Consider the following 57,671-nt stretch of genomic DNA (forward strand, 5'->3'; position numbering starts at 1 on the left):
CATTCCTGTTTATAATCCTAAAGGGTTCTTGCAAAATAAAAAGTCCTCTTGTAAGATGCTTGAGTATCAACTTCCCAATCGAAACTCATCACCATACAGGAGGACATATGATGAATAGTAATATGAATCACAAAATTAATCAAGTTTCTGAACATACGTTGGTCATTGGAATCGATATTGCCAAGCAGAAACATTTTGCATGTGCAGCTGACGATCGTGGCCGTGTGTTAGAAAAATCATTTCCGTTCTTTCAATCAGATGCTGGTTTTGAACAGCTAGTTAAAAGAATCAAGTTTCTACAATCTCGCCATCAAAAATCAGAGGTTATAGTCGGATTTGAACCCACTGGGCACTATTGGATGAACTTAGCTGCATATCTGGTTGATCAGCAAATTCGATTTGTCTTGGTAAATCCTATGCACGTGAATAGAACGAAAGAATTAGATGATAACCTTCAAACCAAAAACGACCAAAAAGACGCTCGCGTTATCGCTAGCTTAATACGTGACGGACGGTTCACTTATTCTCGAATACTAACTGGGGTAGAAGCAGAACTTCGAAACGGAGCGAGCCTTCGGTCGAAATTACAAGAAGATATTACATCTATTAAAAACCGTATGATTCGTTGGACAGATCTTTATTTCCCTGAGTTTCAGCACATATTCAAAAGTTTTGGGAAGAACGCTTGCGCTGTGCTTGAAATGACGCCATTACCAATTGATTTTGATGGGAAAAGTGATGAAGAACTGATTCAGCTATACAAAAATGTAGAAGGACTACAATGTCTTTCTGTTTCTAAGATTCAAAAGTTGAAATTACTAGCCACCAAGTCCATCGGACTTATAGAGGGACTAGAAATGGCACGATTTGAGATAGAAGCATTGCTTTCTCAATTCAAAACTCTTTCTAAACAACTAGAAGCTTTATCTTCTAGATTAACTGAACTCGCTCAACAATTGACAGACTATGAGTATATCTTATCTATTCCTGGTTTAGGTGAAAATACAGCAGTTGAATTACTCTCTGAGATTGGTTCTCTTAGCAAATATGAGCATCCACGCCAATTAATTAAATTAGCGGGACTCACCCTTAGGGAAAACTCTTCGGGCAAACATATAGGCCAAAAGAAAATATCAAAAAGGGGTAGAAGGAAACTCAGAGCTATATTATACAGAGTTATTCTTCCATTAATTCAACATAACATAGCATTTAAATCCCTTTATAAATACTACACAACTCGTACTGTCAATCCGCTGAAGAAGAAAGAAGCCATGGTTGTATTATGTGGGAAGTTACTTAAAATTCTACACGCTTTGTGTGTGAAACGTGTGCACTTTAATGCAAGTCTTATGATGAGAGACCTCCATTGCCTCCAAGAGGCAGCTTGAGCTACTTCTTAGTAGTTTGAAAATCTAAACAAGAGGATGACACGGAGAAGCCGGCACGATATGAGCCATTAGACCAAGAGTCCCTCGAGGAGCATTGCCAGCCTCTGCCTTATGAATAGACCAAACGAAGGAATGTATGCGCTAGACGCCAAGAGACATGGGAGGGTAAGTCATCATAAGTTTCGCAGAGATCCAATGTGCATCACATAAGCACTATAGAGTTAATAATTTCCAATTAGCTCTAGCGAAGCGTAAGCTTCCCCTTACAGATTCTTGAACATTTAGAAAATCTTATAAATTAATTGATAATAAAAAAATTTTATTAGCCAGGAAAACAGCTTTAAAGGTTGATATTACAACATTTCTAGAGGGAGGCTCAGCTTCCTCCCCGCCGGAAAGCGAGTGTCTGGAGCGCAATGGAACGAACCTTGTATGTACTTTAATTATTTTTAGGCACTGAGAGCTATTTTTCAAAAACCAGTAATAATTTTTCCAAAGAACGTGCAAAATGGACAATAAACCAAAAACGAGGAGGGCTAACGTGAACAAAACCATTTCCGCTTTTATTCTTATTGGCCTGCTTCTCCTAACAGGCTGCCAACAAACAACCGAAGAGCAACCTGAACGAGCAGAAGAGTCAGAAGAAACAAACCCGGAACAAGAAAACAATCAAAATCAAGACACTCCTGAAAAATCTGAAGAACAACTGGTCCAAGAAAAAGCAGATAAGGTAATCTCCCTCATAAAAGCAAAAAATGCCGAAGAACTTACAAACTATGTTCACCAAGAGAAGGGTGTATTATTTTCTCCTTACGCTCATATTGAAAAAGATGCGATCACCATTAAAAAGGACGAATTAGTCAACTCTTTTCAATCAAAGGACAAGCAGACATGGGGTACACGAGATGGAAGTGGAGAACCAATCGAGCTAACACCTTTAGAGTATTTCACTGAATTTATTTATGATGCCAATTACGCTGAAGCAGATGAAGTTGTGCTAAATCCAACAGAGCCAAGAGGAAATACGATTAAAAATATACAAGACTTCTTCCCGGATGCCCATGTGGTCGAATATTACGTAAAAGGGACAGAGGAAAATGAAAATATGGACTGGAAAGCATTAAACCTTGTGTTTGAAAAAGATTCAACAGGAGAGTGGAAGCTTGTCGCAGTCGTTCATGATCAATGGACAATATAATAAAAAAACCCTTCACAAATTCAAAACTTTTGTGAAGGGTTTTTTATTATAAGTATAAAGGTTGTGGCTGTTTGGTAATTTAGGCTTAGTCGAATGGAGCGGAAGAAACTTGACTCCTGCGGGAAGAGAGGAATGCTGAGACCCCACAGGCGAAGCTGAGGATGCTCAGTTTCCTCCCATCGGAAAGCAAGTTTCTGCAGTGAAATGGAACGAATCAATTCTCATGTTTATCTGGATGTATAACACTTAATTATGAGAAAACACCCAAATTAGCTTTCACACCTTCTAGCCTTTTAAATAAACTATAAAAAAGCCTAGAAGGGAAGAGAAGTTGATGGTGAATTGGATTATCTGGATTGTGCTAAGCTCCTTATTAATGTTCCTAATCAGCCTTTACCTTATAAGCCGGCTGCTTCTTTCACCAAAAAGGGTACCTTATGAAAAAACATATAAGCTTGGCATTCAAAAAGGTGAAATAGATGATCGCTTGTTCCGGGAGAAGAAAAAAGAAGAGCTTTTTATTCCATCTTATTATGGCTATAAACTCCATGGGATGCTGTTTCCTGTGGAAAATAGCAGGAAGGTAATGATTATTGCACATGGGATAAAGTGGTCATTATTTGGGAGTTTTAAGTATGTCGAGATGTTTCAAAGAAGGGGTTTTAATGTTCTGTTATGTGATCATCGGTTTCATGGATTAAGCGGGGGAACATACACCTCATTTGGCTATTATGAAAAAGATGATTTAAAAGCATGGATCGATTATTTTTGCGCAGAAATGGGTGAAGAGGTTTTTATCGGCTTGTTAGGTGAATCATTGGGTGCGGCTTCTGCGTTGGAGGCAAGTAAACGGGATCATCGTGTGAAGTTTTGTATTGCAGACTGTGCCTTCAGTGACTTTTCGTCATTGTTACGGATCAGGCTGAAGCTTGACTTCAAACTGCGGTTTTATCCGATCATTGATTTGGTGAGCTTCATTATAAAGCTTAGACACGGTTGGAGCTTTCCTGAGGTTTCTCCTATAAAAGGATTGGAAAAAACCAAAACACCAATCCTGTTTATACATGGAAAAGAAGATCGCTTCATTCCTTTGCAAATGACCTTAGACATGTTTAAAAGGAAAAAGGAAAACAAAAAGCTATACTTGGTTCCACGTGCAGGTCATGCAGAAGCATTCAATGTAGATCCTAAAGGGTATGAAAAGAAGGTTATTGATTTTATTAAAGAAATTGAAGGTGTAAAAGCCAACTTATGTTAAGTTGGCTGATCGTTTTTTAACCTAAGTTCCACTCCTCATTCAGCTTCGGTACATCTGAAATAAGCTGCTGGGTGTATGGGTGCTGAGGGTTTATTAGAACCTGTTCAGCACTGCCTTGTTCAACAATTTTTCCTTTTTCCATAATGTAAAGGGTGTCGCTTACGTAATAGGCTAATCCTACGTCATGTGTAATAAAAATAATTGTCATATCATTTTCATCTCGTAGCTTTAGGAGCATATCCAATATAGTCGAGCGGGAGCATGCATCAACCATGGATGTTGGTTCATCGGCGAGAAGTACCTTTGGATGAAGGAGAAATATTCTCGCAATCATAAGCCGCTGCATTTGACCGCCCGACAGTTCAAATGGATATTTATTATACAATTCTTCAAACTTAAGATTCACAAATGTACAGGCTTCTTTCATTTTTTCGAACCGTTCTTCTTTTGAGAGCTTTAGTCCTTGCAGATCTATACAGTCGTTTAACAACTTTTCAACCTTGTGAAACAAATTAAACGATGAAAAAGGATCTTGGAAGATGGCTTGGATATCTTGCCAATAGGCTTTTCGATCACGATGATTTTTTAGTTTACGAGGCTGCCCTCTATAGGTAATCTCTCCACTTGTTTCTTTTAATAGTCCCATGACAATTTTAGCTAATGTGGTTTTTCCGCTTCCACTTTCACCAACGATTGAAATGATTTCACCGCGGTGGAAGGCAAAATTGACAGAATCAACGGCAGTATTTTTGCTTTTACCATATCCAAAGACCTTGGTGATATCTTTGCCGCTGATTAATAGCTCCTGATCAGGCTTCATTTGCGTACCACTCCTTTAGTGTGTCACTGTCAAGTCGACATCGATACAAACGGTCACCAACATGTGTGGTCGTTATTTTGCTGCTTTTGCATTCATCTGTTGTGTAAGAGCATCTGTCTGCGAATCGGCAGCCTTGTATTTTCTTTTTTAAGTTTGGTGGAGCACCGGGAATGGCTGCTAATTTATGGTCTTTCATTCCTGATTCAGGAACGATAATGGATCCCATCAGTTTCTTTGTGTAAGGATGTATCGGGTTGAAGATGACGTCTTCAGCTTTTCCTCTTTCTACGATTTCTCCCGCGTACATGACCATGATTTCATCTGTTACATGATAAAGCAAAGGAAGCTCATGTGTGATAAAGACTAATGAACGAATGAATTTTTTATCTAATAAATCTTTTAAGAGCTTGATAACTACTTTTTGTGATGTAACATCCAGGGCAGATGTTGGTTCATCGGCAATGAGAACCTTAGGGTTTAAAATGGTTGAGATCGCAATAACGGTTCTTTGCTTCATACCGCCGGATAATTCATTAGGATATGAATGTAATACTTTAGAAGATAGATTTAATGTCTCAAATCGTTCAGCAGCCATTTCATAAACCTGCTTTTTTGTTAGTTCCGGACGGTGCTCCTTCATAATATCTTCAATGAATTGAATGATTTTAATTGTCGGGTTTAATGCATTCATTGCAGCTTGTGGAATATAGGCAATTTCCCGTCCCAGTACCTGTTTTCTAAGTTTTTCTTTTTCCAGCTTCATAATATCAACATCGTTGATTGAAATCGTTCCGCTTCCAAAGTGGAGGGGAGGAAAATAAAATCCCATTAAGCTTAATGCTAATGTTGATTTTCCGCAGCCGGATTCACCGGCAATTCCGATCGTTTTTCCATCTTCAAGATGAAAATCAACACCATCCACAGCAAAGACTTTTTCTTTTAATCTCGTTTTATAGTAGGTTTTTAGATCCTTTACTTCTAAAATGTTTTTACTCATTTATCTTAGCTCCTTATCTTAGGATTGAAGATTTCATCCATACCAGTGTTCATTAAATAGAGGGAAAATGTGATAATCGCAATGGAAATCGCGGCTGGTATAAAAGCCCACCATGCACCGGAAACAGGAGCTTCAAATGTTAAAGCCCAGTTCATAATAATTCCAAGTGATATCGTATTATATGGCCCTAAACCAAGCATGGAAATGGAGGCTTCTGAAAGAATTCCTGATGCTGTTTGCAGCACAAATGCCATCACAACGTAAGACATAATATAGGGTAGAATCTCAAAGGTAATGATTCTTGGTGTGCTGTGACCTGAGATTTTGGCGATATTAACATGATCCCTGTTCCGAAGAGAAGAAGTTTGTGCTCTTACCGCACGAGCTGTCCACGGCCAGCTGGTAATCCCGATGACAATCGCGGTAATCAATGTACTTCTTGAATCAATGCTTACTGAAATTAAGATTAAGACGATAAAAGAAGGAATAACAATGAAGATATTTGTTACCGCTGTCAAAATATCATCAACAACTCCACCGATGTATCCTGCTGACAATCCAATAATTAACCCAATGATGGTTGCACTTAAACCGGCAACTAAACCTACGAAAATGGATGTTTTAATACCATGGACAAGCTCCAAAAATAAGTCTCTACCGAAGTTGTCTGAACCTAAAAGTAACTCAGCACTTGGAGGTTGAAAGGCTAATGCTACCATTTCTGTCGGGTCACTTGTATTAATTAGCGGATAAATTGTGACAAAAGCAAGCATTAATAAAAAGGTAATGGCACCGATTAGAAATTTAGGGGAACGAATTAATATTTGAAAAGAACTATTCATATTATTCTTCCTCCATTTGTGTCGCTTTGATTCTTGGATCAACTAAGCCATAGATGATCTCAATTGTAAAGTTCGCTAAAAGAACAGAAATCGCGATTAAGAGAGTTGCTCCTGAGATGAGCGGGTAATCCAGTTGGCGAATGGCTGTAAATAGCCATGTCCCAATGCCGGGATAACTAAAGACAATTTCTGTGATTAATGATCCGCCAATCATCGTACCAATCGATAAAGCCAGACCTGTAATTTGCGGAAGCATTGCATTTTTAAATACATATCTAGCAATCGTGGAATCTTTTATTCCTAATAATTTGCTATAAAGCACATAATCTGTGTTTAATTCATAGATAGACATCTCTCTCATTCCGATAGCTTGACCACCAATTGTGACTAAAACAATTGATAGAAACGGAAGAAAGTGATGACTTATTACAGATCCGATAAATTCAAAACTTAAGTTTGGTGTCATTTGATAATTGTATCCGCCTGATGTAGGGAACCAATTAAGAGTTAACCCAAAGATATACAGCATAATGATCGCAAGGATAAAGAATGGAATAGAATTAATAAACAGGAATGTCGGAAAAAGTACTTTATCGAAAATACCTTTTCTATAAGCAGCAATAGCTCCCAGTGCGTTTCCGATTATCCACCCGACAAGGATGGCAGGAAGTTGTAAGGCCAATGTCCAAGGTACAGCTGATGCAAGAATTGATGTGACAGGTGTTGGATAAAGTCCAAATGAGGTTCCCAAATCACCCTTCACAAGATTTCCTAAATAAATAAAAAATTGCTGCCATAATGGCTTATCAATTCCAAACTCCTCTGCAAAGGTATCATACACTTTTTTTATGGAATCACTGTCAGTCATACCTTGTGTCATTTGACCAGCAATTACACTGACTGGGTTGCCGTCAATGAGTCTTGGTAAGAGAAAGTTTAAGGCTACGGCAATAATGAGCGTCACTAAATACCAGAGGGACTTTTTAAAGAAAAATTTCCGATAAGCGTTCATGTATGTTCTGCACCCCCATATGAATTTTTCTAATTAAAAGGGAGGGGGAGAAATGTCCCCCAACTACCTTTCTGATAAGAGAAACTATTTATTTTTAATTTGATAGAGATCTTTTATTCCAGCTCCATCTATTGAAATTTGTGGAGGGATATTGCTTCCGTCTCCATCAGTTGCAAAACCTTCCCATACTGATTCGTTCACTGTATGGAATACCCAAGGTCTGTACATGAGTGGAATAGTTGGAACGTCTTCTAAATAAATCTTTGTAAGCTCTGTGTACATTTCTTTTAGTTTAGCTTCGTCTGTAACAGTAGGAATTTCTTTAATTAACTCATCAGCTCTTTCGTTTTTATATCTTCCCCAGTTCCAAAACGCCATCTCGCCAATTGGGGCAACACCTTCAGAGTACATGATGGTTCTTGCTCTGTTCCAAGGTTGGCTCGGGCTTACAGCACCGGCAGGGGTATCCATGATAATATCGAATTTTCCTGTTTGGCGGTTATTTGTCCACACAGGAGCTTCAGGGAAGTTGGTTCTAATTTCAATACCTATCGCTTTCGCGTTTTGGGCGACAATCTCCAGAGAAGCATTCCAATCTGACCAACCGTATGGAGCTTCAATTTCCCAAGGTCCAAGTCTTACTCCATCAAGGACACGAATGCCGTCAGCACCTTTTTTAGCACCGATGCTGTCAAGCAATTCATTAGCAGCGTCCACATCTGTTGTCCATTGAAGAGATTTGATCGCATCCTGATCAACGTATTTTGATTCAGAAGGAGTATCTAACGTAATCGATGGCTTCATTTCACCGGAATATCCACTCATCGCTAATTCAGAAATTTTATCGTAATCAATTGCCATCGCAATCGCTCTTCTAACATCAGGATTATCAAGGCCTTCCTTCGTTGTATTAAAGAAGATAGATGGCATTGAGCCTGGCAGATAGTATGGTTTGTCTTCTAAGTATGTTTTAATTGGGGCTCCGTCTTCCCACATTTTCCACACTTGAGGAATGAATTGTTGAGATACATCTACTTCACCTTTACTGAAGGCAAGTGATCCGGCAGCATTATCTTTATAAATAACATGGCTTATATATTTAGGTGCCGGTAAACCTCCGAATAGCTGTTGACCCCAATAATTGTCATCTCGTATTAACGTAATTTTTTGGTTATCAAATGTGTGCATTTTGTAAGGACCTGTTCCAACCGGCTCAGGGTTTACTTCCTCACGAATGGCAGCTATATCACTGTTATGTGTTTTTTCAATTTCTTCCCACACATGCTTTGGCATCATAGGCACTAATTGAAGACTGTCTAAGACAGTGAGTCGATTAGGATTATCTTGTTTTAAGTTAATATTGACAGCATTCTCACCATCAGCTTCAACACTTTCAATAGCTTCCCAGAAATTACTCCAGGAAATAGGGTATTTGTTTCCAAGCTCGTACGAATAGACAACATCTTCAGACGTAAAGGCTTCTCCGTCATTCCACTTTGCATCCGGATTTAACTCAATGTGAAGAGTTGTATCATTCGTCCATTCATAACTTGTACCAAGTAAAGGCTCCAATGCACCATCAAGCATGTTAATCATAAATAGATTTTCATAAACGAGTGATCTTGAGTTTGCATAAGCAATTGGGAATGATGGATTCCCGCCTAATGGGCTAAATGTTGAAGGTGGTCCCCACTGTAATCCATTTACATATAGTGTTTCATTTCTTGGAGTCGAACCCTTTGAAGTATCTTCTTCTTCTGTTCCTGGCTTTTCAGTTGTTGTATCAGTTGTAGCAGGCGGCTTTACTTCATTACTACAGGCACCAAGCAAAGCAAAAATCATAATTAATCCAAAAATTAATCCTAAAACTCTTGTAAATCTCATAACTATTTCCCCCCTCTTACAATCGTTGGAAAGCGCTTTCAGTGATAAGTATATTAAGAATATGGGAAATGAGAACTACCTTTTATAAAAAATATTTATTAAGTGAATTTTATGTATAGAAAGTTTAACCTCGGCTTGTCCGGGTATTGATGATATATACAAAAATTGAAGGAGGATGCACAGCATGTCAAAAAAAATTGCAGTCGTGTTAACAAGTTCTTTTGAAGATTCCGAGTATACTGAACCAGCTAAAGCCTTTGAAGAAGCTGGCCATACTTTGACAACTATTGAAAAAGAAAAAGGGAAAATAGTTGAAGGGAAACAGGGAGAAGCAAAGGTAGAAATCGATGCTGGTATTGATGAAGTGCAGCCAAATGATTTTGATGCATTATTTATACCGGGTGGTTTCTCTCCTGACATTTTAAGAGCAGATGATCGTTTTGTGAATTTCGTAAAAGAGTTTATGAATGCGGAAAAACCGGTATTTGCAATTTGTCACGGTCCACAGCTGCTTATTACAGCTGAAACCTTGAAAGGACGAGATGTGACTGGCTATAAATCCATTCAGGTTGATTTGAAAAATGCCGGTGCGAATTTTCATGATAAAGAGGTTGTTGTATGTCAGAATCAATTAGTGACCAGTCGGACGCCAGAGGATTTACCTGCTTTTACGAGAGAGTCATTAAAGTTATTAGCTAATTAAACGTTTGTTTAAAGAATGAACAAGGGCTGTCTCTAAAATGAGACAGCCTAAAAACAACCTATTTTTCTATTTCATCGTCAGAAGGCAATGGATCGATACGATTGGAGTCTTCTGCATTTACGGCACCTTTTAAGGCATATAAAACAAGTACAATGGCGACGACGAGGAATCCACATATACTGAGTGTTCCTAACCACCAGCTTAGCATAAAAATCCCCCTCCTTATTTACATTCATATGTAAGTTGGGGAGGGGTAAGAATCATTTATTATGCTTTACTAACTTCTGGACTTAGTTTTAGTGTCTAGCTCCAGCGCCTAGCCCCTCTAGGGTCTAGCCAATTTAGAATTGGAGGCAAAGAACACCTCCTATTCTAAATCGTCTTATTTGCCCTAGGCTGACCAAGGCGCTTACGCTTTTCTAAGGTTGCCAAGCTCTTCAGCGATGGCCTGCATTTCATTTGGGCTAAATGAGTTTCGTTTCATAACATGTTCATAAATATCCTTTAGCTCTTCATACATTTCTTCGTCAAAGTGTGAAGGTTTGATGGCTCCTAAGTTTAAAACTCTAAGTTTTTCTTTAATTTGTTCAATCATGTATTCAACATTTTCAACCGACTTTTCAGTAAGGTTCATGCCCTTCATCCTTTCTCAAGCTAATTACTGTCTATTTTAACATGAAAAGATATTAAGCATTCAAAAACTTCATGATCTCCTTGAAACATATTATAATATGGTCAAGAAAATAAACTCAGGGAGGATATCATGGTAAAAGTTCTTTTTATATGCTTAGGAAATATCTGTCGTTCACCAATGGCAGAAGCAGTAATGAGGGATTTGGTAAGGAAAGAAGGCTTAGAGGACAAAATGATCATTGACTCTGCCGGTACTGGAAATTGGCATGTCGGAAAATCTCCTCATGAGGGGACGCGTCGCATTTTAGATCGTTATAACATATCTTATAAAGGTCAAAAAGCAAGACAATTAATAGCAGAGGATTTAACTCAATACGACTATTTAATCGGCATGGATTCTGAAAATGTAGGGAATATTAGACGTCTAGCCGGTTATCAAAAGTCCGGTACGATCCAAAGGCTCCTTGATTACCTTGAAGACTCTCCCGTAGCTGATGTACCTGATCCTTATTACACAGGGAACTTTGATGAGGTTTATGAAATGGTTAGTAAAAGCTGTGTGAATTTATTAAATGAGATCAAACAAGTACATAAACTTTAGTAGGAGTAGGGGGACATTTTTTATGACAAACGGCAATAAACTGGTAAGAGGAATGTTGGTTGGAGCTATAGTAGGAGCAGTTGTTTCATTGCTTGACAAAAAAACACGTGATGATGTGATCACAACAAGTAAGAATGTATCATCAAAGATTAAAGGATATGTAGAGGATCCAACGGTCCTGACGAACGAAGTGAGAGAAACAATTGATTCTGTCAAAGATACAGTTCAAGAGGTATCAGAGGATATTACATTTATTAACGAAAAGGTGAAGGAGTTAAAGGAAACGACTCCACAAGTGATGAGCTTAATTCAGGAAACAAAGGAGCGGTTCATTCCAAAACGAGATTAATCGTGAGGTGAATTCTTTGTTGAAAAAGGGATCTTTTTTAAAGGAGTTAGTTTCTAGATTTTTAAGTGATGAAGTGCCTGGATTATCTGCACAATTATCGTACTTTTTCCTATTATCACTATTTCCGTTCCTTATTTTTTTAATTACACTAATAGGATATCTTCCCATTTCACAAACCGAGGTTCTAAACACAATAGAGGAGTTTGCTCCCGGGCAATCCATGCAGCTGATCAATACTACGTTGGATGAAATTTTGAATGATCGAAATGGGGGATTGCTCTCTTTTGGTATTATTGCAACACTATGGTCTGCTTCTAACGGTATCAATGCTATTGTTCGTGCCTTTAACAAAGCATATGATGTAGATGAGAGCCGTTCGTTTATTGTTGCTAGGGGAATGGCGATTTTACTGACGATTGCCATGGTTTTTGTCATTATTGTAGCACTTTTATTACCTGTGTTTGGAAAGGAAATTGGTGTATTTATTTTTTCTAATTTCGGATTTTCTGCAGAGTTTTTAACGATATGGAATACTCTCAGATGGCTTGTGAGTGGTATCATCCTATTCATCGTGTTTACAGCTCTTTATTTTGTTGCACCTAACAAACGATTACATATAAAAGATGGACTACCTGGTGCATTTTCGGCAACTCTTGGTTGGATGGTCGTATCGTTGGCCTTTTCCTATTATGTAGGAAACTTTGCAAATTACAGTGCAACATACGGCAGCATCGGAGGAATTATTGTCCTGATGATTTGGTTCTACCTATCCGGAATGATCATTATTTTAGGTGGAGAATTAAATGCAATGCTATATAAAAGAAGAACAATTGGTTAATTTGTTACCAATTGTTTTTGTTCATAGTCAAAACTCATCACGGGAATAGTAATCAAGAAGACAAAAGTCTTTACTATTTAAAAGGTGGGGATTATGATGACAAAACATACAAAAAAAGGCGGAAGCCATAACAAACAAAACTCTAAACAAAAGCCGAAACATAAAACAAGTGGTAGTGCAAACGGACAAAACGGCTACCATTAAACAAAAAGCTGACTGGATATTGTACTCCAGTCAGCTTTTTTTACTCTGCATACTCAATTAAATCTTGATAAATACTACTATAAATATGTTCAATATCAGCATCTGTCATAAAAAGAAACGAGTTCCTATCAATATCCTTCATTCTCTCAATAAATTCAATCATATTCTTTCGTTCTTGTCTGTTCATCATCCCATCTCCTTTTTTGTTATAATACAGTATATTTTATTTATTTGTATTATATAACAGATAACTGAGACAGTTCAATCATTTTTTCTATTTTAAAGGTTATTTGGGCAGAAAAATTTAAGTTAATTGGAGCGGAAGGTGGGAGACTCCTGCGGGAGCAGCGTGACAGGTGAGACCCCGCAGACGTTACACGTCGAGGAGGCTCACCGCACGCCCCGCGGAAAGCGAGCATCCTAGAGCGGAAATTAACTCGCTTTATACTTGTTACAAAACTACAAAGTATCAACAAAAAGCTGACATAGATAAACCTATGTCAGCTGGATATATTTTGCGAAGACGCAGCAGGCATGCTGTTTGTTTTAGAAAATGTTACAGCAACCGCTATGAATAGAAGCATCGTACTAATAATCATAAAATAACTAATATTCGTTGTATATTCAATAAACAGTCCTCCAAAATAAGGACCGGCAAGACTTCCAACACTAAATGCGATCCCGCATAATAAATTCCCGGTAGGAAGTAAGTTCTTCGGCATAAGATCTGTCATATAACTGATGCCTAATGAAAATGTTGAACCAACAACCATACCGGAGATAAACAAACAAATCATTAGAGCTACCAGTGACTCCTCTAAAAATCCGGCTGCTGTAAAGCTTAAAAAGCCTATGAAAAGAATGGACATCAATACTGTTCGTCTGCCTAGTTTATCACTAAGAATTCCGAGTGGCAGTTGAAAAATAATGGCCCCTATTGCAAAAGTGAATAGGAGAACAGATATGTTTGGTACCTCGAGCCCTATACGCAATCCGTATACAGGAAAGCTTCCATTGAGAGAGGATTCTAAAAATCCGTAGCCAAATGGGGGTAAAAAAGCGACCCAACTATATTTCCACGCATGTTTAAATCGTTTTAATGTTTCTTTCATCGAATTTACTTCAATTGTTTGTTCAGGATAATCATTTTTCAACAAAAATACTAACAACCAGCCAATAAAGCAAAGAACCGATGAAATAATAAATGGGAGTGCTTCATTTATTGTAACCAATGGAGCGAGAAGAGGCCCTACGGCAAAACCAACCCCAAAGAAAAGACCGTAAAGAGAAATATTGCGCCCGCGTTTTTCTTCTGATGAAAATGAAGTGATCCATGTTTGTGAAGCAAAATGTAGGGCATGGTCACCAATTCCGATAAACAATCTAAGGAAAAACCAAAACCAAAATGTTTGCCACAAAGGAAACAGGGCAAGTGATAAGGCTACAATTAGCCCGCCAAATATAATAATCGGTTTATATCCAAATCGCTTTAATGGATATTCCATAAAAGGAGATACCAACAGAATGCCGATATAGAGTGCAGTAGCATTTAGGCCGTTAAGATCTGATGACAACCCTGTATTTTCAAAAATAACCGCTATAAGTGGTAAAAGCATACCTTGGCTAAAGCCTGATATTCCGACGACTGAAACTAAAATCCAAAATCTTAATCGGTGAGTATTCATATGCAACCCTCAATTTCCGTATGAACTAAATTCATCAAATGCCAGTAATACTTTATACTGAAATAGGAAATTTAACAAGAGCAAACACCTTTAATGAAATACTGTTTTCAGATACAATAACCTAAAAAGATGAGGTGAATCAAAATGGATTTTAAAATGAAAGAAGAAGAAGGATTTACAACAACAACTGAATTTGGTGAGCTTCATGTAGCAGGTGATGAACAGTTTGGTTATCGTCCTTACCAATTAATGGTTGCATCCATTGCTGTTTGCAGTGGTGGTGTATTAAGGAAAATTTTAAAGAAAAAGAGAATCGATATAGAGGATATCGCGATCTCAACAAATGTTGAAAGAAATGAAGAAAAAGCAAATCGAATTGAAAAGATACATATTCACTATAAAATAAAAGGTCAAAATTTAAATGAAAAGAAAATTCATCAATCGATTGTATTAGCAAATAAAAATTGCCCAATGGCACAATCTGTTGCTGGAAGCATCGAAATTGAAGAGACGTTTGAATTACTCTAGAGTTTTAATAGGTTAGTAAAAGGGAACTTCATTCATAAAACAAGTAGTTTATATAAGGATATTTTTTCCTTTAATGTGAAGAATAACTTCATAAACTATGTTGAGGAATGGAGAGTTCTAATGGTTAATCGTATTTTCACAATCTTTGTATTAATTGGAGTGCCTCTATCGATAGCTGGAAGTTTGATGCATTGGCCATCGGTTCTTATGTTTGTGGTTTATTGTTTAACGATCATTGCTCTTGCAGGGTTTATGGGCAGAGCCACGGAAAGTTTGGCGATTGTAGCCGGTCCAAGAATAGGCGGGCTGTTAAATGCAACCTTTGGGAATGCTGTTGAGCTCATTATATCCATTTTTGCCTTAAAGGCCGGACTTGTAGGTGTTGTGTTGGCATCGTTAACAGGTTCAGTCGTGGGAAACCTGCTTCTAGTTGCGGGCTTGAGCTTTTTTATCGGGGGACTTAAATATAAGCGCCAAGAATTTAATATTTATGATGCAAGACATAACTCAGGCTTATTAATATTTGCTGTCATTGTTGCTTTTGTTATTCCGGAAGTGTTTACAACAGAGATGGATCCTGCAGGTACAATTTCTTTAAGTGTTGGAATTTCAATTATACTAATCATTCTTTATTTGGCAGCATTGTTCTTCAAATTAGTTACACACAGGGGCGTTTACCAGCAAAAAACAGATGAAGTGGAAGTACATGAGGAGCCTGAGTGGAAAAAAGGAAAAGCCATCGCGATTTTGTTACTTGCGACTGTAGCGGTTGCATATGTATCTGAAAATTTAGTACATACATTCGAGACGGTTGGAGAAAGATTTGGCTGGTCTGAATTATTTATAGGAGTTATTATCGTTGCCATTGTGGGTAATGCTGCAGAGCATGCATCAGCTGTCCTTATGGCTTATAAAAACAAAATGAACATAGCAGTAGAAATCGCAGTCGGATCAACTTTACAGGTCGCGATGTTTGTAGCTCCATTGCTTGTATTAATTTCACTTTTATTTACAGAGAAAATGCCGCTCGTTTTTACATTACCTGAGTTAATATCAATGGCAACAGCTGTCTTTTTAACCATCTCGGTCACAAATGACGGTGATACAAACTGGTTTGAAGGGGCAACCTTACTAGCGGCATATATTATCATTGGAATTGGTTTTTATTTACTACCGGGTTGATCAAAAAAAGAGACTCTGTGTATGAATACACAGAGTCTTATAATTTGTGTAGGACGAAACAGATAACTAGAGAAATTGGTAACGCTTGCAAAAAGCATCAAAAAAACTCAGATACCTTTCGTATAATTTTATTTTACAGCATATGTGCTAATTTGTAAATCTTCTGTTTATTTATTTTTGAAATTGTTTTAAAGTTATGGTTGTCCTCATATTTTAATTAACATCTACATAGGAAAGGAACAAACATAATCATGAAAATAAGAGTCTTTTTTTATTTAATCGGTTTGTTTTTTATGGGACTTGGTGTGACATTCACAATAAAAGCAAATTTAGGAGCAGGAGCATGGGATGCACTGAATGTAGGGCTTTCGAAAGTCATTGGTTTAACAGTAGGAAGCTGGGTATTTGTTATCGGTGTTATCTTGATGTTTATAAATGCCTTCATAACAAAAGGAAAACCGAAATTTTTAGCCATCATTACAATTCTTTTAATTGGCTTTTTCGTTGATTTTTGGATGCTCGTCGTTTTTAAAAACATGTTTCTTGATGGAATGTTAAAACAAGTTGTTTCTTTATTATTAGGTATCTTTTTCATCGCTCTTGGGGTCTCAATGTACTTGCAAACAAAGTTCCCTGCAAATCCTATTGATCAATTAATGATCTCCTTACATGAAAGATTTTCTCTTAATTTCATGGTCGCTAAAACAATAGGTGAAGTCGTTGCGTTAATATTAGCATTTATCTTTCAAGGTCCGATTGGAATAGGAACAATTATTATCACATTTTTAATCGGCCCGATTATTCAAATGTTCTCAAAACCTGTATCAGCACGCTATGACTTGTTGTTGAAAAGATAAATGTATATGTTGAAAAAACTTCCAAATAAACGAAGGGATTTTTCTGGATAAACAGCAGATCACTTGAAAACAATAAGGATAAGCATGTTGAAGGGAGTAAAGAAAATGAAAAAGAGATTGCTCGTTTCTTTCGTTTTGCTTTTATCATTTAGTTTTTCAAGTGTTGTTTTAGCAGAAGGAAAACCTCAAAAACCGAAAATTCCCGGCTCTGTCATGGAAATATCTAAGGAAAATACGTATCCAAACCCGACTCAAGACTTACCGTATTTACAACCAAGTGAGTTAACACAGCAACTGATCGACACAGCCGAGGTTCCGATTGAAAACCCTGATTTAATCCGTATTTTAAACGAATCCACAATCTCTGATGCACCATTGGCTTTTGGCTACCGGGCAACTATTTACTTGGGAGAATGGGCGTTGAATTATGAATCATCCGAAACGGCGACAAATTGGGAGTATCAAAAAATAAATACAAATTATCAGGATAATCGCGGTGGAAAATCACAAATTCAAATGAGTTATCGTCAAGAAGCACAAAAATCTGTTAAAGGCGGATTAACAGCAAAAGTTCCTGAAGCAGAACATGTCAAGAAAATGATGCTTCTTAAAGCAATGAAGAAAACAAACTTACCACTTGCTTTTGAGACCATTATTGGAGCTGGAACGAAGAAAGACCAAGTCTATAACGTTCCTCCAAAAAAACTGGGTTATCTCTATGCATATGCACCTGCTGTAAATGAAAAAGGAAAAGTTACGTATGGTGAAGTATATCTGGTCTTAAAGGGAAATAAGAGAAGTATTGTGGTAAAAAATATCACTTCACAAGGAATCGGTGCGTGGATTCCTCTACAAGATCATGCTTCATTTGGATTTGTCACATCTGACCGTCCAAGATAAAGAAAAAAGAGCTTTCCAAGTAATTTAGTTGGAAAGCTCTTTTTCAATTTGGTTTATAAGTACACGTGATTCTGCAAGATTAATATTAGCGTCAAATAAAGCTTTAGCAATTATTCTCCGTGCTCCTTTTGCTGTACTCCAATAAAATTGATCATCAACTAAACCGATAATCGTGTATTCATAGCCGCGAAATTGACCATTAAGGGATGTAATGCCGAACACTTGAAAGTGCTCGATTATTTCATTAAGGGAATCTCTTTTTAAACAAGATTCAAATTCCATATTGATTTTTTCACATGCTTCCTCAAGGACTTGCCAAACCATGTCCGGGTCCTCTCGGTAGCTGATAACAACACGTTCAATGACTCGCATCCGGTCAATATTGTAGTTATGAATTTGTTTTATCTCACCATTACTGATTGTTAAAAGCTTTCCGCTCCATTCACGAATCTTTAATGACCTAAGACCGATTTCCTCAACAGTCCCATGAAATGTATTATTTATTGTAATAAAATCACCTTGATGAAGCTGTTTTTCATAGATAATAAACATTCCTGCGAGTATATCTTTAATAAGGCTTTGAGCACCAAACCCGAGTATGATTCCAGCTACACCGGCTCCGGCTAAAATGGAGCCGAAATTTTCAACAAATTGAGAAAGAAGATACAAAATAAAACTGATTGTAGCGGTATATTTGGTTAATGACCGAATCAAGCTTTCGATTGTTTTTTCTTTTCGTTCTTCGATGAAGTTCGTTTTCTTAAAAAACTTACCGACAATAAAATTAATCAATGTAACACTTATCACTAAAATGACAGCAACTAATATGATTTGAACAACTTTTAATCCCAACAGTTCCTTTATTGTTTCCATTTTGTCACCTTATATCTTGGATTTTCGTTTCGTAAAGTCAATGTCTTGATAATAACTATTCTTTACAAGTACATTCGGACCTAGACATTGAACAGCAGGACAATGACAGTTTAGTGATTTGGCTATATTAGAATCCATCCATTTAGAATAGGCGGATTGAAGAGTGTTATCCTTTATATTTCCAAGAGCAGGTGTATCACCGAAATCTGTCACGATAATATCTCCGTTAAAAATATTCACATTTAAACGTGAGCGGCCATCAGGATCATTGCGTACAGTGACATTTTTACTTTCTCTTAAGCGTTGAATAAGTTCGATATCTTCCGGGTTTTCACTGCAAGCATAGAAGGGTAATGTACCAAATAGCATCCATGTGTTTTCATCTCTGGTATCAAGTAAATGATGAATGGATTTTCGCATTTCAGGAAGTGACAAGGTTTCCAATGAACTCGCAAAATCACTTGGATACATGGGATGTATTTCATGACGTTGACAATGCATCTCTTCCACTACCTGCTTATGGATTTTTTCAATATATGGAAGTGTGCGCTTGTTTAACATCGTTTCTGCCGATACAATTACTCCGGCTTTTACAAGAGCACGGCTATTTTCAATCATTCGCTCAAATAGTTTTGCTCGTTGTTCATAGGTTGGTTTACGGTCCATCACAGCAAAGCCAACTTCAACAAATTCATCAACTGTGCCCCAGTTATGTGAGATATGTAAAACATCCAAGTAAGGAATAATCTTTTCATAGCGTTTCAAATCAAGCGTTAAATTTGAATTTATTTGTGTACGAACACCTCGTTCGTGGGCATACTTTAAAAGAGGAACAACATATTGGTCGACTGATTTCAAGGAAAGCATCGGCTCCCCGCCTGTAATACTGAGAGAACGCAGGGTTGGTACCTCATCTAATCTCTTTAATAAAAGCTCTATCGGAAGTGCTTGCGGATCTTTAGGCTGCAGTGTATAGCCAACAGCACAATGTTCACAACGCATATTACAGAGTGTTGTTGTGGTAAATTCTATGTTTGTTAACGTCATTTGCCCATACTGCTTTACATCTAAATAGGCTTCCCATGGATCATATGACGTTGTAATAGGGTTTGCGGATTTTAGTGCATTCATTTGTTTATGCTCCTTTTTAAAAGGTAGAAATAACAGCTATAAGAAAATAGCATACCTTTCATTTTAACATGAACATGTCTTTTACACATCCTGTGAGTAAACAATAGATACTTGTCAAACAATTTAAAATAGTCTACGATACACTTATCTGAAAGGGGCGAAATAATGGGTAACGCAGTACATGACAAGGATTCCCAACTATCTTATTTGAAAAATCGATTAAATATGTTTTTAGAAGTTCTGGATTCAATGGATCCTGAATCTACAGATGTTGATGATATAGATCGATTAATTCAAATGCTTGATGATCTTGAGATGAAACAAAATCAATTTAAAAAAGATTGGGATAAGTAAGCTGACACAAGGGGTGTCGGCTTTTTTGATACAGATTTTGAAAACGCTTTGATACGACTTTTCAATAAATAATCTTACGAGTATAATAAAAATTGTGGGAAAAACCTGAAAGTTTATGAAATGACTAGATTTATAGAATTGACTGAAGCACTTGTATGCAGCGGCTTTGAAGGGTGCTTACGTATGTCAAAATAATGGAATGTACGTATACATGGGGGGAATCGAGATGGAAAACTTTTATGAGAGTATGTACCAATTAGTTGTAGAAACTTCGACCAATTTACCAAAAGACGTAAGAAGAGCAATTGCTCAAGCAAAGCTAAAGGAAAGTGCCGGGACACGTTCGGCAATGTCATTAGCAACAATTGCAAATAATATAAAAATGGCAGATGACAATATTTCGCCAATTTGCCAAGACACCGGTTTACCAACATTTAAAATAAAAGTGCCTGTCGGTGCAAACCAACTTGAAATGACCAAAGACATTAAACGTGCCATTGAGCAGGCGACAAAGGATGGTAAGCTTCGTCCTAACTCAGTTGATTCAATTACAGGTTCTAACAGTGGTGATAACCTTGGTGAAGGGACGCCTGTTATTAAATTTGAACAATGGGAAAATGATTATATAGATGCCCGCCTGATTTTAAAAGGTGGCGGCTGTGAAAATAAAAATATTCAATACAGTCTTCCATGTGAACTTGAAGGCTTAGGAAAAGCTGGACGTGATCTGGACGGAATTCGTAAATGTATTATGCATTCTGTCTACCAGGCACAAGGACAAGGCTGTAGCGCAGGGTTCATCGGAGTTGGCATTGGTGGAGACCGGACAAGCGGATATGAGCTTGCGAAGAATCAACTTTTCAGACGTGTTGACGATGTCAATGAACGTGAAGAACTGCGTCAGTTAGAAGAGTACGTAATGGAACATGCCAATGAACTTGGTATTGGTACAATGGGATTTGGAGGAGAAACGACGTTACTCGGATGCAAAGTTGGCGTCATAAACCGTATACCGGCAAGCTTCTTTGTATCTGTTGCATATAATTGCTGGGCATACCGCCGTTTAGGTGTCCTTATCAATCCTGAAAGTGGTTCGATCAATGGGTGGCTATACCAAGATGGTGAGGATATTGACTTTTCACAAGGTGAAGTAGCTGCAACTGAAGAACAAGCGGCAGATATAAGAGAAGTTGTTCTTGAAGCACCGATTACAGAAGAGAAAATAAGAGAGCTAAAGGTTGGAGACGTTGTTCGTATTAACGGAATGATGTACACAGGACGTGATGCGATCCATAAGTACCTCTCTGAAAATGACTCACCAGTTGATTTAAATGGACAAATTATTTATCACTGTGGACCGGTTATGTTAAAAGATGAAGATGGTAATTATCATGTAAAAGCGGCGGGTCCGACAACAAGTATCCGTGAAGAGCCATATCAAGGCGATATCATGAAGCGATTTGGCATTCGCGCAGTCATCGGAAAAGGTGGAATGGGACCTAAAACGTTGAAAGCATTAGAAGAGCATGGCGGAGTATACCTAAATGCAATCGGTGGAGCTGCTCAATATTATGCAGATTGTATTAAATCAGTTGAAGGTGTAGATTTAATGCAATTTGGTATTCCTGAAGCTATGTGGCATTTAAAAGTTGAAGGATTTACAGCAGTTGTCACAATGGATTCTCTCGGAAATAGTCTTCATGCTGATGTGGATAAAAGCTCACTTGAAAAATTGGGGAATTTTAAAGAGCCGGTATTTAAATAAACGATTAATTAGGAGGAAGATCCGCAAAATTGCGGGTCTTTTTTTGGTATCGACTGGGAATCTTCGAGTTTTGAGGATATATCAGCGATTCTGGGATTTTATCAGCGATTTTGAGAATATATCAGCGATTTTAAAAAATTATCTTCGATTCTGAGATTTTATTTTCGATTAGACTTTTTTCGACAAAGTGCGCCCGCCTTGCACAAACAAGCTATTCCCATTTTTTCTCAGTATTGAATTCCTCTCTTAAACAACACTATAACTAATTATGTGAAATGAGGAGAGAACTGTCATGAAAAAATGGTCTATGCTTTTGACTCTTTTTTGTCTTCTTTTTTTAACGATAAATACAGCACAAGCAGTATCAAATAAGCCAATTCACTGGGGATTTAAAAAGAGCCAAAATCACGAGCCGGCTTCAGCAGGGAAGGAATTAGATGAGCTTTTAGCTAAGTATGGCTCTTTTTATATGGGGGATACCTCAAAGAAAGAAATCTATTTAACGTTTGATAATGGATATGAAAATGGATACACAGAAAAAGTATTGGATGTGTTAAAAGAACGGAAGGTACCGGCAACCTTTTTTATTACAGGACATTACCTGGATACGGAAGCTGACTTAGTCAAGCGAATGGTCGATGAAGGGCATATCGTGGGAAATCACTCATGGTACCATCCGGATTTAACGACCCAAAGTGATGAGGAGTTAAAAAAAGAGCTAGAATCTGTCCGACTTAAGGTAGAGGAATTAACAGATCAAAAAGGTATGAGCTACCTGAGACCGCCACGTGGTATTTTTAGTGAGAGAGTACTTAATGATGCAAAAGAACTTGGTTACACATCCGTTTTTTGGTCGTTAGCTTTTGTTGATTGGAAAGTAAATGATCAAAAAGGCTGGAGATATTCCTATGACAACATTATGAAGCAAATTCATCCGGGTTGCATTTTACTGCTTCATACCGTATCAAAGGATAATGCCGAGGCTTTAGACAATGCCATTGTGGAATTAAGAAAGCAAGGCTACACCTTTAAAAGCTTAGATGATTTAATGCTCAGTAGAATGATTGACCATCCTTATCTCATTTCCCTTTGAGTTTTCATTCAAAGGGTTTTTTCATCTTTATTAAGAAAAGAGTATGGAATGTTATAATAATAGGAAAAGGTGAAAAGGAAGAAAGAATATGTGGATGGAAACGGTCAGATGTAAAGGTCCATACAATTTTGATGCAGCATTGGATAGGTTATCAATGGATCCAATCATATCACTAAATAAAATTGAAAAGTCGATAAAAGTTCCATTCGTTATCAATGACATGCCAAATGTCATTAAGGTCAAAGCAATTGGAACGACACAAGAACCTGCTTTTGAAATAAGTGGAAATAAAGAGGATATAAAAGAGGCTGCACTGAAAAGAATGGGGAGAATCTTTCGATGGGACTTCCCGCTACAAGATGTTGACATGCATTTTCAGAAGACAAATATTGCTAAGATCTTTGAACAACACAAAGGAACGCCAATTGTGTTAGAATTTGATCTTTATAACTGTTTGGTCAAGTGCATCATTCATCAACAACTAAACTTAGCTTTTGCCCATACGCTAACAACAAGATTCGTTAAAAAATTTGGCTATGAGGTAGAGGGTGTTTGGTTTTATCCTAAGCCTGAAGTCGTTGCCGGACTCCAATACGAAGAGCTAAGAGACCTTCAATTTAGCGGGAGAAAAGCAGAATATCTTATTGATACATCCAGGCTTATTGCTGAAGGAAAACTGAATTTAGCTGAATTAGCCAATCAAACAGACGAAGAAATTTTAAAAAATCTGATTAAAATTCGGGGCATTGGTCCTTGGACAGTTCAAAGCCTTTTACTCTCTGGCCTCGGACGACCAAACCTCTTTCCAAAAGCAGATATAGGGATACAACGAGCAATTCAACATCATTTTAATCTTGAAAAAAAACCATCACATGTTGAGATGGATCAATATAGTGAACAATGGTCACCTTATTTAAGCTATGCAACATTGTACTTATGGAGAAGCATTGAGTAGAAACGGAGAGTATATGATGAAAGAAAAGAAGCCGCAGGCAAGTAATATTAAGATTTCGAAAGGACAAACTTTTCCTCTTACGATCAAACGGCTGGGGATTAACGGTGAGGGTGTAGGTTATTTTAAAAGGCAAGTCGTGTTTGTCCCTGGTGCCTTACCTGGAGAGGAAGTCTTAGTTGAAGCAACGAAGATCTCACCGAAGTTTGCGGAAGGAAAGGTAAAAACAATTCGAAAGTCTTCACCTTTCCGTGTGAAGCCGCCTTGTCCGATTTATGAGGAATGTGGAGGCTGTCAGCTTCAGCATTTAGCTTATGATCAACAGTTAAAGGAAAAACGGGATATTGTCATTCAATCATTGGAACGTCATACGAAATTAAAGGTAAATCAGCTTGATATACGCCCGACGATTGGAATGGAAGAACCATGGAATTACCGAAATAAGAGTCAATTCCAAGTGGGTCAGCAAAAAGGAAAAGTCATTGCTGGCTTATATGGACTTGATTCACACCGTCTAGTTCCGATCCAAAACTGTATGGTACAGCATCCTTTAACAAATAAGGTTTCTGAGGGAGTTAAACAAATTCTCGAAGATTTCCAAGTTCCCATTTATGATGAACGAAAAAGAAAAGGGATAGTTAGGACAATCGTGACGCGTGCCGGTTTCCAAACTGGTGAGGTCCAGGTTGTGTTAATTACAACGCAAAAAGAGGTCCCGCGTAAAAAGTTAATAATGGCAGAAATACAAAAGCGATTTCCTGAGGTCAAATCGCTTGTGCAAAATATCAATGGAAACAAAACTTCTTTAATTTTTGGGGAGAAAACACTTCATCTAAGCGGAGAAGAAGTGATTCAGGAAACACTCGGTGACTTAAGCTTTGAGCTTTCTGCAAGAGCATTTTTTCAATTAAACCCAATTCAGACGGTCAAGCTTTATGATGAAGTCAAAAAAGCTGCCAGCCTAACAGGTCGCGAGAAAATAGCGGATGCCTATTGTGGAGTGGGGACTATTGGGCTTTGGCTTGCTGGTGATGCTAGTGAAGTTCGTGGAATGGATACAATTGAAGCGGCTATTATTGACGCACAGGAGAATGCGCAAAAACATGGCTTTACCAATACTACTTATGTTACAGGAACAGCTGAGCATTGGCTGCCTAAATGGGTGGAAGAAGGATGGAGACCTGACGTTGTGGTTGTTGATCCGCCAAGAACAGGTTGTGACCGTAAGTTATTGGATGCGATTAAAAAGGTAAAACCGGAGAAATTTGTTTATGTATCATGTAATCCTAGTACATTGGCGAAGGATATTGATTATTTGAGTAAGGATTATAAGGTTGAGTATATTCAGCCTGTTGATATGTTTCCGCATACGGCACATGTCGAGGTAGTTTCGCAGATGATTTTAATAAATGAAGCAGGCTCCCGATAAGGGGAAATCCTGCTTCTATTCAAATGTTGGGGCGGCAAATCGTAGTGAATAACCGGTGTGCCGTCTTCTTTTACATCGACCCGATTGACTTCAAGATACTCCCTAGAGTTCCTATTGCAAAAAATCATCCGGACCACTTGCAAACAAAGTGCCATTAATTTATCTGAAATCAAAAATACCTGTATTAGAAATTACTCCATAATACAGGCTCTTCGACGTTAACTTGTGAATCTTTTCAACTTCTGCAAGTAGGAGTATACCCAGATTGACTTTTGACTCTCCCTTAACTGTCCAAAAAAAATAAAAACTTGCTAAATGATAGGGTAATTAAAACTATAACGAGGGTTTGTATAGAATGGCGGTCTCCATCCAATTTCAGGCATTGGCCAGGAATGATTGATATAATCCATCTTTACTTTCTCGTCGGAATAGTTTACCAGCAATAATTTTACTTCCGGATTAAATTCGAATCTCAAAATAGCAGCCTCCTTGATATTTTCTCTTACGTTTTACCTTATTCAAAGCCCATCAATGTAGAGCAAGTCTTTATTTCCTAGGTGTCCTTATAATAACTCGTTGAATGGAAACAGGCACTTCACTTTTCTGCTCATCATACAGTAAACAGAACGTTTACTATCAGGAGGTTTGCCATGAGCCAAGAAAAGAAAGATCGCCAAATGCCACAGATGGATCAAATGCAAGATATTGATTCCTTGGTCCAAATGTCGGAAATGCCCCAACCGCAAATGAATTATATGCAACAAGCGAATCAGATGCCGTATTATCAGATGCCTCAAATGTCTCAATATTACATGTCACAAATAAATCAGTATCCAGGGGGCAACGTGATGGGCCAATATCAAAAAAATCAAATGATGGGTCCGAAGAATCAAATGAAGCTGCAGCAGATCCAACAGCTGCAACAAGCGTTTGATGCAAACAAAGTGGAACACCCATATCCGATGTACCCTAACTATGGGAAAATAACTAAGTATGAGGAAATTCCGTTGAATTTACCGGAACAGCGCCAGCTCTTTCATCCAGGTGTAGAAGGGTTAATGGTGCCTCGGCCGATCATTGAAAACCCAAATTATAAAGGCAGCGGAAAATTAAAAGGAAAGGTCGCGCTTATTACAGGTGGTGACAGCGGAATTGGGGCGGCGGTCGCAATTGCATTTGCCAAAGAAGGCGCGGACGTAGCCATCGCTTATTTAAATGAACATGAGGATGCAAACCGAACCAAAACGAGGATCGAACAACTCGGTCAGCGTTGTTTGTTAATGCCGGGTGACTTGCGGGATAAACAGCAGTGTGTCGCAATCGTAGAGCAAACCATCCGGACGTTTGGCCGTCTGGATGTCCTCTGCAACCATGTAGGGATCCAGTTCCAGCAAAAGAGCCTAACGGACATTACGGACCAGCAATTCGATGATACATTTAAGGTGAATATCTATTCCCACTTCTATACAACCAGAGCAGCACTTCCATACATGAAACCGGGAAGTTCAATCATTCAAACTTCTTCTGTAGTGACTTATGTTGGAGAAAAACAAATGATTGATTACACTGCAACAAAGGGGGCTAACGTAGGATTCACGCGCGCTTTGTCGAAAAATGTGGTAAATAGAGGAATCCGGGTTAATGCAGTAGCACCTGGGCGAATTTGGACACCTCTTATCGCAGCTAGCTTCTCATCAGACCAGGTTGCCGTATATGGTGCCTTTAACCCGATGCAACGGGTTGCCCATCCATTTGAGCTTGCCCCAACATATGTGTATTTAGCTTCTGATGATTCTCGTTTCGTTACAGGCCAAGTGCTCCATGTAGACGGTGGGGAATCTACTCATTCATAATCAGCTCTGCCATCACCAGCCAAGCCATGTGGAGTGCGTGGCCAAATTAATATTAAAATAGGTTGGATTAATAACCAATTTAAGATGTAGGTAAAAAATAAAATAGTGCAGGGTCCTATATTGTAAAAGAATCAGGCTCTTTTATTTTCAACCTGCACCTCAATTGATACTCTATAAAACTAATTGGATATAATAATATTCGTGAATTGTGTCAAATCAGCCAGTAGGGAATCGGTTGGGGGATCAGGTTAAGCATCCTATCTGTTAAATAGACGGATAGATGCCGCATTTCTAACCGGAAAACGTGGAAAATGGGATGGGGGAATTTTTCTTGCATAATCGGAAAACTGTCCCTTATTTACTTCTGTTAGTTACTTAATAAGGATAAGACGCCCTATATAAAAGGGGTACCCAAGTGAATTTTTCATCATTAGGTACCCCTTAATCTACAGGTAAGAAAGTATAAAATTTTGTACTGAGTGTGGGTGTCTAGCTCCAGCGCCTAGCCCCTCGAGGTCATAAGCCACAAAGGAATTGAAGACAAAGAACGTCTTCTATTCCTTTGCGTCTTATGCTTGTCGGGGCTGATCAAGGCGCTTGCGCTTTTCTTATTATTTAAAACACTTTTGTCGTCCAATCCTCACAATTCCAAACTTCAGTCGCAATTTCACGATAGAATTCAGGTTCGTGGGAAACCATTAAGATACTTCCGCGATATGCCTTTAAAGCACGTTTTAATTCTTCTTTTGCTTCAACATCCAAGTGATTGGTAGGTTCGTCTAGAATTAGTAAGTTCGTTTCTGTGTTTAGAATTTTACACAATCTAACTTTTGCTTTTTCGCCACCAGAGAGAACTTCGATTTTACTTTCAATATGTTTCGTCGTTAATCCGCATTTTGCAAGAGCAGCCCTGACTTCTGCCTGATTCATACTTGGGAACTCGCTCCAAATCTCTTCAATACAAGTGTTGTAATTGGATTCTTTAACTTCTTGCTCAAAGTAACCGATGTATTGATGTTCACCACGTTCCACTTTACCCGAAATTGGATTAATCAACCCAAGAATACTTTTTAAAAGAGTAGACTTACCAATACCGTTTGCACCCACGAATGCAATTTTTTGTCCGCGTTCCATTTTCAAATTCAAAGGGCGGGAAAGTGGTTCGTTGTAACCAATAACAAGATCTTCAGCCGTGAAAATCCAACGGCTAGCTGCACGAGCTTCTTTGAAGTTAAACTCTGGTTTTGGCTTCTCTTTCCCCAATTCAATTATTTCCATTTTGTCGAGCTTCTTTTGACGGGACATCGCCATATTACGAGTCGCAACACTTGCTTTGTTACGAGCAACGAAATCTTTCAAATCTGCTATTTCTTGTTGTTGTCGCTTGTAAGCCGACTCTAGCTGCTGCTTCTTCATTTCATAGATTTTTAAGAAGTTATCATAGTCACCAACATAGCGATTCAATTCTTGGTTTTCCATATGATAAATCAAGTTAACAACATTGTTCAAGAATGGAATATCATGTGAAATCAAGATAAATGCATTCTCATATTCCTGTAAATAGCGCTTCAACCATTCGATATGCTGTTCATCCAAATAGTTCGTTGGCTCGTCTAGTAATAGGATTTCAGGCTTTTCTAGCAAAAGCTTAGCTAGCAAAACTTTCGTACGTTGCCCACCGCTAAGATCATTTACATCCCGATCGAGTCCAACCGCGTCTAATCCTAGACCACGAGCAACTTCCTCAACTTTTGAATTAATTTGATAGAAATCATTACTATCTAGAGTTTCTTGTAGCTCTCCAACTTCCGCAAGTAATGCATCGATATCAGCACCTTCATCACCCATTTTTGCGTAAAGTTCATTGATCTCTGATTCAGCATCAAAAAGATATTGAAAAGCAGAACTCAAAGCGTCACGCATCGTCGTACCTTTTTGAAGGACAGCATGCTGATCTAAATAACCAACACGAACTTTTCGTGACCACTCAACTTTCCCCTCGTCGGGTTGTAACTTCCCGGTAACAATATTCATGAAAGTAGACTTACCCTCACCATTTGCCCCAACTAGTCCTACGTGTTCTCCTTTTAAAAGTCGAAAAGACACATTATTAAAAATCGCACGATCACCGAAACCGTGACTTAAATCTTTTACGTTTAATACACTCATTTTTCTAACTCCTTATCTAATGTCACATGTGGATATCTTACTAAATTTTGGCTGCTTTTTCTATCCTTAAGTTGCTTTTGTTGAAAATGCAATTCATTTTTAAGTCTAGCCCTTATTAATTAAATTAGTTTATTGAATTTATTTATTAATTGGGCGTTTAGCGATTGGGGAAAAGTCTATTATACAACCGATCTTGGAGGTAGGATACGAGTTATTTCCATATGGAAATAACTATACAAAAAAATAAGAGAATGAAGGTGAAAATTCTACAAAATACGTCGAATCAAATGGATTGTATTCTTCGGAATAACGGAATATTATGTTAATTTTATATTCCCTGGAGGTTGGGGAGGTATGTTTTTAATCGCAGGGCTAATTACTTCTATTGGATTACGTTTATATATTGGTAGTTATCATATAGTTGGAAAATTAGTAGAAGGAGAGTATTTTACGGGTTCGGAATGGGATGAAGAATACAAAACTTTACTTTTGGACTCGAGAAAGAGTTAATGTTTGTATATGACGAGTTTCCAGGACCAGTTTTGCAATTAGAATTTGAAGCTCTCATACCGTGGGTATTAAATGAAAAGCCAGGGGACTAGGGAAGGATTGAAAAGGGTTTAATATTCCCTGAAGAAAAAATATACTTAAAAACACTACAGAATCGAAGGCTTCACTTCGGTTTTTTTGTGGTTGGAAAAATTTATGTAAACATAGCAATATATATCAAAAAAATTATCATCCTTTTCTTTTTGTTCTCGTATTTGTAAGGAAGTTCATGGAATGAGTTACAGTCCCATTATTCTAAGAACAATTAGGTAAACAATATAAGCATTGATTCAGGTTGCCTTTTTATTAGATACATAAAAATGGTGCTCGATAATTTGCTCACTAAGAGGAGAAGAGCGCCTTTTTAAAGCTCTTATTTTAGTTTATCTATGGCTAACCGATGAATCCTCAATTCGTCATATATATTTATTTTATTATGGGAATGCTACGGGTAATAGATGAAATAGGAGGACTTCATTTTGGGAAACAACCATGACCTGATAAAGTTAACTTCTGCGGAATTATCCTATTTATGGGCAACTTATCTTGCTGATAGCATGGCTATTTGTGTACTAAAATATTTTCTCGAACATGTTGATGATGAAGATATTAAGTCACTTACAGTCCATGCATTAAAGTTATCTGAAGAACATGTTAAGTTTATAAGAGAAATTTACTCAAAGGAAGAAATACAGATTCCACAAGGATTTACGGAAGATGATGTGAATTTAAAAGCGAAACGTTTATTTTCTGATGTTTGGTATATAAGAAATATGGCCAAGGGTGGATTAGTTACTTACGGAAGAGTGCTGCAAAATACATATCGACAAGATGTTCGTTCATTTTTTTCCAAGTGTTTAACGGATACAATTGAACTTGATACAAATGCAGCTGTTCTTTTATTGGAAAAGGGGCTTCTACAACGGCCTCCTGCTATTCCATATCCTGAAAAGCTTGAATTTGTACATAAACAATCGTTTATTTTAGAAGGGTTAGGGAGAAGGGAGGCACTAACAGGAACAGAGGTTACGAATCTTTACGCAAATATACAGACCAATTATTTCGGAGTAGGTTTGGCGACCGCGTTTAGTCAGGTTGCTAAGTCTGATAAGGTACGTAAGTATTTTCTAAGGGGTAAAGAAATTTCATTGAAACATATTAAGGTTTTTGGCAGTTACTTGGAGATGGCTTCATTACCATTGCCGGCGTCTTTTGAACAAGAGATATCTGAATCACAGGAAGCACCTTTTTCTGATAAAATCATGATGTTTCACTTTAGTCTAATGATTTATGCAGGAATTGGAAATTTTGGCGTATCTATTGCCGAAACTCAAAGAAGTGATTTAGTTGTAGATTATTCACGTTTAGTAGCTGAAGTTCTGAAGTTTTCGGAGGATGGGGTCAATATTATGATTGCAAATGAATGGTTAGAACAACCGCCTTTATCAGCGAACCGCCGGGACTTATCAAAAGGGTAAAAACAAATTAAACAATTATTTATGTTTAAATATGGTAATATTATCTTGAAACCTTTACAACTTATAAAGAGGCCATGTCCTCTTTATTTGGGAGGAGAAGGCAGAGAAATCTATTTTCTGCTTTCTTTGATAGGTTTTATTTTTTTATATAGGAGGAGTTTAACAATGAACAATTTATTCAAAACATGCAAGAGACAAAATCCAAGTTTGGGGGTTATCTATTATGAACCATAACATCCCTCAGCACAGAGAACATTTAGTACAGCAAATGGTTTATATTGATGAGAATATAAAGGAGCTTACAAACCTTTACAATGCTTCCACTCCTGTGCAAGAACAATTAAAAAACTTTTTTCATTTATATTTGCTGGAATTGGAGGAGTTGCTAAGTGCCGGCCATAAGAGCAACCTAAATCCTTCGCTTCCGAAAGTGTATATCGGAACAAGGGTTACGGTATTGTTTGATGATGAAAATGATACAGAAGATTTTGTCATCTGTTTCCCAGAGGAGTCAGATCCGGACTCTGGCTGTATTTCTTTTTTATCGCCGGTAGGAAGACAGCTCTTACTAAAGAAAATGGGTGAAAAGGTCATGCTCAAAGTTCCAACAGGTGAACTTCCTGTAGTGATCAAAGAAATAACATATATTGGACATCTTTTTGATGAACAACAAAACATGAAAGAGGTTTGATGGGAAACATTGAAAGCGTTTTAGTATAAAATAGAATCATAATTGAATAGAATGATAGTAGTCCCGGTTTTTTTTTGCATTATGCCCGTAATAGTCGATACACAAGGAAATGCCGGGACTATTTTAAGAGAACTCAATTTTGGTGAAGTTTATCCATCTAAGTGAAGGTTCGTGTTACAGTAATTTTACGATTCTGATAAATAAAAAGGAGGATACGATGAAGAAGTTTTTTAGTAAACCATCAAAGGTAGCATTATTTTCCTTAATCGCTACAATTGTTGTAACCATTTTACTTTTATGTGTCTTGAGTATAGCGGGAGTAGAATCCAACGTTGTCCACCTGTTAGGTAAAGTAACTATCGGCATTTCCTTACCCTTTTTAATTTTGAATCCTTTAACAGGCCTTATCTATTCATTTTTTATCAACGGAAAAATCAAAATCGTGTATATACTTCTGCATCTGGCATGTGTATGTACGATATCGGTATTCGCGTTTATATCTTTTATGTTTAGGTATTTTGTTCCTTTTGCTCCATAGAACTCAAATTATTCTATAGATGGATATTGTAAAGAAGGGAGGAAGAGTCACGTTTGAATATCAATTCACTTTTTCTTTGAGCAATTCTATTAATTTATACAAATAATGTGCTCCTCGAAGCTGCTGCTCGATTTGATAGTCCATATATGCTAAGGAATCCATTGTAATTTTCCTTGCTTCGGAAAGACTGTGCTGGTTGATTTTTTCCAAGACCTCTCTAACTGAGTCGAGTAAATAAACCGATGATTGAACGGTTTTAATAATTAATAAACGGTGAATATCTTCATGGTTATACATACGATATCCGTTTTCCGGGTCTCTAATAGGTTTAATCAATTCTTCTTTTTCCCAATGCCTAAGCGTTGAAGCGGGTACTTCTATTTCTTTTTCCACCTCGCCGATTGAATACCACTCTTTGTTTCTTTTATCCAAGAACCTCTGCATGTTTTCTGGTTTTAATATGTCTAATGCTTTGGTTGCTTGCTGCTTTCTTAGATATAAATCAGCTTGAATTGCATTTACTTCCCATAAGGCTTCTGTGAAGTTGTTTTGTTGGATCATCGGCATGATTTTTCGAACCGTTTCCATCCCAAAACCATGATACATTGCTCGTATACATAGGAAATATGCTTCATGTTCTTCAGTATAAACGCGATATCCATTTGGTTTTCGCACGGCTTTTGGAACGATACCCCATTCCTCATAATGTCGTAAGGCGCTTGTTCCAACATCCAATTTACGGGCAATATCTATTGGTTTTAGTTCCATATGAACCTCCAAACTAAAGATTAAATTATAACATTAAAGTACCTCGACGAGTTTGATTAGTATAAATGCCATACTAATAGTAACATGATGTGAAAAAGCTTGCACTTGCATAAATGTTGTATGCTTGAGTTAGAAGATGAAAAGGAGGAGTTAAACTTGAATGATGTCATGATTGTAAAAGGGGCAAAGGAAAATAATCTAAAGGATCTGTCCGTGTCTATTCCAAAAAACAAACTCATTGTTGTAACAGGTCCATCTGGTTCGGGTAAATCTACACTGGCGATGGATACGTTATTTAAGGAATGCCAGAGGCAGTATTTAGAATCTATGGGTCTGCAAGGGATCAATAAGCCAAAAGTTGATTCGATTAGCGGCCTTTCTCCGGCCATAAGCATTAACCAGCAAAATACAAATCGAAATCCCCGCTCAACGGTCGGCACTGTAACAGATATGTATACAAGTTTGCGAATGGTTTTTGAAAAGCTTGGAAAGAGACAGTGTCCTGCTTGTCATCATGATGTTGATCCAACGTTCAATACAGAGGATATTGAAAAGGAAGAAGGTAGTTTTAAGGAATACATTTTTTGTCCGAGCTGTCAGCACCGAATGGAAAAGTTAACACGTACCCATTTTTCCTACAATACGACAGAAGGTGCTTGTTCAACTTGTAAAGGTCTTGGTGAGACGGTTGATGTTCATAAAGAATCTGTTTTTTACCATCATCTTTCGCTTGAAGAAGGAGCTGTTGATTTGTGGAAGGGACGGTATGCGGATTATCAAATTCCGGTTGTAAAAGCGGCCATGTCTTATTATGGTGTGCCGATTGAGGATGGACTTCCTATGCAGGAATATAATCCTGCACAAAAAGCCATTTTATATTACGGGGTTGAAAGTGAAGAAGTGAAGGGATACTTTCCTGATAAGAAGGCTCCAAAGACTGTAGATAAAGGTAAATTTGAAGGTGTTTTAACTGGTATGTGGAGAAGGTTCACAGAAAAGTCCGGTTCATCTTCAGAGGCAGAGGAGTATTTTTATTCCCAAGTTTGTCCTGATTGTAATGGTGAACGGTTAAATGAAATAAGTAGAATTGTGACTGTAGAGAATATGACAATTCCAAAGCTGGTAAGTCATTCTTTGGAGGAAATGCTTAAATGGGCGGATCAACTTGAGAAAGGGTTAGACAAAGTAAGCTATTTGCTTGTAGAAACTTTTTTACAAGATATGAAAACGAAACTTACCAGAATTATAAAAATCGGTCTTGGCTATTTAACATTGGATCGTCAAATCATCACTCTATCCGGAGGAGAAACACAAAGGTTAAGATTATCTGCTCTTCTTGATTCAGCTTTAACGGGTGTGCTTTATATTATGGATGAGCCGACTGTTGGATTGCATCCAAAGGATACTTTAGGGCTGGTAAGTGTCCTTAAAGGGCTAAGAGATTTAGGGAATACCGTCTTACTCATCGAGCACGATGTAGATGTCATGAAAGAAGCAGATTACATTATTGATATCGGTCCAGGGGCAGGTAAATTAGGCGGAACAGTAGTTGGTCAAGGTACATTACAAGAACTGAAAGAGCAGGAAAGTTCTGTGACGGGAAGATACTTACGAGAAGAAGAAGAAAGGGATCATACATATCGGGAAGGTACTGGACAAGCAATATCTGTTCATCATGCAACAATTCATAATTTAAAAGACATAACTGTTACATTCCCTATCGGTTGTCTTACAGCTGTAACGGGTGTGTCTGGTTCAGGAAAATCATCACTTGTTTTTGATGTGTTGGCAAAAGGAAATGAAAAGATTCATGAAGGGTTTGATCGTGTAACAGGTCTTGACCATTTTGATCAGATGATTATTGTTGGTCAGTCTCCACTCAGCAGGATGAAGCGATCTAATATTGCCACATATATTGATGTGTTTACACATATTCGAACGATTTTTTCTAAGGATAAAGCTGCAAAAGAAAAAGGGCTGACAGCAAAGCATTTCTCCTTTAATACTGTAGGCGGACGTTGTGAGAACTGTCAAGGATTGGGGTATGTCACAACAAATATGCTGTTCTTTCCAGATTTAGAGGTTGTTTGTCCCGTATGTCAGGGTAAACGATTTCAGAAGGAAGTCTTGTCTATAAAATATAATGATCACTCTGTAAACGATATACTAGAAAGTTCGATTGTGGATTGTTTAAGTATTTTTGAAAAAGAGAAAAAGGTCAAAGAAGTTCTCGAATTACTTGTTGAGATAGGTCTAGGCTATCTCAAAATGGGGCAGTCGTTAACAACCCTTTCAGGTGGAGAAGGTCAACGACTGAAATTAGCGAAGGAACTACTAAAGCAAGGAAACAAAAGCTCGTTATATTTATTAGACGAACCAACAACAGGATTACACCCAAATGATGTAACCCAATTACTAAAACTACTAAATCGACTCGTAGATGCGGGCCATACCGTCATAATGGTCGAGCACAACAGCCAAATGATCAAAGGCGCCGACTGGATCATTGACCTTGGACCAGAAGGAGGAGAAAAAGGCGGCCAAATCACCGCACAAGGAACACCGGAATTCATCATAAAAAACTCCAACTCATACACAGGACAGTATTTGTAAAAGGGACAAGGGGACAGGTACCTTGTCCCTTTAGCTATCTTGCTAGTTTGAGTATTATGAGGGTTTAATTAACAAGAAGCATCTGATAAAATTAATAAACTGCAATAATATATCAAGAAATTCACATACCTTTAATTCGCTGAATCTATTGTGAGCGGGGGAAACAAAGTTGATAGGTAGCAAATAAGCCTATCTTGGGGTGAGTCTTACTTAGTAAGAAGGGATACTCTCAATTCCTAATCCGACAGCTAACCTCGTAAGCGTTATTTTATATTTCGAGAGAAAGGTCAAAGGTTTCGCCCAAAGACCATTCTATTTGTTATGGTCTTTTTTTGTCCTTATTTAAATAAAGAAGCTATTTTGATGAGGGAGTACAGATTTATAAGCAAATATAAGGTATGCAACGTTTTGAAGGTAAAGAATTGTAGAAATTTTAAGCAATAGAAGGGATAAGTAAAAATGCTTAGTAAATCTAAGATGAAATTTAAGTTTGAAAATTTATCACCATCTCAATTAATCGTTTTATTTTATTTAATTGCAGTAGTGATATCAATAGCCTTACTGAGTTTACCAATAGCCTTAAAACCAGGAGTAGAATGGTCCTTTATAGATGTTGTTTTTACTGCAGTTAGTGCAATTAGTGTTACAGGATTAGCTGTTGTATCAACGCCAGATACTTTTAGCATACCAGGTATCATTATTCTTATGTTTATATTGCAATTTGGTGGAATTGGAATCATGACTTTAGGTACTTTTTTTTGGTTGCTGTTCGGGAAAAAAATAGGATTAAAAGAGAGACAGCTCATAAAAACAGATCAAAACCAATCAAATCTTGCAGGTTTAGTATTATTGATGAAAAATATTTTAGTCATCATTATCATCATTGAAATAATCGGAGGAGCAATATTAGGTACATATTTTTTGAACTATTATCCTACTTGGCAAGAAGCGTATTTACAGGGTTTTTTTGCCTCAGTAAGCGCAACAACTAATGCAGGATTCGATATTACAGGAGAATCTCTCATACCGTTTGCGAACGACTATTTCGTTCAACTAATAAATATTATTTTACTAACACTAGGGGCGATTGGTTTTCCAGTTCTTATTGAAGTAAAAGAATTAATTAAAAAGAAAAAACCTTACAGATCTTCAAATTTTTCTTTATATACAAAGTTAACAACGATTACTTTTTTCTTATTAATGCTTTTTGGAACAATAGCTATTTTACTATTTGATGCTCATCACTTTTTTAAAGGGAAAACCTGGCATGAATCTTTCTTCTATGCTTTTTTTCAGTCTGCTACGACAAGAAATGGCGGCTTGGCTACAATGGATGTAAGTCAATTTTCTGAACCGACCCTTCTGGTCCTTTCTTTGTTAATGTTTGTCGGAGCTTCGCCTAGTTCGGTCGGAGGTGGGGTTCGAACGACTACTTTTGCAATCAATTTATTATATATTTTCAATTTGGCTAGGGGAAATAAAGCGGTAAAGGTATTTAAACGGGAGATCCATCAAGATGACATTCTTAAATCGATGGCCATTATGAATACAGCCATATCTATTTGTTTTATTTCAGTAATCCTTTTAAAGGTTACAGAACCTTTTACAACATTGGAGATTATTTTCGAAGTAACGTCTGCGTTCGGAACTACAGGTTTATCAATGGGCATAACACCTGAGTTAAGTACGATTGGGAAAATTATTATTATATTATTAATGTTTATAGGTCGTATTGGTATTCTTTCTTTTATTTTCATCATTTCAAAAAATGGACATGAGCCAAATTATCACTACCCTAAAGAAAGAGTTATCATCGGTTAGTCTCTATATATAAATGTAATCTATAGATTGACTGCAATATCATAAAAGTTCTTTTGCTAAAGTTGTTCTTTTTTACTAGATGAATACTATATAGGTTAATAGGAAACTTAACGGACAAGTGGGGGAGGATCAATGAGAAGTGAATCTGACATGATGAAGATGCTAATTAATTTTGCTGGAAATGATGAGAGAATCCGATTGGTCACTCTTGAAGGGTCACGAACCAACAAAAACATTCCGTCTGATGCATTCCAGGATTATGATATATCTTATTTTGTAACAGATATGGATTCGTTTAAAGAAGATGATGGATGGCTTGATTTATTTGGAAAGCGGATTATGATGCAAAAACCGGAAGATATGGAGCTTTTTCCTCCAGAGCTGGGAAACTGGTTTTCCTATCTAATCCTTTTTGAAGATGGCAATAAATTGGACGTAACGCTTATTCCGATCAACGAAGTGGAAGATTACTTTTCTAGTAGTGATGGCCTGGTAGAAGTTCTTCTTGATAAAGATTCTCTTATTAAGGATGATGTGATTCCAAGTGACCGCAAATATTGGATAAAAGAGCCAACAGCAAGGGAATTTGATGATTGTTGTAATGAATTTTGGATGGTTTCAACATATGTAGTAAAAGGGTTAGCAAGAGGAGAAACCTTATTTGCCATTGACCATCTACATGAAATAGCAAGACCTAATTTATTGAGAATGATGTCTTGGAAGATCGGCTCAGAACGAGGGTTCACCTTTAGCCTCGGGAAAAATTATAAATTCATCAATCATTATCTTCCAGAATATGACTGGGAAGCACTGCTTTCAACTTATAACCAGAACAGCACCAAAAACATATGGAAAGCATTATTCACTTGCTATGATTTATTTAGAAATTACTCTAAAGAAGTGGCCGAAACTCTCAGCTTTCCATATCCGGAATATGATGCAGCCATTACAAAATTTACACTGGGACATAGGGACAGGAACCTTGGTCCAGTAGATCAGGGGTAATGGTGTAAATGATATTAGGCTAGACAACTTGTGAAATGGCGGGGCGAGCGGGACAAGGGACCTGTCCCCACGTCCCTATTTTTTAGATAATGTTTCCCGATCTTCAGCTAATGGGGGTTGTTCCAGCCATCCGTGTTTTATCAATAGTTCTGCACCATCTTCAGCGTATAGTCCAACTTCTGCCATAAGACGTGTGTATTCTATTGATAAGTCTCTTCTTTGTGAGACGGATATAGCTGCTCCGTAATAGCCTATAGCGGCTGATATTAAAATGACAATATGATTTAGCATTAATTTATCGGAGTAGGGTGGAGTTGTGGAATTTGTTACTTCTGACACCCATGAAGCAGGCGATGCTAGCCCATCCTTCGTCAATGTATTACTAAGTATACTAAACTGTTTTTCACATAGCTTTTTTCCTCTTTGGAAGTATTTCCTTACATCTTCTTTTTGACAAACTTGTCCAAATCCGACTTCTAACACGACCTTCACAATAATTTTTACCATGTTGAAGCTAATACCGCTAATCTCAACAGCACTTAAAGGGCGTTTTTTACCAAGCCAGCCAGTTAAATAACGTTGGTTATTGACAAAATCGACTTCATTAGGAGTATTAATTCTTGGAGCTTTGCTATATAACCCTTTATTCAACATAACATTTGCAATTCGTTCATATAGCTCCATTGTTTCCTTATTACATTGGATAAAGTAGTTGATTTGGTCTGGACGGGAGGAAGTAGCTACTGCCCCGGCGTAACCTGTTAGACCAAGTAAGGTCATAACATGCATATAGCTTAACATAAAGGTGTCAGTAAATAAGGAAGGGGCATTCACATTAACATCTTCTTTTACTGAAAAACCTTTTGGGGTTGGGAAATTCTCTTTTTCAAAGGTCTCTGTGATTTTTGCAATATGGGATTCAGCAAGACTGCGGGCAAATTCAAGAATTTCCTTTACTTCTTCATCTTTTGCTTTTTCAATTGAATGAGTAAGAAAACAGATTGATAAAGAATCATTTATATACTGAGTCCAAAGGTTTGCAATCTCTGATGAAGTAAGTTCAACATTATGGCTCATATTGTTCACCGAAAAACCTCCATTGATCATGTCATCTAATCATATGTATTTGCTCAAATTATTTTTATAGTATTGATCAATGTCGGATTTTTATGATAAAGAGGGCTATCTGTCTCTGTGAAATTTCTTTTAAGCACCGTAGAAAGGCGCCAAAACACGCCAAGAAAACTAAGTTTTTGGAGTAATGAAATAGATAATACTTGCAAATTTAATATGATAATTTAAATCACCGATTGTTAATTGTAGATGGTCAATGGCTACTCCTGTTACTTTTCCATCTAATTGTTGGCCATGGATTGTGACAACTCTAATCTTTTTTCCCATTTGCATGAGTAAATGCTCCATAAAAACGGGTTCAGTAGGGACATTGTATGTGGGAGAGAGTTGTTTCATCATGGCAGGAAAATGACTTGAATAAACGTATTTTCCTGGAGGTAACACGGAATTTTGGGTTCTATATGCATAACTTTGTATTATTTTTCCCTCCTTTATTAATTGTAACGTATGAATGAAATGATCTATGTGTCACCGTTTGAGTGATATCGAAACTTTTGTAAATCTTAACCGTATTTATATGTGTGCGTGTCTGATCTAGATAAAGGAGGAGAAGAATTGGATTCAAGAATAAAAAAATTAATAGATCTTACGAAAAAGAAATTTGGATTGCAAAACTACTACTTACAAACACATGAGATATATAGAAGAGTCAACTTTTTCAGTGACACTGTTTATACATTATGTATGGAGTGGTTTCCAAATCATGAAACAGATGAAGAAGATGGCTCAAATCCAGACGGGACAGCAGTTATTGAAATAGATATACATACTCAGAAATTCACGAGTGCAATTTTTGTTAGTGGTAAAACATATGCACATAATGGGGTGTCGTTTGCGAATTTTACGAATAATGACATTATAAAATGGATTGAACAGGAAACAGGATTGGTTTATGAGAAACAATTCAAATTGCGTAGGGAAGAAGAGAGAGAGCTTCTTTTTATGGAATGTATTGACGGTACAGCTGTTTCACCTTCAGGATTTATTGAGGTTCATTATGATGAAGAGGGAAAGCTGACCTTCTTTTCAAACCATGGTCACTATCCTTCGAAAGAAATGGTTCTTGAAGAAACTTATTCCCTAACCTTTGAAAAGATCGAACAGTTGGCAAAGGAGCAATTGCAGCTGCTTGAATATCCTTCAAATGAGCAGAAGCGTTTATTTCCTCTGTTTGCAGTTGAAGAAATTTATATTAGAAATGATCAAAGCTACACGATTCCCTTTGAAATGTTTGCGGATGTAAACTCATATCGGGAAATAAATCAAACGATTTTCTGGGATGAGCCCCTTAAACAAACGTTTGATCAAAAAGAATTGAATTGGAATGATGTGGTATCTGTAGAACAAGCATATGCAGCTGAGCCATCACCAGATTCTTTTCCAATAACAATGGATGAAAAAGAGAAATGTATATTAGCAGTTAAAGACTTATTACGTCAGGAATATTCGAACGAATCTGGTATGTGGGTTCTAAAAACACTCCATCGGGAAAAAGGATATATCCATGCCATGTTAAGAGCGAAAAAACAAGACAAGCGTGTGTTTCAAAAAAAGTTAATGCTAATGATTGATCCAGAAAGTTTTCAAGTAGTTAACTATATGGATAATAAATTCATGCTGGAACACTTCGATGAATTTCAAGCACCTGATAAGATTACAATCGAAAAAGAAGATGCCTTTGAAAAATTGAAAGACTTGTTCGAACTAAAACCCTATTATGTCTATGATTTTGATAAAAAACGCTATGTTCTTTGTGGAAAAGTAGACTGTGAATACAGTGTGAATGCATCAACCGAAGAAGTGATAATGTTAGATAATTTGTAGTAGCCGGTGCAAAACATTATAGAAGGAGATGAGATATAAATGAGCTGGGAATTAAAAGGTACAAATGTTTTGCATATATATGCTCAAGGTGCATGGCATCAGGAAGCCTATATTGTTGGGAATAAAGAGGGGTTATTGGAGCTTCGAAATGCAATAGATGAGGCGCTAAAATCAAAGGAAGCTGTTGCAAATGTATTCCCGACAGATGGAGAAGGCTATGATGCTTATGTGTTGTTAGTAGATGAAAATGAGGAAGATAAGTTTCACTCTTTAAAACTTCCGTACACAGGGAAAAATATGAGGTTTGAAGTTAAATTTGATGATGAAGAAGTAAATATTCATCATCCGCATATCCTTGTTAAAAATACATAAGCCATCTCTACATAACCTTTAGTGAAGCAAGTAGCAAGATGACTAAATGCCCATAGGATATATGATAAAGGTTATGAGAAAAGGGGTGGCACACAATGTATAATTATAGAGCAAATCAAAGTGTTGTGGCATATGGAGTAGGTGATGTGACTGGTGACAAGGTTCCTGATCATGTTTATTTAACAGGTACAAAAACACCTGATAGTCCATTTATTCAACAAATCACACTTCATGTTCAGGATGGGAGAACAGGTAGTATAACGAATGTTCCACTGCCCAAAAATGCAAATGCAGGGTATAATCCTTACTTATTTCTTGGTGATTTCACCGGAGATGGAGTGGCTGATATTTTGATTAGCATCGCTACAGGTGGAAGTGGCGGGATCATGTATCATTATCTGTACTCCTTCTTAAATAATAAGCCAAAACTTCTATTTGATTTTAATAAATATAACGAAGAATACACGTACGAAGTGATCTATCAGGATAACTACAAAGTAAAGGTAATCAGTCAAAAAAATAATCAAACATATATGATTGATCTATCAATGAGAGATCCTGAATATTTAAATGAAATATATGATAAAAATGGAAAGTTAAAGAATTCCATTACAGGTTTTGTGAACCCTCTAAGTGGGCTATATCCAGTAGATTTTGATTATAATCATGTGTTTGAGTTAGTAGCCTATCAAAAAATTGCCGGAAGATATAATGCTGATGCCTTAGGATATGTGTTAAACACATTAAGCTGGAAAAATAACAAGTTTCTTTTGCAAAATCAAAATGTAGCTATATTTGGATCCTGAAAAGTTTGAATCTTCAAAAAACAATGTCATAAAATATAACATGAATGTAGAATACCTCTTTTATCTTTTATATAGTTAAGATAACAAAAAGGTAAAGGGGCTGTTGACATGAAAAAATCTAGAGTTGGCTTTATCACATTTTTAATCTTAACAGTAAGAACTGTATTCACATACTAATATGACACGGACACAAAGAGGATGAGACTCCTCTTTTTTTTTGCAGGTAAGAATGTATAAAGTTTTGTACTTAGTGTTGGTGTCTAGACACTCAGGAATTGAAGACAAAGAACGTCTTCTATTTCTAAGTGTCTTATGCCTGTCGGGGCTGTTCAAGGAGCTTGCGCTTTTCTTATGACAAAATTGTTTCCTGCTCCAATGTAAAGTAAAATAAAAGACAAATTCGATGAAGAAAAGGTGTTTTATTTTGAAGAAAATTATTGTCATTGGAGCGGGAATTCTGGGGGCATCAACTGCTTATCACTTAGCAAAAGCTGGTGCGGATGTTACAGTCATTGACAGGAAGGATCGGGGACAAGCAACAGATGCAGCAGCGGGAATTGTTTGTCCATGGCTATCTCAACGACGTAACAAAGCATGGTATCAGCTCGTGAAAAATGGTGCTCGTTACTATCCTGAATTAATAAAGAAACTTGAAGAAGATGGAGAAAAAGAAACAGGATATAGTCGAGTAGGCGCGATAAGCTTACATCAAGATCCTGAGAAGTTAGAAAAAATGGCTGAACGTGCCCGGAAACGCAAGGAAGATGCACCGGAAATTGGTGAAATTATGATTTTAACTCCTAACGAAACAAAAGCATTATTCCCTCCACTATCAAAAGAATATGGTGCTGTGTATGTGAGTGGTGGAGCGAGAGTTAACGGGAGAGCTTTGCGTAATGCCTTAGTACAAGGAGCGAAAAAGAATGGCGCCACTTTTATTGAAGGTAATGCCATTTCACTTATTCGGGAAGGTCGGACCATAAAGGGCGTAGAAATAGAGCAAGATCGATTTCAGGCTGAGCAGGTTCTTATTACTGGAGGGGCTTGGTCAAACGAATTAATCCAGCCATTGGGAAAGAAATTTCAAGTTTCGCCTCAAAAGGCTCAAATTGTTCATCTTGAAATGTCAAATGAAGATACAAGTAAATGGCCGGTTGTCATGCCTCCAAATAATCAATATATTTTAGCTTTTGATCAAGGAAGAATTGTTGTCGGGGCAACACATGAAGATGAGGCAGGCTTTGATGAGCGTGCAACAGCAGGAGGACTTCATGAAATTTTGACAAAAGCACTGGAGATTGCCCCGGGCTTACATGACAGCACACATCTTGAAACAAGAGTTGGATTTCGTCCATTTACACCAGGTTTTTTACCTGTCATCGGTTCACTGCCTGAATTTGAAGGACTCCTTTTGGCAAACGGATTAGGTGCATCAGGTTTAACAAGTGGTCCATATCTAGGAATGGAGCTCGCAAACCTTGCATTAGGGCAGGAACTGGATCTTGATTTGAGTCTATATCCAATTGCAAATGCTGTTGAATAAGAAAAGGATGAGCCGAGTTATGCTCATCCTTTTCTTATCGATTTTATGAAATAGTCTGAGAAAATGGTGTCTGCAAAAATAACCGAAAAACTGCAAGATTAAATCTGTAAGCTGCAAAAATATGCTGAGGATTGCAAAAATAAAGTCAAAGTTGCAAGAAAATCTATAACTTTGCAAAATTGTCTATCTCAAAACGAATTTCCTTGTGAAACAACAACGTAATAAGTAAATATCTCTATCCCTACATAGCATAAACCATCACTTTTACAGTAAAAACACTTAATTGATAGAGAAAATACACACTAAAAGCCACAAATGTAAAGAAAACTAAAAAGATAGCAGGAACAATACGTTTTACCATTATATAAACCTCGCAATCTAGTAAGATAATAGCAGTATGGTCAAAAAACATTTTTTTATACGCTAAGTGAAAAAAAGTTTATCCAATAAATAAATAAAAACTAGTAAAATTAATAATGTAAACGTATAATATTTAGTAAATATATTAGAAATAATTGTGAGTGCGTACTACTTAAAATGGCGAACAGTAGATACTTCGAAAGAATAAAGGTGAGGTCATGGCAACGATTAAGGACATAGCAGAAAAGGCAGGAGTATCACCGGCTGCGGTTTCAAGAATTTTAAACAATGATACAACTTTGTCTGTTGGAGAAGAGACAAGAAAGAGAGTGTTAGAGGCTGCGGCGGCTCTAAATTATAAACCAACAAGAAAAAGAAATGTTAATAAAACAACAAATATGTATGAAATCGGCATAGTCTCTGCCGCTTCACAAGAGGATGAAGTATCGGATCCGTATTTTATGGCTATACGTCTGGGGATCGAAATGGCATGCTCCAAACTTCCTTTTAAGATAAAAACGATGTTATATGCTGGTAACAGCTCTTCATTCGAAGAATTAAAGCAGCTGGATGGAGTCATTGTCATCGGAGGAATTGAACCTTCATCTGTTCAGGAATATTGTAAGGGGCATAAAAATATCGTTTTTATCAACCATTTACCAGAAACAGGTGAATATGATGTGGTTGCATCAGGTTTGGATAAAGCAATAGAAGATGTTCTGAATTATTTAATGGATAAAGGACATACAAAAATTGGATTTATCGGCGGTTATGACATGTGCAACAGACTAAATGATAGTCAGAGTTTGGGAGAAGTCCCGGATATTAGAAATATAGCTTATGAGAAAGTCATGAAGGAAAAGAAACTCTATCGGCCGGAGTTGGTTCAAATTGGTGAATGGGGAGCAACAGGAGGCTATCAGCTCATGAAAAAGTTCATAGAAGCCGGAACACTCCCAACTGCTTTAGTTTGTGCAAGTGATCAAATGGCTATCGGGGCAATGAGAGCATTACATGAAGCACACATTCGTGTCCCACAGGATCTATCCGTTATCGGGGTGAACGATATAGAGGCAGCAGAATTTCTGAATCCTCCGTTATCAACTGTTAGAATTCACACTGATGAGATGGGAAGGACGGCAGTAAAACTATTATACGACCGATTGAAAGGAAGAGAAATTCCAATTAAAGCTGTACTAAGTACAAAATTAATGATAAGAGACAGTTCCTCCACTCCTAATAAATAAGCAGTAAGAAGGAACCTCTGATGTAATATAAATAGAGGTTCTTTCATATATTTTTTGAGGGTAAGAGGATAATAGATTTATTTTTTAAAGGAAAATAAGGATTGTTCTTGATCTTCTGCTACCATTCATTATATAATGACATCAAAGTTAGTTAACCGTTTAACCGGAGGCAAAATGAAGCAGAAAATAACGATAAGAGATGTAGCAAAACATGCCGGGGTTTCACCAGCGACTGTTTCCTATGTGCTTAATGGTATAAACAAGGTATCAGAAGAAACAAAGGAAAGAGTTATGCTTTCTATTCGTGAGCTTAACTATCAGCCTGATTTTACGGCAATTAGTTTATCAAAAAGAAAATCAAATATGATCGGTGTTATAATGCCGCTCGTAGGTGATACGCTTGCACCCATTCTTAAGGACAACCCTTATTTTAGTGAGCTTCTAAGCGGAGTCGAATATATCTGTCGTAAAAGTGGTTATGATTTTGTTTTATCAGGCATTTCCAATGCGGAAGAATGTAAAAACTGGATTATGAAGAGAAATTTAGATGGACTAATCGTTTTAGGGAAATTTCCTTTATATTTATTAGAAGAAATGAAAACGCTGTCTATACCGCTGGTTTTTATTGACTCCTTCGAGGATTATACAAATCATTATCATAATATACGTATAGATGATGAACTAGGTGGATATCTGGGCACAAAGCATTTAATAGAATTAGGTCACCGTAATATATGCTTTATCCCCAATGGAAAAGTTGATTATGCGGTAGATGGCCAGAGATTTTTAGGATTTAAACGGGCATTAGCTGAAGGGAATATACCACTTAAAGACGAAATGGTGCTAGAAGGAAGATACAATTCCTTTGAAAACGGCTATTTAATTGGAAAAGATCTCGTGAAAAATAAAAACATAACAGCAATCTTCACTTCATCAGATATTACGGCATTAGGGATTATGAAAGCAGCTAATGATTCTGGTCTAAGAATTCCTGATGATCTATCAATTGTAGGTTTTGATGATTTAATGATCAGCCGCTACTCTTCACCAAGCTTAACAACCATTCGCCAAGATGTTTTTCGTAAAGGGGCGGTTGCAACTGAAACAGCCATCCATGCAATAGAAAATGAAGATGTGAAGACAGAAGAAATTATGCTTTCTGTTGAATTAGTAGTCAGAGGATCGACTAAGGAAAAATAACACTTTAAGGAGGTGAACTCATCTAATCTCATTGTGTAATGATGAATTGTTAACCGGTTCACTATATGTATAAAAAATAAATTTTGATTAGGGTGATATAAATGACAAACGTAACAGTATGGAATGAAAATAGACATGAACAGAAAAATCCGGTCGTAAGTGAAATTTATCCTAAAGGAATTCACGGTGCGATTGCCGAATTTCTACAAGAAGATAATTATGAGGTTAGAACAGCTACATTAGATGAGCCTGAGCATGGGTTAACCGATGAAGTTCTGGAAAATACAGATGTACTAGTATGGTGGGGACATCTTGCCCATCATGAAGTTGATGATTCAATCGTAGAAAAAGTTCAACAAAGAGTACTTGATGGAATGGGACTTGTTGTCTTGCATTCAGGTCATTTTTCTAAAATTTTCAAAAAGTTAATGGGGACTAGCTGTGATTTAAAATGGCGTGAAGCGGATGATAAAGAACGTCTATGGGTTGTAGATCCTAGCCATCCAATTGCTGACGGTGTTGGAGAATACATTGAACTTGAAAAAGAAGAAATGTATGGTGAGCACTTTGATATTCCGGCTCCGGACGAATTAATTTTCACAAGCTGGTTTGAAGGTGGAGAAATCTTCAGAAGTGGCTGTGTATTCAAACGTGGTAACGGAAAAGTATTCTATTTCCGACCGGGACATGAAACATATCCTACGTACCACAATGAACAAGTTCAACTTGTCATTAAAAATGGCGTAAAGTATGTAAGCCCTGTCAACCGCAAGCGTCCAGTGTATGGAAATGCAAAACCGCTTGAGACTATTTCAGCAAAATAATCTTAGATATACACTTTGAAATCATAAAAAAGAAGGGGAGAGTTCCCCTTCTATAAAAATGGAGGAATGTAAAATGGGTAAATTACGAGTTGGAGTTATTGGATGTGGAAGTATTGCACAATATCGTCACCTTCCTGAATATGCAGCAAACCAGAATGTTGAACTAGTAGCAGTATGTGACATCGTGGAAGACCGTGTAAAAGAAGTTGCAAATAAATACGGTGCAAAAGCATTTACTGACTATAAAGAACTTATTGCAAGTGGAGAAGTAGATGTAATTAGCGTATGTACTCCAAACTACCTTCATGCACCTGTCTCAATTGAAGCCTTAAACAATGGTCTTCACGTATTATGTGAAAAACCGATGGCAACATCTCAAGAAGAAGCAGATGCAATGATTGAAGCAGCGAAAAAGAATGATAAAAAACTAATGATTGCTCATAACCAACGTTTTGTACGTTCTCATGAGCTTGCACGCCAGCTAATTGAAAGCGGTGCACTTGGAAAAATCTACAGCTTCCGTACAGCATTCGGTCATCCGGGACCAGAAGGCTGGAGTATCGATGGAAGAGAAAGCTGGTTCTTTGAAAAAGAAAAAGCATATATCGGTGCAATGGGTGATTTAGGTGTTCACAAAACAGATTTAATGCGCTATTTACTTGGAGAAGAAATTGTTGAAGTTGGTGCTTTCATTGAAACAACAGCAAAAGAAGGTGCTGATGTAGATGATACAGCTGTTTGTGCCCTTAAAACAGAAAGTGGAATCATTGGAACTCTTGCAGCAAGCTGGTCTTATACAGCAAAAGAAGATAATTCAACCATCATCTATGGTGAAAAAGCGATCCTGCGCTTGGAAGACAATCCAACATATTCATTAGTTGTTCAATACACAAATGGTGAAGTTGTGAACTATGCATTAGGTAAAATTCAATCAAATGATGAGGGTGGCCAAAACACAACTCATGTGATTGATAACTTTGTCACATCAATTGTAGAAAACACAGAGCCGCCAATTAACGGTGAAGAAGGTATGAAGTCATTAGCTGTTATTTTAGCAGCCATTAAATCAAATGAAACAAAAACAATTGCTAAAGTATTTGAGTGATAAAAATGAATAAACTACGTATCGGAATCATTGGTGTTGGCGGAATTGCACAAGGCCGCCATATTCCAGCCTTTCAAAGCTTTGCTGATGACTGTGTGATTACAGCAGTCAGTGATGTAAATATAGAGAGAGCACAGGAAGTTGCAACAACAAACAATATAGAACATGTAGTAGAAGATTATCGTGAACTATTTCAGCATGTTGATGCCGTATGTATTTGTACACCGAATAAGTTCCACGCTGAAATTACAATCGCCGCTTTAGAAGCGGGAGTAAATGTCCTTTGTGAAAAGCCAATGGCACTTTCTGCAGAAGAATGTGAAAGAATGCTGGAAGCTTCAAAGCGTACAGGGAAAGTATTAGCGATAGCGTATCACTATCGTTTTATGAAAAACTCTCAAGCTGCTAAACAATTAATGGAAGAAGTGGGAACTCCGCTTGTCACAAGAGTTCAAGCATTGAGAAGAAGAAAAGTTCCTGGCTGGGGTGTGTTCACAAACAAATCCCTTCAAGGTGGAGGTAGTTTAATAGACTATGGCTGCCATCTGTTGGACCTTGCCATTTGGTTAATGGGAAGTCCGAAACATGTAGAAGTAAACGGCAGCACATATAATGTGTTAAGCAAAACGCCAAATGGTGTCAACCAATGGGGAACCTTTGATCATGAAACCTTTGATGTAGATGATCATGTGACAGCATACATTAAGTTTGAAAATGGTGCTTCGCTCTTATTGGAAACATCATGGGCAGCAAATATACTAGACGATCAGGAACATCTAAGTATCTCAGGAGTAGATGGCGGTATAAGTGTATTTCCACTTGAGCTCTACACAGCCAAAAACGGCATGTTAATGAATAGCCAAGCTGCTTGGGTACAAGGTGAAGATAACCCTGGAATTGCTCAGGTGAAAAACTTCATTGATGCATGTCGTGGAGAAGCTGAGTTAGTCGTAAAACCTGAAGAAGCATTACAAGTTTCACAGATTATCGATGCAATTTATCAATCTGCTGAAAGAACTAAGGGATAAATTAGTAGAACTGAATTCGTATAGGTTGTTGCTTTAGAATACTATTTTTATAACCTTAGTGTCTGGAGCGTAATGGAACTTGTTCTTAGAGATTAACTATATTATTAGTTAAAAGTGTTCAACCATAATCCAAATTACAGGAGGAATTCCAATGAAATTAGGCGTATTTACAGTACTTTTTAATGACAAATCATTTGAAGAAATGTTAGATCGTGTGAAAGCATCAGGCCTTCACGCAGTAGAAATCGGTACAGGCGGATATCCTGGAAATACTCATTGCGAATTAGATGCTCTACTGGAAAGCGAAGAAAAGCGTAACGAATATCTTGCGAAAATCCAAGAGCGCGACCTCATCATCAGTGCATTCAGCTGTCACGGTAACCCGATTTCACCAGACAAAGAATTGGCAAAAGACCATCATGAGACAATCATGAAAACAATCAAACTAGCTTCACTAATGAATGTACCTGTTGTTAATACATTCTCAGGTACACCAGGTGACAGTGAAGATGCGAAATATCCTAACTGGCCTGTCACACCTTGGCCGAATGAATATGGTGATGTGTTAAAATGGCAATGGGAAGAAAAACTAATTCCGTACTGGAAAGAAGTCGGAGCATATGCACAAGAGCATAATGTGAAAATTGGCTTGGAATTACACGGCGGATTCTTAGTTCACACTCCATATACATTATTAAAACTTCGCGAAGAAACATGTGATGCAATCGGCGCTAACTTAGATCCAAGTCATCTTTGGTGGCAAGGTATTGATCCGGTAGCAGCGATCAAAATTTTAGGAAAAGCAAATGCTATTCACCATTTCCATGCAAAAGATACATACATTGATCAAGACAATGTAAATATGTATGGATTAACGGACATGCAGCCATACGGCGAAGTTCAAACAAGAGCATGGACATTCAGATCTGTTGGTTGTGGACACAGCTTAACAGAATGGAATGATATCATGAGTGCCCTTCGCACATACAACTACGATTATGTTGTAAGCATCGAACATGAAGACCCAATTATGTCAATTGACGAGGGCTTCGAGCGAGCTGTTACAAACCTGAAAACAGTATTAATCAATGACCAGCCATCTCAAATGTGGTGGGTATAAGATAAAGATTGGCCCCTCTAGTACCAGAGGGGTTTTCTTTTTTTGCAAAAAATCTGTATGATGGAGAATAGATTCGTTTGACGGAAATAAATGAAGCATAGGTGAAAAGATGGCAAATCCAATTCGAGTACAGATAAAACCAAACTATGTAAAGCAATTTAGATCAGGTTATCCTCTTATCAACAAAGAAGCAATCAAAAATAGTGAAGTTCTAAAACAAGAGGGTTCGATTATTGATCTTGTTGATGAAAGAAATCAATTTATAGCTAAGGGATACTATGGAATACAAAATAAAGGTAGAGGTTGGATCTTAACTTATAACCAAAGGGAAGTCATTGATCAATCCTTTTTTGAGAAAAAACTTAAAGCTGCGGTTGAAGCTCGCCGATCTTTTTATGATGATCCTGATACGACTGCTTTTCGCGTTTTTAATGGTGAAGGAGACGGCATCGGCGGATTAACGATTGATTGCTATGAAGAAGGATACTATGTGGTCACTTGGTATAGTGAAGGAATTTATTCTTTTAAAGAAGAAATTATAAAGTCTCTCAGCAATATCGCAGATTTTAAAGGAATCTATGAAAAGAAACGATTTGATGTTAAGGGTACTTATATGGAAGATGATGACTTTGTTACTGGTGAGCGAGCCAACTTTCCGCTAATTGTGAAGGAAAATGGAATCCGATTCGCAGTTTACCTAAATGACGGGGCAATGGTAGGCGTTTTCCTTGACCAGAAAGATGTTCGCAAAGCAATCCGTGATAAATATGCAAAAGGAAAAAATGTATTAAATACCTTTTCCTATACTGGAGCCTTTTCTGTAGCAGCGGCACTTGGAGGTGCAGCAAAAACGACAAGTGTGGATTTAGCAAATCGCAGTAAAGCAAAAACAATTGAACAGTTTAGTGTAAACTCACTTGATTATGAAGCACATAGTATTATCGTTGAAGATGTATTTAACTATTTTAAATATGCTGTGCGAAAAAAACTGTCATTTGATATGGTCATTTTGGATCCGCCAAGCTTTGCCAGATCAAAGAAGCATACCTTTAGCGCAGGAAAGGACTATCCGGAGCTATTGAAACAGGCGATCCAAATAACGGAGAAACAGGGAATCATTGTTGCTTCCTCTAATTGCAGTACCTTTGGAATGCAGAAGTTTAAAGGATTTATCGAAAAGTCATTTCAGGAAATAGGAGAAACGTATAAAATCCTTGAAGAATTTAGTTTGCCGAAAGATTTTAAAACAATAAAGGAATTTAAAGAAGGAAACTATTTAAAAGTTGTTATCATAAAAAAACTGTAAGCTAAAAGACTGACATTCCCGGGAATGTCAGCTCTTTTTAATACTATCAGAATTTATAAGTTTTGTAATTAGTTTCAGTGTCTAGCTCCAGCGCCTAGCCCCTCTAGGGTCTAGCCAATTTGGAATTGAAGGCAAAGAACGCCTTCTATTCCAAATCGCCTTATTTGCCCAAGGCTGCCCAAGGCGCTTGCGCTTTTCTTAGCTAATTGATAATCAAATAGGATTTATATTCTTTAATAATGTCCCCACGTTTTCCTAAAAGTTTTTTATATTCTCTTAATAAATCTGTATTACTTCTATCTTTTACCCACTCAGAAAATGCACGCTCACATTCTCTCGAAATGGTTGACAACTCATTGTTAATTTCATTCAATTTCTTAATATGAACATGCGTAACCATTGGGTACCACCTTTCACCAATTGTCTCTCTATTTTGATATGGAAAGCTGACTTTTTGTTACTTTTTCATATGATAATTAGGTGATACCCTAAATTTCTATTACGTAAACATAAAAATAAAAATATTTAACTAAGGGGTAGGGAATTTTGAAGAAAATTATGGTTATAGGGGTATCAGCAGGTGCGGGAAAATCGACATTCGCGAGAAAACTATCGGACTTTCTTCAAATAAACGTGCACCATCTTGATACGATGTACTGGGAACCGGGATGGGTTGAAGCATCATTTGAAGATTTTAAATCCAGGCAACTAGAAGTTATCAATCAACAGGAATGGATTATCGAAGGAAATTATCGCAACACCTTTGAAATGAGAGTAGAAAAGGCAGACACCATTATTTATATCGAAAAGCCATTGACAGTCTGTCTATATCGGGTCATGAAAAGATGGCTAACGAACATAGGAAAAGATCGGCCAGACCGTGCCATCGGTTGTAACGAAAAGATAGACATGGCCTTCATCAAATTTATATGCAGCACATATTTTCAACGTAAGAAAAAGATGAGACAACAACTTGAAAAGCTGAAATCTAGTAAACAGGTCTTCATTTTTACAACAAATACAGAAATTGACACATTTTTGCGTAGACTAGCGAATTAGAATTATTTCTGGGGAAATATGACGAATTACTGATTCATATATTACACTGGGTGGAAATTAGCTATACTATAGATAGTGGTGAGAATAGTTATTTGCTATGGTGCTGTTTTCGTTAAGATAATTTCTTTAGAATCTAAATTGTGAAAAACTAACCCCGTGCTTTCTATAATTAAACAGCATTAAGTGTTTGAAAATAATGAACCCTTTAACATGAATACATACAGAAGTTAGTGAAGGAGATAAACAAATATGTCAGAACAAAACTTTTTACAAGACGCAGAATCATTTTTACAAAATAATTGGGAAAAAGCAAATTTCCCAGAACCTACAGCAATCCAATTAAAAGCAATCCCTCCAATCCTGGAAGGAAAAGACGTTATCGCTGAATCTCCAACAGGAACAGGAAAAACCCTTGCATATGTGCTCCCGCTTTTAAACAAGGTAGATGTTAATAGAAAATCAGCACAAATCGTGATATTAGCACCATCAAGAGAGCTTGTCATGCAAATCTTTGAAGAAGTGAAGAAATGGTCAGAAGGAAGTACCATCACAAGTGCCTCTTTTATCGGTGGCGCAAATATTAAAAGACAGGTTGAAAAACTAAAGAAAAGCCCTCAAGTAATCCTTGGAACACCTGGAAGAATCCAAGAATTAATAAAAATGAAAAAGTTGAAAATGCATGCAGTTAAAACGGTTGTACTAGATGAAGGAGATCAACTTTTAACTCCGGAGCATAAAAAGACAATTCAGGAAATTATTAAATCGACATTAAACGAACGCCAAGTTGTCTTGTTCTCAGCTACCACAAATGAAAGCACAGAATCCAGAGCGAGAGATCTTATGAAAAAGAATCCTGAAATCATTAAGGTGAGCAGAGATGAAATTCCGGTTGGACAAGTTGATCATGTGTATCTTGTTTGTGAACAAAGAGAAAAAGCACACATCCTCGAAAGATTGGCCAAAAATATACCGATGAAAGCTTTAGGGTTTGTAAAGGATATCGGAAACTTAGATGTCTTAGGAGAAAAGCTTGAATTTAATGGAGTAGATGTTCATCTTTTACATAGTGATACAAAGAAAGAAGAGCGTGAAGCTGCACTAAAGAGCCTTCGATCAGACAAACAGGGACTTTTGCTTGCTACTGATGTGGCAGCGAGAGGCTTGGATATTGCTGAGTTATCACATGTTATCCACTATGACCTGCCGGCAAATGCCTCACAATATGTTCACCGCTCAGGCAGAACAGGACGCCAAGGAGCATCAGGTACGGTTATTTCGATTGTAACAGAGAGGGAAGAAAGAGAGTTGAAGAAACTGGCAAAAGAGCTGGATATTACTCTTGTGAAGAATGAATTATACAGAGGAGAATTAGTTGAAAAATAAAAAAAGAAATTTTGTACTTAGTGTAGGTGTCTAGCTTCAGCGCCTAGCCCCTCGAGGTCATAAGTCAATTTAGTCAATTTGGAATTGAAGGCAAAGAACGCCTTCTATTCCAAATCGCCTTATGCAGGTCGGGCTGGTCAAGGCTCTTGCGCTTTTCTTAACAAGAAAGCACGCTACTCTATATGAGCAACGTGCTTTTTCGCTTCATGATGTGAGTACTGTGATGTACTAATACTTTATGTTGCAGAAGGAATTGTTATACATCTTTTTTACAGATTTTTAGGGTGAGACTTGTGCTAGTCATCTAAATCCATTCGTATATACTTTCTTGTGTTTGGTCCGTAGATTCCATCATCTTTAAGTGCTGCATACATGGATTGAAATCTTCTTACTGCATCTTCTGTTCGGGGACCGTAAACTCCATCAACCGTACCTGGATTATAGTTTATTTGCTTAAGGGCTCTTTGCAATTGTCTAACATTTTCTCCTTGATCTCCACGTCTTAAAACACCGCTTGGTAGAGGGAAATCAGGTGCTGATACTCTTTGCTGGTTCACCTGCTGCAATTTTGATAACGTGACTTGACCAACTAAACCATCTACAGCTAAATTATGATCTCTTTGAAACCTCATAACCGCATTTTCAGTTTCTTCTCCAAACACACTATCTGCACCATAGCGAGGTAATCTGTATCCCGCTTTAATGAGTTGCTGCTGAATATCCCGAACGAATGCACCTGAAGCACCTTCCCCAATGGGTAACTTCACAGTGGATCCTTTTGTTACCCGATTTGGGGCCGGAGCTGTTTGCTGTGGAGGTTTGCTTGGCTGATTGGGCTGACTTGGTGTTTGGACACCATTAAAGTTTCGAAAAGCTTCAACGACATCATCTATAAACATCGACCAAGATATGCCGTTTGTTCTCAGGATTCCTACTGGATCCGTTCTTCTAGAAGGATCTAAAGTGGCATGAGCAACAATATCAGACTTAGGATCCAGATTAAATCTGTCACATAAATACGCATGATACCAAACGTATCGATCATATGCAGCATCAAAATTTATTTTACCACCATGGCATAATTCAACACCGATCGCTGCGCTATTTGCATTGGCACCGTAAAGTCTGTTATCTGCTGTAACATTTGAACGGACATGATAGGCGATCTCGGTTAAAGGAATTATTTCTAAAATATATTTATCATCAATAAAGGTATGAGCAGAAGCAGATGGTTGTTGTCTATCAAAATAATTACGATTTCCATAAGCTGTCGAGCCCGGATTTCCAGTGTCATGACTTACTATGAAACGTACGGTGTTTATTCGTTGCCCTGGACGGGAATTTCCGGTACGAATATAATCTTGTGTTATTTCATAAGCCAACTATTAACACCCCTGTCTAAATTTAATACAAAGTAATACACTGTATTATATGTTTTTTGTATGGGAATGTTCACTTTGAAAAGTTATTAACAGTTCCCACAATATACACAGGAGAGAAGTTTTGGAGAAATTATGTAACCTGTGGATAATTTATGCCTTATTTTAGAGATATTAACATACATATCCACATTATCCACAACTTTAGTATTGGTTTATCCACATCTTTTTCCACAAATAGAAAAGGAAGTGGAGTTGTCCACTTCCATTCTTATTAGGAATTACGGTTTGTACTTTGTCGTTGATTGGCAGCGTTTGCTCTAGCTTGAGCCTCCAGATCAGCTTGATCTGCTAATTCTCTTGAAAATTCTTCATCCACACCATCTCTTTTTAGGTTTTTAGGTGTTTGTGGAAGAGTTGTTGAGTTCTTATCACGTGCTTTATGGTTATGTTGATGACCTCTGCCCATGAAAAAAAGCCCCCTTAATAAAATTGAACTTTTCGTTCAAGTTTAGGATGGCTTATTTTCGTCATTTCATGTTGGAAGTTAGTGACTATTTTTGCTTATGTATCCACCAGCACGATCAGCATTTTTGAATTCTCTAGAGTATGTCACTTCCTGCATACTGGAAAGTGTACTTTTTGATTTATCTCGTCTTTTCTTTTCTGATGCCATCATGATCATCCTTCCAAAATATAGTATTCAAGGTTTAGTTTTGACAAGGGGTGAGAGATTCATACAGATTGTCTTGAAATTTAGATGTTGTGGAGGATGATAGTTGGTCGATTTTTGGCGAAAAATGTCTAATAGTAAATATATTCTCAGAATCGTTAATAAATCTCGAGAATCGAAAATATATCTTCAAAACCGTAAATAAATCCACAGAATCGAAAATATGTACTCTACACAAGGTTCCTCTCCGAATAAAAAAGGCGGGATTCAATAGAATCCCACCTAATTAAGCCTCTTTCAGCTGTTGATCATCAACTTCAGACGCATTATGGTATTTATAAATTGTA

General features: G+C 37.3%; 59 protein-coding genes, 1 pseudogene and 1 riboswitch (1 of these 61 running past the window's edge). Of the genes and pseudogenes, 37 read left to right on the top strand and 23 right to left on the bottom strand.

The features are described 5' to 3' along the window. The first annotated feature begins 110 nt into the window (after positions 1-110). From BK577_RS13925 to BK577_RS13935, 3 genes are all read left to right on the top strand, one after another. Positions 111-1,388 carry an IS110 family RNA-guided transposase gene (locus BK577_RS13925; RefSeq protein WP_078431673.1) on the top strand — a complete coding sequence of 426 codons (1,278 nt, stop codon included), beginning with the start codon at positions 111-113 and terminating at the stop codon, positions 1,386-1,388. Between the two features lie 541 nt (positions 1,389-1,929). Continuing rightward, the gene (locus tag BK577_RS13930) at positions 1,930-2,586 is read left to right on the top strand and encodes a hypothetical protein (RefSeq protein ID WP_078433339.1); all 657 of its coding nucleotides are present in this window, start codon (positions 1,930-1,932) and stop codon (positions 2,584-2,586) included. Between the two features lie 334 nt (positions 2,587-2,920). Beyond that, positions 2,921-3,844, top strand: coding sequence for an alpha/beta hydrolase (locus BK577_RS13935; RefSeq protein WP_078433340.1), 924 nt, complete (start codon positions 2,921-2,923; stop codon positions 3,842-3,844). A gap of 16 nt (positions 3,845-3,860) precedes the next feature. Here BK577_RS13935 and BK577_RS13940 read toward each other — a convergent pair whose 3' ends face one another. The 5 genes from BK577_RS13940 to BK577_RS13960 form a co-directional block, all read right to left on the bottom strand. After that, entirely contained in the window at positions 3,861-4,664 is an 804-nt protein-coding gene (locus BK577_RS13940; RefSeq protein WP_078433341.1) for an ABC transporter ATP-binding protein, read from the bottom strand. Continuing rightward, positions 4,654-5,661 (bottom strand): ABC transporter ATP-binding protein, encoded by a 1,008-nt coding sequence (locus BK577_RS13945; protein WP_078433342.1) that lies wholly within the window; start codon positions 5,659-5,661, stop codon positions 4,654-4,656. The genes BK577_RS13940 and BK577_RS13945 overlap by 11 nt, the downstream gene beginning before the upstream one ends. A 5-nt stretch (positions 5,662-5,666) precedes the next feature. Beyond that, a complete protein-coding gene (locus BK577_RS13950; protein WP_078433343.1) occupies positions 5,667-6,503 on the bottom strand; it encodes an ABC transporter permease in 837 nt (278 codons plus the stop codon). A 1-nt stretch (position 6,504) separates the two neighbouring features. After that, on the bottom strand, positions 6,505-7,515 hold the full coding sequence (locus tag BK577_RS13955) for an ABC transporter permease (RefSeq protein WP_026561929.1): 1,011 nt from the start codon (positions 7,513-7,515) through the stop codon (positions 6,505-6,507). Between the two features lie 84 nt (positions 7,516-7,599). Further along, positions 7,600-9,399, bottom strand: coding sequence for an ABC transporter substrate-binding protein (locus BK577_RS13960; protein ID WP_078433344.1), 1,800 nt, complete (start codon positions 9,397-9,399; stop codon positions 7,600-7,602). A 184-nt stretch (positions 9,400-9,583) separates the two neighbouring features. Here BK577_RS13960 and BK577_RS13965 point away from each other — a divergent pair, with 184 nt between their 5' ends. After that, the gene (locus BK577_RS13965) at positions 9,584-10,102 is read left to right on the top strand and encodes a type 1 glutamine amidotransferase domain-containing protein (protein WP_078433345.1); all 519 of its coding nucleotides are present in this window, start codon (positions 9,584-9,586) and stop codon (positions 10,100-10,102) included. Positions 10,103-10,160: 58 nt separating this feature from the next. Here BK577_RS13965 and BK577_RS26015 read toward each other — a convergent pair whose 3' ends face one another. Both BK577_RS26015 and BK577_RS13970 read right to left on the bottom strand, forming a co-directional pair. Continuing rightward, positions 10,161-10,310, bottom strand: a complete 150-nt coding sequence (locus BK577_RS26015; protein WP_169908242.1) for a hypothetical protein — start codon at positions 10,308-10,310, stop codon at positions 10,161-10,163. A 201-nt stretch (positions 10,311-10,511) separates the two neighbouring features. Beyond that, positions 10,512-10,736 carry a DUF1128 domain-containing protein gene (locus tag BK577_RS13970; RefSeq protein WP_026561926.1) on the bottom strand — a complete coding sequence of 75 codons (225 nt, stop codon included), beginning with the start codon at positions 10,734-10,736 and terminating at the stop codon, positions 10,512-10,514. A gap of 129 nt (positions 10,737-10,865) precedes the next feature. On the opposite strand from BK577_RS13970, the gene BK577_RS13975 reads away from it, so the two are divergent. The 3 genes from BK577_RS13975 to BK577_RS13985 are packed head-to-tail and all read left to right on the top strand — an operon-like array spanning position 10,866 to position 12,523. Beyond that, positions 10,866-11,336, top strand: coding sequence for a low molecular weight protein-tyrosine-phosphatase (locus BK577_RS13975; protein WP_078433346.1), 471 nt, complete (start codon positions 10,866-10,868; stop codon positions 11,334-11,336). A gap of 22 nt (positions 11,337-11,358) precedes the next feature. Beyond that, positions 11,359-11,685, top strand: coding sequence for a YtxH domain-containing protein (locus BK577_RS13980; protein WP_078433347.1), 327 nt, complete (start codon positions 11,359-11,361; stop codon positions 11,683-11,685). A gap of 16 nt (positions 11,686-11,701) precedes the next feature. Continuing rightward, the gene (locus BK577_RS13985) at positions 11,702-12,523 is read left to right on the top strand and encodes a YihY/virulence factor BrkB family protein (protein ID WP_078433348.1); all 822 of its coding nucleotides are present in this window, start codon (positions 11,702-11,704) and stop codon (positions 12,521-12,523) included. Between the two features lie 244 nt (positions 12,524-12,767). Here BK577_RS13985 and BK577_RS13990 read toward each other — a convergent pair whose 3' ends face one another. Both BK577_RS13990 and BK577_RS13995 read right to left on the bottom strand, forming a co-directional pair. Then, positions 12,768-12,914, bottom strand: coding sequence for a BH0509 family protein (locus BK577_RS13990; RefSeq protein WP_078433349.1), 147 nt, complete (start codon positions 12,912-12,914; stop codon positions 12,768-12,770). A gap of 313 nt (positions 12,915-13,227) precedes the next feature. Continuing rightward, complete coding sequence (locus BK577_RS13995) at positions 13,228-14,412, bottom strand: MFS transporter (RefSeq protein WP_078433350.1); 1,185 nt, start codon at positions 14,410-14,412, stop codon at positions 13,228-13,230. A gap of 144 nt (positions 14,413-14,556) precedes the next feature. Between BK577_RS13995 and BK577_RS14000 the strand changes: the two genes are divergently transcribed. From BK577_RS14000 to BK577_RS14015, 4 genes are all read left to right on the top strand, one after another. Continuing rightward, complete coding sequence (locus tag BK577_RS14000) at positions 14,557-14,940, top strand: OsmC family protein (protein ID WP_078433351.1); 384 nt, start codon at positions 14,557-14,559, stop codon at positions 14,938-14,940. Between the two features lie 120 nt (positions 14,941-15,060). Beyond that, positions 15,061-16,122, top strand: coding sequence for a calcium/proton exchanger (gene cax / locus BK577_RS14005; protein WP_078433352.1), 1,062 nt, complete (start codon positions 15,061-15,063; stop codon positions 16,120-16,122). A gap of 251 nt (positions 16,123-16,373) precedes the next feature. After that, complete coding sequence (locus tag BK577_RS14010) at positions 16,374-16,979, top strand: YczE/YyaS/YitT family protein (RefSeq protein ID WP_078433353.1); 606 nt, start codon at positions 16,374-16,376, stop codon at positions 16,977-16,979. A gap of 105 nt (positions 16,980-17,084) precedes the next feature. Further along, on the top strand, positions 17,085-17,879 hold the full coding sequence (locus tag BK577_RS14015) for a YfkD famly protein (RefSeq protein WP_026561918.1): 795 nt from the start codon (positions 17,085-17,087) through the stop codon (positions 17,877-17,879). Positions 17,880-17,903: 24 nt separating this feature from the next. Here BK577_RS14015 and BK577_RS14020 read toward each other — a convergent pair whose 3' ends face one another. Next, complete coding sequence (locus BK577_RS14020) at positions 17,904-18,752, bottom strand: mechanosensitive ion channel family protein (RefSeq protein ID WP_078433354.1); 849 nt, start codon at positions 18,750-18,752, stop codon at positions 17,904-17,906. 9 nt (positions 18,753-18,761) lie between these two features. Next, a complete protein-coding gene (gene yfkAB, locus BK577_RS14025; RefSeq protein ID WP_078433355.1) occupies positions 18,762-19,883 on the bottom strand; it encodes a radical SAM/CxCxxxxC motif protein YfkAB in 1,122 nt (373 codons plus the stop codon). Positions 19,884-20,048: 165 nt separating this feature from the next. Here yfkAB and BK577_RS14030 point away from each other — a divergent pair, with 165 nt between their 5' ends. The 5 genes from BK577_RS14030 to rlmD all read left to right on the top strand — a co-directional run bounded on the left by BK577_RS14030 (position 20,049) and on the right by rlmD (position 25,476). Further along, the gene (locus BK577_RS14030) at positions 20,049-20,237 is read left to right on the top strand and encodes an SE1561 family protein (RefSeq protein WP_078433356.1); all 189 of its coding nucleotides are present in this window, start codon (positions 20,049-20,051) and stop codon (positions 20,235-20,237) included. A 226-nt stretch (positions 20,238-20,463) separates the two neighbouring features. After that, on the top strand, positions 20,464-22,002 hold the full coding sequence (locus tag BK577_RS14035) for a fumarate hydratase (protein WP_139367308.1): 1,539 nt from the start codon (positions 20,464-20,466) through the stop codon (positions 22,000-22,002). A gap of 292 nt (positions 22,003-22,294) precedes the next feature. Further along, positions 22,295-23,095 carry a delta-lactam-biosynthetic de-N-acetylase gene (pdaA, locus tag BK577_RS14040; RefSeq protein WP_026561913.1) on the top strand — a complete coding sequence of 267 codons (801 nt, stop codon included), beginning with the start codon at positions 22,295-22,297 and terminating at the stop codon, positions 23,093-23,095. Between the two features lie 88 nt (positions 23,096-23,183). Next, positions 23,184-24,050, top strand: a complete 867-nt coding sequence (locus BK577_RS14045; protein WP_078433357.1) for a DNA-3-methyladenine glycosylase family protein — start codon at positions 23,184-23,186, stop codon at positions 24,048-24,050. A gap of 16 nt (positions 24,051-24,066) precedes the next feature. Further along, a complete protein-coding gene (rlmD, locus tag BK577_RS14050) occupies positions 24,067-25,476 on the top strand; it encodes a 23S rRNA (uracil(1939)-C(5))-methyltransferase RlmD (protein ID WP_078433358.1) in 1,410 nt (469 codons plus the stop codon). 311 nt (positions 25,477-25,787) lie between these two features. Here rlmD and BK577_RS26020 read toward each other — a convergent pair whose 3' ends face one another. Both BK577_RS26020 and BK577_RS25735 read right to left on the bottom strand, forming a co-directional pair. Continuing rightward, entirely contained in the window at positions 25,788-25,952 is a 165-nt protein-coding gene (locus tag BK577_RS26020) for a hypothetical protein (RefSeq protein WP_169908244.1), read from the bottom strand. Between the two features lie 160 nt (positions 25,953-26,112). Beyond that, positions 26,113-26,295 carry a hypothetical protein gene (locus BK577_RS25735; protein ID WP_139367309.1) on the bottom strand — a complete coding sequence of 61 codons (183 nt, stop codon included), beginning with the start codon at positions 26,293-26,295 and terminating at the stop codon, positions 26,113-26,115. 29 nt (positions 26,296-26,324) lie between these two features. Between BK577_RS25735 and BK577_RS14055 the strand changes: the two genes are divergently transcribed. After that, a complete protein-coding gene (locus BK577_RS14055; protein ID WP_425435931.1) occupies positions 26,325-27,329 on the top strand; it encodes an SDR family oxidoreductase in 1,005 nt (334 codons plus the stop codon). A gap of 615 nt (positions 27,330-27,944) precedes the next feature. Here BK577_RS14055 and BK577_RS14060 read toward each other — a convergent pair. Further along, positions 27,945-29,498, bottom strand: coding sequence for an ABC-F family ATP-binding cassette domain-containing protein (locus tag BK577_RS14060; protein ID WP_078433359.1), 1,554 nt, complete (start codon positions 29,496-29,498; stop codon positions 27,945-27,947). Between the two features lie 354 nt (positions 29,499-29,852). On the opposite strand from BK577_RS14060, the gene BK577_RS26025 reads away from it, so the two are divergent. The 4 genes from BK577_RS26025 (at position 29,853) to BK577_RS14075 (ending at position 32,754) form a co-directional block, all read left to right on the top strand. Then, positions 29,853-30,008, top strand: coding sequence for a hypothetical protein (locus tag BK577_RS26025; protein WP_169908246.1), 156 nt, complete (start codon positions 29,853-29,855; stop codon positions 30,006-30,008). Between the two features lie 518 nt (positions 30,009-30,526). After that, positions 30,527-31,525 (top strand): DUF3231 family protein, encoded by a 999-nt coding sequence (locus BK577_RS14065; RefSeq protein WP_078433360.1) that lies wholly within the window; start codon positions 30,527-30,529, stop codon positions 31,523-31,525. Between the two features lie 223 nt (positions 31,526-31,748). Then, positions 31,749-32,216, top strand: coding sequence for a GreA/GreB family elongation factor (locus tag BK577_RS14070; RefSeq protein ID WP_078433361.1), 468 nt, complete (start codon positions 31,749-31,751; stop codon positions 32,214-32,216). A 217-nt stretch (positions 32,217-32,433) separates the two neighbouring features. Beyond that, positions 32,434-32,754: a hypothetical protein gene (locus BK577_RS14075; protein WP_078433362.1), complete on the top strand. Its 321-nt coding sequence runs from the start codon at positions 32,434-32,436 to the stop codon at positions 32,752-32,754. Positions 32,755-32,814: 60 nt separating this feature from the next. Here the strand turns inward: BK577_RS14075 and BK577_RS14080 are convergent, their stop codons facing one another. Continuing rightward, positions 32,815-33,522, bottom strand: coding sequence for a MerR family transcriptional regulator (locus tag BK577_RS14080; RefSeq protein ID WP_078433363.1), 708 nt, complete (start codon positions 33,520-33,522; stop codon positions 32,815-32,817). A gap of 156 nt (positions 33,523-33,678) precedes the next feature. Between BK577_RS14080 and uvrA the strand changes: the two genes are divergently transcribed. From uvrA to ant(6), 3 genes are all read left to right on the top strand, one after another. After that, the gene (gene uvrA, locus BK577_RS14085; protein WP_078433364.1) at positions 33,679-36,135 is read left to right on the top strand and encodes an excinuclease ABC subunit UvrA; all 2,457 of its coding nucleotides are present in this window, start codon (positions 33,679-33,681) and stop codon (positions 36,133-36,135) included. Between the two features lie 127 nt (positions 36,136-36,262). Beyond that, positions 36,263-36,413: riboswitch (cyclic di-AMP (ydaO/yuaA leader) on the top strand. 181 nt (positions 36,414-36,594) lie between these two features. Beyond that, positions 36,595-37,956, top strand: coding sequence for a TrkH family potassium uptake protein (locus BK577_RS14090; protein WP_281252589.1), 1,362 nt, complete (start codon positions 36,595-36,597; stop codon positions 37,954-37,956). A 132-nt stretch (positions 37,957-38,088) separates the two neighbouring features. Then, the gene (ant(6), locus tag BK577_RS14095; RefSeq protein ID WP_078433365.1) at positions 38,089-38,961 is read left to right on the top strand and encodes an aminoglycoside 6-adenylyltransferase; all 873 of its coding nucleotides are present in this window, start codon (positions 38,089-38,091) and stop codon (positions 38,959-38,961) included. A 75-nt stretch (positions 38,962-39,036) separates the two neighbouring features. Here ant(6) and BK577_RS14100 read toward each other — a convergent pair whose 3' ends face one another. Further along, positions 39,037-40,038 carry a DUF3231 family protein gene (locus BK577_RS14100; RefSeq protein WP_342743294.1) on the bottom strand — a complete coding sequence of 334 codons (1,002 nt, stop codon included), beginning with the start codon at positions 40,036-40,038 and terminating at the stop codon, positions 39,037-39,039. A gap of 168 nt (positions 40,039-40,206) precedes the next feature. After that, positions 40,207-40,368, bottom strand: a complete 162-nt coding sequence (locus BK577_RS14105) for a DUF2642 domain-containing protein (RefSeq protein ID WP_169908248.1) — start codon at positions 40,366-40,368, stop codon at positions 40,207-40,209. Between the two features lie 282 nt (positions 40,369-40,650). On the opposite strand from BK577_RS14105, the gene BK577_RS14110 reads away from it, so the two are divergent. From BK577_RS14110 to BK577_RS14160, 11 genes are all read left to right on the top strand, one after another. After that, complete coding sequence (locus BK577_RS14110) at positions 40,651-41,919, top strand: hypothetical protein (RefSeq protein WP_078433368.1); 1,269 nt, start codon at positions 40,651-40,653, stop codon at positions 41,917-41,919. 39 nt (positions 41,920-41,958) lie between these two features. Continuing rightward, positions 41,959-42,291: a hypothetical protein gene (locus tag BK577_RS14115; RefSeq protein WP_078433369.1), complete on the top strand. Its 333-nt coding sequence runs from the start codon at positions 41,959-41,961 to the stop codon at positions 42,289-42,291. A gap of 95 nt (positions 42,292-42,386) precedes the next feature. Further along, the gene (locus tag BK577_RS14120) at positions 42,387-43,097 is read left to right on the top strand and encodes a spore coat protein (protein WP_078433370.1); all 711 of its coding nucleotides are present in this window, start codon (positions 42,387-42,389) and stop codon (positions 43,095-43,097) included. A gap of 424 nt (positions 43,098-43,521) precedes the next feature. Continuing rightward, the gene (locus BK577_RS14125; protein ID WP_078433371.1) at positions 43,522-44,640 is read left to right on the top strand and encodes an NAD(P)/FAD-dependent oxidoreductase; all 1,119 of its coding nucleotides are present in this window, start codon (positions 43,522-43,524) and stop codon (positions 44,638-44,640) included. Positions 44,641-45,218: 578 nt separating this feature from the next. Beyond that, positions 45,219-46,247: a LacI family DNA-binding transcriptional regulator gene (locus BK577_RS14130; RefSeq protein WP_078433372.1), complete on the top strand. Its 1,029-nt coding sequence runs from the start codon at positions 45,219-45,221 to the stop codon at positions 46,245-46,247. A gap of 174 nt (positions 46,248-46,421) precedes the next feature. Next, the gene (locus tag BK577_RS14135) at positions 46,422-47,447 is read left to right on the top strand and encodes a LacI family DNA-binding transcriptional regulator (RefSeq protein ID WP_078433373.1); all 1,026 of its coding nucleotides are present in this window, start codon (positions 46,422-46,424) and stop codon (positions 47,445-47,447) included. Positions 47,448-47,548: 101 nt separating this feature from the next. After that, the gene (locus BK577_RS14140; protein WP_026562252.1) at positions 47,549-48,271 is read left to right on the top strand and encodes a ThuA domain-containing protein; all 723 of its coding nucleotides are present in this window, start codon (positions 47,549-47,551) and stop codon (positions 48,269-48,271) included. Positions 48,272-48,344: 73 nt separating this feature from the next. Beyond that, positions 48,345-49,376 (top strand): Gfo/Idh/MocA family protein, encoded by a 1,032-nt coding sequence (locus BK577_RS14145; RefSeq protein ID WP_078433374.1) that lies wholly within the window; start codon positions 48,345-48,347, stop codon positions 49,374-49,376. A gap of 5 nt (positions 49,377-49,381) precedes the next feature. Beyond that, on the top strand, positions 49,382-50,404 hold the full coding sequence (locus BK577_RS14150; protein ID WP_078433375.1) for a Gfo/Idh/MocA family protein: 1,023 nt from the start codon (positions 49,382-49,384) through the stop codon (positions 50,402-50,404). A 151-nt stretch (positions 50,405-50,555) separates the two neighbouring features. Next, positions 50,556-51,524, top strand: coding sequence for a sugar phosphate isomerase/epimerase family protein (locus BK577_RS14155; RefSeq protein ID WP_026562255.1), 969 nt, complete (start codon positions 50,556-50,558; stop codon positions 51,522-51,524). A gap of 109 nt (positions 51,525-51,633) precedes the next feature. Next, positions 51,634-52,830: a class I SAM-dependent rRNA methyltransferase gene (locus BK577_RS14160; protein WP_078433376.1), complete on the top strand. Its 1,197-nt coding sequence runs from the start codon at positions 51,634-51,636 to the stop codon at positions 52,828-52,830. A 202-nt stretch (positions 52,831-53,032) separates the two neighbouring features. On the opposite strand, the gene BK577_RS14165 is transcribed toward BK577_RS14160, so the two are convergent. Continuing rightward, on the bottom strand, positions 53,033-53,230 hold the full coding sequence (locus BK577_RS14165; protein ID WP_078433377.1) for a hypothetical protein: 198 nt from the start codon (positions 53,228-53,230) through the stop codon (positions 53,033-53,035). A gap of 146 nt (positions 53,231-53,376) precedes the next feature. Between BK577_RS14165 and BK577_RS14170 the strand changes: the two genes are divergently transcribed. Both BK577_RS14170 and BK577_RS14175 read left to right on the top strand, forming a co-directional pair. Further along, entirely contained in the window at positions 53,377-53,889 is a 513-nt protein-coding gene (locus tag BK577_RS14170) for a P-loop NTPase family protein (RefSeq protein ID WP_078433378.1), read from the top strand. Between the two features lie 249 nt (positions 53,890-54,138). Next, positions 54,139-55,272, top strand: coding sequence for a DEAD/DEAH box helicase (locus BK577_RS14175; RefSeq protein WP_078433379.1), 1,134 nt, complete (start codon positions 54,139-54,141; stop codon positions 55,270-55,272). 296 nt (positions 55,273-55,568) lie between these two features. Here the strand turns inward: BK577_RS14175 and BK577_RS26375 are convergent, their stop codons facing one another. The 5 genes and pseudogenes from BK577_RS26375 to BK577_RS14195 all read right to left on the bottom strand — a co-directional run. Beyond that, entirely contained in the window at positions 55,569-56,039 is a 471-nt protein-coding gene (locus tag BK577_RS26375; RefSeq protein WP_425435944.1) for a peptidoglycan-binding domain-containing protein, read from the bottom strand. Between the two features lie 93 nt (positions 56,040-56,132). Beyond that, positions 56,133-56,654, bottom strand: a pseudogene (locus tag BK577_RS26380) (peptidoglycan recognition protein family protein); the annotation flags it as partial. A gap of 271 nt (positions 56,655-56,925) precedes the next feature. Next, complete coding sequence (locus tag BK577_RS14185; protein WP_026562261.1) at positions 56,926-57,120, bottom strand: YfhD family protein; 195 nt, start codon at positions 57,118-57,120, stop codon at positions 56,926-56,928. Positions 57,121-57,198: 78 nt separating this feature from the next. Next, on the bottom strand, positions 57,199-57,327 hold the full coding sequence (locus BK577_RS14190; protein WP_078433381.1) for a YfhE family protein: 129 nt from the start codon (positions 57,325-57,327) through the stop codon (positions 57,199-57,201). 283 nt (positions 57,328-57,610) lie between these two features. Beyond that, positions 57,611-57,671 carry the 3' end of a GNAT family N-acetyltransferase gene (locus tag BK577_RS14195; RefSeq protein ID WP_078433382.1) on the bottom strand. Its footprint extends 497 nt past the window's final position, so the window shows 61 of its 558 coding nt (coding positions 498-558); its start codon lies off the right edge, out of view; its stop codon occupies positions 57,611-57,613.

This window comes from Metabacillus halosaccharovorans (assembly GCF_002019635.1).
Classification (GTDB): domain Bacteria; phylum Bacillota; class Bacilli; order Bacillales; family Bacillaceae; genus Metabacillus; species Metabacillus halosaccharovorans.

Excerpts from the sequence above, each read along its gene's own strand:
- BK577_RS13925 (WP_078431673.1), top strand. The coding sequence starts at position 111 with ATGAATAGTAATATGAATCACAAAATTAATCAAGTTTCTGAACATACG.
- BK577_RS13935 (WP_078433340.1), top strand. The coding sequence starts at position 2,921 with ATGGTGAATTGGATTATCTGGATTGTGCTAAGCTCCTTATTAATGTTC.
- BK577_RS13940 (WP_078433341.1), bottom strand. The coding sequence starts at position 4,664 with ATGAAGCCTGATCAGGAGCTATTAATCAGCGGCAAAGATATCACCAAG.
- BK577_RS13945 (WP_078433342.1), bottom strand. The coding sequence starts at position 5,661 with ATGAGTAAAAACATTTTAGAAGTAAAGGATCTAAAAACCTACTATAAA.
- BK577_RS13950 (WP_078433343.1), bottom strand. The coding sequence starts at position 6,503 with ATGAATAGTTCTTTTCAAATATTAATTCGTTCCCCTAAATTTCTAATC.
- BK577_RS13955 (WP_026561929.1), bottom strand. The coding sequence starts at position 7,515 with ATGAACGCTTATCGGAAATTTTTCTTTAAAAAGTCCCTCTGGTATTTA.
- BK577_RS13960 (WP_078433344.1), bottom strand. The coding sequence starts at position 9,399 with ATGAGATTTACAAGAGTTTTAGGATTAATTTTTGGATTAATTATGATT.
- BK577_RS13965 (WP_078433345.1), top strand. The coding sequence starts at position 9,584 with ATGTCAAAAAAAATTGCAGTCGTGTTAACAAGTTCTTTTGAAGATTCC.
- BK577_RS26015 (WP_169908242.1), bottom strand. The coding sequence starts at position 10,310 with ATGCTAAGCTGGTGGTTAGGAACACTCAGTATATGTGGATTCCTCGTC.
- BK577_RS13970 (WP_026561926.1), bottom strand. The coding sequence starts at position 10,736 with ATGAACCTTACTGAAAAGTCGGTTGAAAATGTTGAATACATGATTGAA.
- BK577_RS13975 (WP_078433346.1), top strand. The coding sequence starts at position 10,866 with ATGGTAAAAGTTCTTTTTATATGCTTAGGAAATATCTGTCGTTCACCA.
- BK577_RS13980 (WP_078433347.1), top strand. The coding sequence starts at position 11,359 with ATGACAAACGGCAATAAACTGGTAAGAGGAATGTTGGTTGGAGCTATA.
- BK577_RS13990 (WP_078433349.1), bottom strand. The coding sequence starts at position 12,914 with ATGAACAGACAAGAACGAAAGAATATGATTGAATTTATTGAGAGAATG.
- BK577_RS13995 (WP_078433350.1), bottom strand. The coding sequence starts at position 14,412 with ATGAATACTCACCGATTAAGATTTTGGATTTTAGTTTCAGTCGTCGGA.
- BK577_RS14000 (WP_078433351.1), top strand. The coding sequence starts at position 14,557 with ATGGATTTTAAAATGAAAGAAGAAGAAGGATTTACAACAACAACTGAA.
- cax (WP_078433352.1), top strand. The coding sequence starts at position 15,061 with ATGGTTAATCGTATTTTCACAATCTTTGTATTAATTGGAGTGCCTCTA.
- BK577_RS14010 (WP_078433353.1), top strand. The coding sequence starts at position 16,374 with ATGAAAATAAGAGTCTTTTTTTATTTAATCGGTTTGTTTTTTATGGGA.
- BK577_RS14015 (WP_026561918.1), top strand. The coding sequence starts at position 17,085 with ATGAAAAAGAGATTGCTCGTTTCTTTCGTTTTGCTTTTATCATTTAGT.
- BK577_RS14020 (WP_078433354.1), bottom strand. The coding sequence starts at position 18,752 with ATGGAAACAATAAAGGAACTGTTGGGATTAAAAGTTGTTCAAATCATA.
- yfkAB (WP_078433355.1), bottom strand. The coding sequence starts at position 19,883 with ATGAATGCACTAAAATCCGCAAACCCTATTACAACGTCATATGATCCA.
- BK577_RS14030 (WP_078433356.1), top strand. The coding sequence starts at position 20,049 with ATGGGTAACGCAGTACATGACAAGGATTCCCAACTATCTTATTTGAAA.
- BK577_RS14035 (WP_139367308.1), top strand. The coding sequence starts at position 20,464 with ATGGAAAACTTTTATGAGAGTATGTACCAATTAGTTGTAGAAACTTCG.
- pdaA (WP_026561913.1), top strand. The coding sequence starts at position 22,295 with ATGAAAAAATGGTCTATGCTTTTGACTCTTTTTTGTCTTCTTTTTTTA.
- BK577_RS14045 (WP_078433357.1), top strand. The coding sequence starts at position 23,184 with ATGTGGATGGAAACGGTCAGATGTAAAGGTCCATACAATTTTGATGCA.
- rlmD (WP_078433358.1), top strand. The coding sequence starts at position 24,067 with ATGAAAGAAAAGAAGCCGCAGGCAAGTAATATTAAGATTTCGAAAGGA.
- BK577_RS14055 (WP_425435931.1), top strand. The coding sequence starts at position 26,325 with ATGGGCCAATATCAAAAAAATCAAATGATGGGTCCGAAGAATCAAATG.
- BK577_RS14060 (WP_078433359.1), bottom strand. The coding sequence starts at position 29,498 with ATGAGTGTATTAAACGTAAAAGATTTAAGTCACGGTTTCGGTGATCGT.
- BK577_RS26025 (WP_169908246.1), top strand. The coding sequence starts at position 29,853 with ATGTTTTTAATCGCAGGGCTAATTACTTCTATTGGATTACGTTTATAT.
- BK577_RS14070 (WP_078433361.1), top strand. The coding sequence starts at position 31,749 with ATGAACCATAACATCCCTCAGCACAGAGAACATTTAGTACAGCAAATG.
- BK577_RS14075 (WP_078433362.1), top strand. The coding sequence starts at position 32,434 with ATGAAGAAGTTTTTTAGTAAACCATCAAAGGTAGCATTATTTTCCTTA.
- BK577_RS14080 (WP_078433363.1), bottom strand. The coding sequence starts at position 33,522 with ATGGAACTAAAACCAATAGATATTGCCCGTAAATTGGATGTTGGAACA.
- BK577_RS14090 (WP_281252589.1), top strand. The coding sequence starts at position 36,595 with ATGCTTAGTAAATCTAAGATGAAATTTAAGTTTGAAAATTTATCACCA.
- BK577_RS14100 (WP_342743294.1), bottom strand. The coding sequence starts at position 40,038 with ATGAGCCATAATGTTGAACTTACTTCATCAGAGATTGCAAACCTTTGG.
- BK577_RS14105 (WP_169908248.1), bottom strand. The coding sequence starts at position 40,368 with ATGCAAATGGGAAAAAAGATTAGAGTTGTCACAATCCATGGCCAACAA.
- BK577_RS14115 (WP_078433369.1), top strand. The coding sequence starts at position 41,959 with ATGAGCTGGGAATTAAAAGGTACAAATGTTTTGCATATATATGCTCAA.
- BK577_RS14120 (WP_078433370.1), top strand. The coding sequence starts at position 42,387 with ATGTATAATTATAGAGCAAATCAAAGTGTTGTGGCATATGGAGTAGGT.
- BK577_RS14130 (WP_078433372.1), top strand. The coding sequence starts at position 45,219 with ATGGCAACGATTAAGGACATAGCAGAAAAGGCAGGAGTATCACCGGCT.
- BK577_RS14135 (WP_078433373.1), top strand. The coding sequence starts at position 46,422 with ATGAAGCAGAAAATAACGATAAGAGATGTAGCAAAACATGCCGGGGTT.
- BK577_RS14140 (WP_026562252.1), top strand. The coding sequence starts at position 47,549 with ATGACAAACGTAACAGTATGGAATGAAAATAGACATGAACAGAAAAAT.
- BK577_RS14145 (WP_078433374.1), top strand. The coding sequence starts at position 48,345 with ATGGGTAAATTACGAGTTGGAGTTATTGGATGTGGAAGTATTGCACAA.
- BK577_RS14150 (WP_078433375.1), top strand. The coding sequence starts at position 49,382 with ATGAATAAACTACGTATCGGAATCATTGGTGTTGGCGGAATTGCACAA.
- BK577_RS14155 (WP_026562255.1), top strand. The coding sequence starts at position 50,556 with ATGAAATTAGGCGTATTTACAGTACTTTTTAATGACAAATCATTTGAA.
- BK577_RS14160 (WP_078433376.1), top strand. The coding sequence starts at position 51,634 with ATGGCAAATCCAATTCGAGTACAGATAAAACCAAACTATGTAAAGCAA.
- BK577_RS14165 (WP_078433377.1), bottom strand. The coding sequence starts at position 53,230 with ATGGTTACGCATGTTCATATTAAGAAATTGAATGAAATTAACAATGAG.
- BK577_RS14175 (WP_078433379.1), top strand. The coding sequence starts at position 54,139 with ATGTCAGAACAAAACTTTTTACAAGACGCAGAATCATTTTTACAAAAT.
- BK577_RS14185 (WP_026562261.1), bottom strand. The coding sequence starts at position 57,120 with ATGGGCAGAGGTCATCAACATAACCATAAAGCACGTGATAAGAACTCA.
- BK577_RS14190 (WP_078433381.1), bottom strand. The coding sequence starts at position 57,327 with ATGGCATCAGAAAAGAAAAGACGAGATAAATCAAAAAGTACACTTTCC.